We start from the raw sequence: 57,671 nt of genomic DNA, 5'->3' as shown, positions 1-57,671 counted from the left end.
ACTTCAGAAGATAAGGCTGAAAAAAAAGACAATGGAAAATTTCCACTAGGTTGTACTGCCGTTGGATATCAACAAAATTTAAAGGTTTTGACTCTTTTACCGGGTAAGGAGGGAGCCTTGCAATCAATGTATTTTATTTATAATAAATTACCAGAAACAATTAGTTTGTATCAGATGCATGATAAAGAAAGCCTGTATTCCTATTGGCTTAATCATTCCATAAGGGGTAGTTCTTGGGCTGTTTTAGCAACCGGAGAAAAAGAAGTGAAATTCATCTGTACCTTAGGTGATGGTAAAAAATCTTATGGACGAATATTGGATTGTGCTGATGTGATCAAAGTATGCGAATATGTTAATGTAAAATTTGGTTTGAATAATAAGGGCAATTTTTGGATAGTTGACAGCAATACAAGAAACGGGGCAGTCAGTCAAGTGGTGCATTATGGCATTATACCTGGTGTATAAATGACCATGGAAAGAGGGGAATCTTCATGAAATCACTAGTACCTTTGGTGTGTTTTTTCGTCGCATCTGCCAGCCAACAGGTTTTTGCCGATGATGCGTTCAACGCTTATAGATTAGGTAATTATAATGAAGCGGTTGAACCCCTAATCAGTAAATCAGGACAGGATGCCGTTGCCGAATACTATTTGGGACGACTCTATCTTTATGGATATGGACAGCTCAAGAACAATCGTGTGGCAATGCGTTACTTTACCAAATCGGCAGAGAAAGGATATTTACCTGCTGTCCAGATGATGGCTAAATACAGCTTACTCCATGAGAAAAATCCAGAACAGGCGATTCACTGGTTTAAACAAGCTGCTTCAGTAGGGGATGTAAGCGCACAAATGTTTATGGCCGCCGCATACCTATATGGTGTGGGGGTAAAGAAAAATACTGACGTTGCCAGACGTTATTATATTGATGCTGCAAAAAATGGTAATGCCATAGCCCAATATACCTTGGCTGAGTATTTCCTGGATAGCAAACATGCGGGTAATAAAAAATTAGGAATGATTTGGCTCACGAAGGCGGCTGATGGAGAGAATCCTAAGGCATTAACTGAATTAGGTAAGTTTTATGTGAACGGTCAAATGGTCACTAAAGACGTTCTTAGGGGAGTTGAGCTGTTAAATAAAGCGGCTTCAGAACAATATGTTCCTGCTATGGTAGAACTAGGTAAAGTGGCAGTACTGCAAAATCGATACGATGATGCTATTCAGTGGTTTAATAAAGCGGCCAATCAACATAATACAGAAGCTCTTCTCCAGTTAGCGAATGTTTATTTGCTGGAAAATAGTCCAGTTCATGATACCAAAACAGGTTTCTTATGGACTCTGAAAGCGGCTCAAAATGGTTCAATTCAAGCTCAAAAAGAATTGGCTAATTTATACCAAAAAGGGATTGGAGTAGCTGCTGATGAAGCGTTAGCAAAACAATGGTCTCAGCAAGCAGCTGAGAATGAGAAGAAAAAAGCAGAGCCACCAGCTTTAGCACAAGTAGCATTATGGTTAAGTAATGATTCAACCGACCGATTGGAAGAGACTCCTTATCAGATGAGTGGAATATTTAGTCCATGGAACAATGGAGCAGTATTAAGGAATAATAGTTACAATCAGGCACCTAAACTCGAAACAATAACACGTCAGGATATTTTCAAACCACGATTTGAATTGACTCAACCAAATAATATACCTATAAGCAATTATTATGATGCTTTGATTAGTAAAGAAGTTGAATTTCAAGCCAATCAATGGGCTTATCCAACCTATAGACTGAATCCATATATAGAAGCACTGCAGAGAGCATACAGCCCTGTTGTAGAAAAACTCAATTTACCAGCACCCTATATCGACGCTAATTATTATGAGAACAATGAAACTGCAAACGTTGATTTAATGGATATTTGGACTCCAGGCTGGCAACAAACAGTTAATTATATGTCTGTCGTGAACTATTTGTATTTCAGAGCAATACTTGGAAATGCTCAAACACAATTTGAAATTGGACAATTGTTTCAATATGGCATTGGTTTAATGCAAGATGATGCGTCTGCCATTGTTTTTTATGAAAATGCCGCGGAACAAAAGCATTTAGGGGCTGAATATAATTTGGGAATACTATATTTGAAGCGTGGAAAGGATGAAAATGATTATCAACAGGCTTTGAATTGGTTAACAGACTCGGCATTCAAAGGTAATAAAAGAGCGCAGTATGTATTAGCAAGAATATTGCGGCAAGGAATAGTTGGTCCTGATGGAAAAGAGTACATTAAAGCGAATGATGAGCAAGCTATGGCTATGCTTTATCTTTCAGCAGCGAATGATTATGGTCCAGCAGAATATGAGTTGGCTGAATATTTAGCAAGAGATTATAACAACGGTTTAAGTGTTGACGTCAGAAAACAGAAAATTGCATTAATCAGGAAATTATATCAGAGCGCTGTGAAGAATAGGGTAGCGCAGGCCCTGTTACCTTTAGCATTTTATAATGCGATGGACGCTGATAAACAAAAGCAAGAACAAGCATTTAAAGTAGCTGAAAATCAGGCTGAAACTGGTAATGAAAAAGCGGCTCTGTTATTGGGAATACTCTACGATCGCGGTATTGGGATAAAAACAGATCCTGCCAAAGCCTTGTACTGGTATCAAAAAGCAGGTGAAAATCCTGTAAGTCAGTTTATATTGGGTACCTATTATACAGAAGGAAAAGGGGTTGCTCAGGATAAAGAAAAAGGGTTGGCGTTATTGAAACAATCCACGGATGCCGAATTTTCATATGCTGATTTTAACCTGGCAGTGCTTAAACAACAATCTGGAGAAGAATTTTTACCCTATTTAATCGATTCTTATAAATTGGGTAATAGTCATGCTGGAATAGTATTGGCTGATTACTATTTATCTGAAAGTAGCGATTTGGAACAAATGAATCAAGCGAAGGAGATTTATAAGGGCTTGGCTGATAAAGGTGATCAATATGCGCAATTAAAATTGGCTTATATGTTACAAAAAGGCTTGGGGGCGGAGCCTGACCTTGTTGCGGCTCAATATTGGTATACTGCTTCTGCTGAACAAGGCAATCCAGAAGCACAGTACTTATTAGGTCAATTTTATCAGGTAGGTGAAATAGGAGAGCCGGATTATAATTTAGCGAAACAATGGTATCAAAAAGCAGCTAAACCATTATCTAAAGCTGATGTGGCATTAGGTTTTATTTATGAAACCGTGGATGATAATTACGGTAAAGCTTTGAAAGCCTATGAACAGGCTGCAGCGAAAGGGGATGTGTTAGGTGCTTATAATTTGGCCTTAATGTATGAGTATGGCAAAGGGGTGCCTGTAAACTACTCGAAAGCACTGATTTTATTTAAAGAAGCTGCAGAGAAAGGCGTTCCTGAAGCAATGAGCCAATTAGCTGGAATGTATTTTTATGGTTTAGGCAATCCTCGAAATGAACAAGAGGCTTTGGTATGGTATAAAAAAGCAGCAAATTTAGGTAATAGTAATGCTTTGTATGCCCTCGGTTTATTATCTGAAACGGGTGTTGGTGTTAAATTGGATTTTCCTGATGCTCTAAGGTATTACCAGGAAGCATCTGATAAAGGCAATGAAAAGGCAATGCTGGCTTTAGCAAGAATGTATCATTATGGCTTGGGAGTAGAAAAAGATCATAAAAGATCAGCCAGTATTTATGAAAAATTAGTGCAAAAACAAAATGCTTATGCTCAATATCAATTGGGTACTTATTATATTGAAGGGACAGCGGGAGAGAAATTACCTGAAAAAGGTCGTCAATTATTAGAGCAAGCCAGTGAAAATGGTAGTTTACAGGCACGGAGAGTACTACAAAGATTATATGCACAAACACAAGATAAAGTGAGCTATGTGGAGCCTGTGTTATTTAACAGCGTCCCTAAGTTTGATGGTCAAAGTGCGGATATGATCTATTTCGATGCTTTGAATGAATGGAATCATGGGGAGGAACTTTTATCCAGGATGATTTTACATCGTTTAGTCACCCAGTATCCTAATTTCATACCTGCGAAAAGAGCCTATGAACAATTGAATCAGGCAAAATTAATCAATAATTTGGGTTAAAGCAACGGATTTGCTTCATGGAGCTGCTTTTAATGTAACCAACCAGATGACTTTTCTGGACTACAAGGCCTGGGTTGCTTTTTTGATCGATGCACATTATTGATTAGATTCTTGCATAAGCGGCATCTTTTATTTTATTGCTGCGTTGTAAAAGTTTCTACGAAGCTCTATATTATAAACTCCATTCCTCGAGACCATCGAGCCTAACACCAAAGCAAAATACACAGATTATGCATGGGTCCAATTATTTTAATCGAATTCAATTTTGTTCTAAAGAGATTAAATTTTGGTTTATCTTACTCTTTACGAAAGTGTATTCATATCTTATTGTGATTTTAAGAATAATATTCAAGGGCTATCCATTCGTAATTTATTCAGGGTCAAATAATTTGGGGTAACATTATTAAGGATTTTGATATGAAGTATGCTGTTACTTTTTGTACCACCGATCGGGAAGTAGGTAGTAACCCATTGTGGCATAGTTGTTTATTGCTTTCAAAGCTCGATGAAACCAATAAAATGCTGGAAGTAGTTGATAACTGGGGATTTTACGGTTTGCCAACAACAACACGAAGTAATTCCTGGTTGGATCAATTAAAAATTAAAATTGGCTTGGATGTTGATTTGGTTGGTAATCATGGAATGTTGAAGCACGAAGAACTCAGGTTCCTCGATCGAGGTTATGGTTTGCATGGGGTTACTTTCGAGTTAACGAAAGAGCAGTTCGAATTATTACAGAAAAAATGTTTGCAGATGGTAACTGATCAGGACACGGCGATAAATGAGTTTGTCGAAACCCAAGGCATCAAGGGAAAGCCGCCTGAGAAAACCAGAATTTATCCTCACGAACAATTTTCAAGATTAATTTATGAAACAGAAAAGATAAAAGCCGAACAGCAAGCGAGAGAAGCCAGATTAAAGCCTTTTGAGCTGCGTTTGACCTGGGGATTATTTGGGCCTAGTTTAGCTCTTTCCAAAAATTGTAAAACTCAAGCGTTGTCATTGCTGTCTTATGTGTTATCGAAGGAGCAAATTGATCGGCTCACTGAATATGACGAACATCCCACAGTGCCAAGGCGTAGCGGCCCAATGGAGCCAATTTTTTTACACAGTACAGGCCCTTTACGAAAGCATAAGAAGTCTTCTGGAGACATGGTTCACTATCGTGATTTAAAGGATCCGGAGGTGAAGACCTATTGGACGGTTCCTCCTCAAGAGATCGAAGCGTTGTCAGAGGATACAATCAGGTTATTGCAAGTCGATGAAGAATACTGTGATGAAGTAAAAACCATTGTCAGTAAACTACAACGTTTGGAATGGTTATTGAGAAATGCCAAACTACCTGAAAAATATCGGCTTTATCAAGAAGAGTTAATTAATAAAGTCATTGAGTGTTATAAAGCCTTCTCTATCATTGAGCCTAAGAAAGAGGAGCCCAAAATCGGAGGTTGGTATGGCTGGACGCTTTCTTTATTTTCAGCCCCAAGAAATGATGAGGAAAGAACATTACAAGATAAAATAAAAAATGCAAAATGGCTGTTTAACACCATTTACATGGCTATTGTTGATAATTATCAAATTGATGATGATTTCCCTATGGAAAATAGAAATGCCCCTCAAAATGAAGAAGTTGGTGAAGATAATTTTAAAAATATGGTTGAATCAGTGGCTTCCTATTTATACAAAGAAGATAAAATCAATCTTTGTAAAATTATCGGGCGTACGTATTGCGAAGATTATTGTGAAGAAGTTCAAGGAAAAGAAATCCCCGGGATACTTCCACATTTGTCTTGAGCAAAAGATAGGAGATGTACTAATTTGACAAAGAATGAAATAATATGTTTTTGGAATGGGAAGAATCTCACCCAGTTATTTATTTAATATTCTTTTTCATTGTGGCGCTAAGCAATTTAGCCTAGCAAAGATTTTATTTAAAAAATTATCTTTTAAAGGTTCATGATGAGTATCCCATTGAAATATAAGGGAATTATTTTTATCCTTCTAAGTAACTTAATTTTAAGCGCTGGTTCTCCTGTAACAGCAAAGCTTATTAATATTGGCAGCCATCATCTTGAGAATGGCAGAAATCCGATTTCTTTTTGTAACGTACTTTTTGCCGGTAATTTGATCGCACTTCTTACACTTCTTTTAATTCACCAAAATCAACTGAGGACATTTACAATAAAAAAAATGACTATAAGTCGTTGGCTGTTAGTTTTTGCCGGAGGAATAGTTTCTGGAGTTCTTACTCCAACATTTTATTTCTTTGGAATTATGTTCGCTAATGTAATTAATGTGATTTTAATTTCAACGCTTGAAATTCCTATTACTTTATTTTTTGGATGGATTTTTTTTAATGAAAGCCCTTCAGCCCGCATGTTAGTTAGTGCTTTGTTGACTATGATAGGTATTGTCTTAATTGTTTTGTTGCAAAGTTTTATGTATCAGGCTTTACCCGCAAGTTCCTTAGCTGCAATTCCTGCTGGCCCCCTGTATTCTTTTTTAGCCTCATTTTCATATTCGGGTGAAGTTTGTATTTTATTAGCTGTTATTGCAACTTCTTCTTCCACTGTCATTAGTTATCATACTGTACGTGTTGTTCCTGCCGGAATTTTTACTATTTTTCGTATGGCAATTGGCGTAGTCTTTTTCTTTTTTATCGTGGTAGTATTGTATGGTTTTAAACATTTCGCTGATCTTTTTTCTCCCTTTCTCTGGAAATGGATGCTATTTTACGGAAGCATTATTGTCGCAATAAGGATTTATTTAAATTTTGTAGGGGTGCAATATGCCAAAGTAGCAGAAGTAGCGATTGGTGCTGCCATTGTCCCTGTTGCGTCTGTTTTCTTTGCCTACCTCATTTTAGGTGTAATACCTGGTTACGCACAAATTATAGGTGGAAGCATAATTCTTGTTGGAATTATTTTAGCTCTTTCAGATAAAATTGAAAAACCCAAGGTATCACCTGTCCTGGAAAAACCCCCGGCATTTTCCGGAGTATAATAGCAAATAAAATCTATAACCTCCTTTAACTAATAACCAGGTATTTGCATGGGAAAACATTCTCGTCATTTAAGAATACAAGATCGTATCCAACCATGAGTATTTATTGACTGGTAAATCGATACTGGGATAGCGAGTGATTTAAGATTTCATAAAGCTACAATCTATAGAGAATTAGAGTGTAACAGCAGTCGACAGGACTACCGACGTGATTTTAACTGGATGGTTTCCTCTACAATTTTTTCTGGCTTTTGTTCAGTTCTACGCAGTTTGTGTAATGTTTCCCGATGAATTTGGACTGTTGATTCACGAGAACTCTGCTCTGTAGTCTCTAGCGAAACAAGACTATCTGATTTTGTAAGAACCTGGTTATTCGTCGTTGGGCTGCGAGTAGTTTTCCACTTGGCAAGTTTTTCAGAATGCTCTAAATCCGGGTTTCTTGTGCGAGTAAGATTATCATTATCTTTAGAATTTGATGGAACCCTTGATGAAACAGGAGGTGACGGTGTTGATTCTGAGTGTTGAAATGCGGATTCAGAAGGGAGTGTTTTCTCTTCCAGTTCCACTTTTGAATTCAAAAGTGGGAATTCCTTATTAAAGAAATCAAGAAAATCTTTGGCTTTTTCTGATGTAGTACTTTTGGTAATTCCCAAGCGTGCAAAAAGATTAAATATTTGTTGCTCATGACGAACAAGAGCAGCCTCTTGAAGCTCTTTAAGTTGAGTTTGCAGCTCTTTTATTTCATTACGAGTGGGAAGATGGGATTCATTGAGACGGACATTGACTTTGTTTAAATTAGAATTTATATCATGTAATATTCTTCTTTCTTTTTCTATAGATTCCTCTGCCCCAAATATCCGGTCTAGCCATTTAAAAAAGAAATTTTTGGGAGGCTTTTCTGGAAAAGCTTCCTTCAGAGAAGTTATTATTTCAGTGTATCGTTTCACCTCACCAGTAATAAGGTCATCAACTTGCCCAGATTCTCTGTCAATCATTTCATAATAACTTTTGGGATCTGACGTTTCACTCTTCTCTTTAATTTTACCAAGAGCTTCTTGTTTTAAATTTCTAAATTTAGTGAATTGTTCCTCAGAACCGGCACTTTCTAACAAGACATCATATTTTTTTGACATCTCCAGTTCTTTTACAACACTTTGCGGTAAGGCGATAGGTGGACTAAATTTTAACAGAATCTCGGGATTTTCTGATAAGGCTTTTCCGGGGTTTTCTTTATACCAATCATTTATCTTTTGTCTCCAGCCAGTGTCAGTCCCTCCCTTATTAAACTTATAATTATAAACATATAACCATTGATCTCTTCCGTATACTCTATATTTACTGTCGGTATCCTCTTTATTATGGTCTGATAATCCCTTATCCAGATCGATGAGCTTTATACCGTCTTCTGTGAAAATCTCATTTTGAAAACTTTTATGAAAAGGGTCATTAGAGTAATCTGGATGCGATAAACCTAACTCATTAGCTTTCTTGAGAGCTAGAATAAATTCATTGAATGCCTCAGGATAATCCTCTTTTGAATAATCCCTTTTAGTTACCCTGGGCATGAAAAAATCTTTGCCTTCTCCTTTGGTATTCCATAGGCCAAAAACAAAATATTTTTCAATATGATGCTCGGAAAGAAGAAATTTTTGTTTTAAGATTTCAATATTTCTATCTGTGTTTATATTTGGATCTTTGCGATCTTTGGGCCTTTTAAAAATTCCCCGCTTAACAACTTTGTCTGGTGTTTCCTCCCTAACAATACCTTCCACTCCCCTACCTAAAACCTCAGCAGCTTCTCTGTTTTTTTTTATGTCTTCACCTTTGTGACTACGCCACATTTGAACAAAACTAAGTGGTTCTTGCTTATCTTTATTATAACGAACAGCATAAACATTTTTTTCATAACGAAAAATTTTAAATTCATTCTGATCCTTCATCAAATAATCATGAGTGATATCGTCTCCCTGAATAATCTTGGCAAGATTTGGCATAGTGTTTTTTAGTCTCAGTAATTACTCTTAATTTAAATTATAAGACCAGTAAAATATTAATTCAATTTGAGCATAAATTGGTTGTTTTCCTCAAAATAAATGTTAGCAAGGACAAATAGGGGGCATTAAGATGGAAAATTCTCGATGAAGCTTATACCTTGAGAATGTCAGGAGTTTAGCTCCTGCTTTATTTTCAAGGTGGAATTTAACCAAAGCTCCAATTTGCCCCTAATTTAATCTGTTCTAAAGTAGGGTTTGAGGCGGTACGAAAAATAGCATAGGAATTTCCTAAAGAATCTCTTATGACATTGTTAAATACGTAATCTTCCATTTTGTTCCAATCCCATTCAAGACGAATATTTAACCGAGGTATCACTTGAATTTCCATACCCAGTCCCAGTTGGAGTCCTTCCGAATCTACAGGTCGGTTAAGATTTCCACTGAAAGAACCAAATGGAGCAGTACCGGTTTGTATAATGTTTCCATTTAACCTAACATCACTCACGATGTAGCCTGCTCGTCCATAAAAAAGACCTTGCGGGATGAGGTATATACCCGGTCTTATAGCAACACCAGCCAGCCATTTTTGTTTAAAGGAACCGATTAATTGACGGGTATAAAATATATTAGAGTCTAATAAATTAAAATCTGCAGAATGAGAGCTTCGATTGTAGAATCCTTCAAGTGCAATAGAATACCTGGTTAACAAAGGATATTTATAACCTAAATAGATTTCCCCACCAACTCCTGTTCCATTTAAAACCGAGACATCTTGGTCAATAAATGATAAGGGAGGAGTTAAATCACGGCGATTAAAATTATAATAACCGGTGTCTTTGCTAATTGAAGCTCCCAAATAAACTCCTTGCCCGGATAATGAATTTCCTTGTGAAGTCTTTCCATAGAAAATAGATGGTGTGATGAAGAATAAAAAGAAGAAAAAAACGGATATGAGTTGTATTCTAACTCTGGCAGGGACACACACACAAAACTCCTTTTTCAACTCAAAATATTCATATTTTTATGAAAATACAGCCTTCTATTGAATATTGTCAACTTATTTGAAGCTAATTATCGTGTGAGCTATCTTGATTGAGGTGATCTGTGAATTTACCTCAAATATTAAAACAATATCCAGTTAGTAATCATTTGACCTAATTAAATTAGATGTACTATAAGTTTATGTAATATATATAGTTAAGGTAAAACGATATGCCTATTATTTTGCGGATCTCATTGTTATCTGTTGCGGCAATTCTTGTCTTATGGGGTATAGGCTTATTAACTCAGGATACAAGGATTCTAACTTACTGGCTTTGGCCTGATGCTCCTTGGTTGAGTCATGTATTCATGGCGAGTGCTTTTTTTGCTAGTGCTGGCTCTTATGTATATTGTAGTATTTTTAAGCGACTAGCTGCTTTGCGTGCTGCCTCGCTTAGTGGGGTCATCTCTTATGGGGGTTGCAGCATGTATTTACTGCTTCAGTCTACTCAGTCTACTCAAACCTACGATCAGGGGCGTTTATTAATGTGGGGTGAGATAGCTCTTTTTCTCCTAATTATAAATGTTCTTTTTTTTATTGTTGCACGTCGTGGTGAATTTCACTCGCGCAAAGAGTTCCCTGGTCTACTTAAAGGGATTATGGGTTTAGTTATCGTTGCTAATCTTTGGGTTGGGTTGAGATTAATTGCAAATACGGATGCTTTTGCTTGGGTACTCGCTCCAGAAATGGCCATCATTTATGGTTGGATTTTGCTTGGAGCAGCTATTTATACTGTGTTGATTTTACTTGAGCCTTATTGGGAAAATATTGGTGGTTTATTTTTAGCTTTTTTGGGCTATGATCTTGTTTTAATTTTTCCATTAATTTATTTATTATTTTACCCGGAAATAGCTCCCGTTCATTTTGCCCGAGTTGTCGTTTATTTTATATTGGTTCTCTTAACCCTTCTAACCACTTTATGTTACAGCATAAAGGCTTTTCGTTCGGTCTTTCGAAGTGGACATTCTGATTATTAGTATCATATTTTTGAGGAAGTATTCTCACTTTAAAATACATATAATTATGAGTATATTTTTTTAATTGAAGTATACACTTTAGAATGATAAATTATGTTCACGCAAGCAAACAAGTGAGCATAAAAGGATGTTTTTAACCATAAATGATTTACAAGGCCAAATTCAATTGGCTAAAAAGAGATTGTATGTTTTGGCCAAGAATTGGCTGGAAACTCAAAAGGAAGTAATAAACTCAAAGGATAGAGTGAACTGGCTTAATGCATTTCAAGCATCGACAAAAGAAGAAATGCAGCAGATATTAAAATCGACGGGTTTCCCCCTGATACGCAACGTAAGCTTGGTTAATCAATCAGAAGAGGCAATAGAACAAGAAGGCTTGGATCAATCCTCCTCTTTAATTCTCTCAGAAAATCAATTCGGGCAATCCCATTTGAAATCGGTTCCTAAAGTTGTCTATGTATGTAATTCATCAAAAGATAGTGAAGTGCTTACGAGATTATGCCAGCTGACTACTTTAATGGAGCAATTGCATACATTAGAGGAACTGACTTCTGAAGTTCAAACGAATGTCCATTTTAGAGGTTTAAATTTGGCTTATCGTATGGCACGTAGTATCAATAAAGAGTGGCGTGATGTTGAAAAGGGTCGTGAAACCATAGACTACTACTCGGGTCGTTTACAGGTAGCTGAAAGCCAATATCAATTGGCATCCGATTTTTGCAAAGAGTCTTTAAAGATTTATCGTGAGCAATTAGAAGCACGGATAATGTATTTCAATGAGACGCTAAGTTTTTTTGTTGAATGTTTGTCCGAGTCTTTTGCTTCTGTAAAAGATGAAAGATATTGGATAACAAGATTTTTACTTTCTCCTTTGCCCTGGCATAGCATGCTTAATGAGGTGGCCAGTATATTGTTTGCAAAAGATGGTTTCATTAATCCAACAGCGGATACTCTCCAAGTGGGATTCCCACGATTGAAATCGATAACAGAAAGATATGCTGGTTTGATGAAGATGCCTTACGTTGCTTTGGAACAGGAATTGCAAACAAAAATAGAAAAAGCGGAAAATGAACAACAAACAGCCAGAGAGAATTTGCAATCCATGTCCGGAGAATTGGATATAGTGATACATATGCAGTCTCAAAGGCAATTAGCGGCGTTGTTGTTCCCTACGCAACCTTTAAGTATGTTGGGATTTTTCCAGGGAATAGCTGCTGCTATGGGACGGAATCAATTTTACTCAACTTTTGTTGGGAGAAATCTGGAACAGGTCTCTAACAGGTTGGAATATGATCAATCAAACCTTGAGCCAATTAATTATTCAAATGAGTTAAGCTAAAGAGCCGAACCGGTTAATTACCGGTTCGGTTGTTTCGAACTTAGAGCGACGGAAACTCCGGATTAGGCAGCCATCGCCTTGAGGCGAGCGACCAGACGGCCTTTAATACGTGCTGCTTTGTTTTTATGAATTAAGCCTTTATTGGCAGCTTTGTCTATCACTGGTTGTGCTTTGGAATAAGCAGCACGAGCAGCTTCTTGATCCCCAGACTCTACGGCTTTCAGCACATTTTTAATGTAAGTGCGGTACATGGAACGCGCGCTGGCGTTATGTTGGCGCAATTTGACGTTTTGACGTGCACGCTTAATCGCTGATTTGATATTTGCCACTTAAAAATCTCCACTCAATCAGATATTGCAAAAGATATAGATCTTGCACAATGAGTTAGAATTTGTCAATAGACCTCCAGAGAACCTTTTTGCATTTATATATCTATTTACTATTTAATATTGAAATCGAACTGGATTAGTTTAGAGTAACCTCTATATAAATGCTGCATATTTTGTTCATCTAACTATATAAAAAGCTTTTCCACACCTTATATATCGAACTCATGTCCGTTTAGGTATATCATAAGGAAAACTATTTTATTTAAAACGCCATGCCAACGATGGATATTATGGTACCCAAAAAACAAAGCTTGATACGATCCACGACCCTCGTCTCATTAATGACATTTATTTCAAGAATAGTGGGATTTGCCCGAGACATGGTTCTTGCCAATTTTTTTGGGGCTCAAGCTGGCATGGATGCTTTTTTTGTTGCTTTCAGGATACCGAATTTTATGCGGCGTCTTTTTGCTGAAGGGGCTTTTTCTCAAGCATTTGTCCCGGTATTGGCCGAATATCAAAAGACCCGTTCTCCAGAAGACATTCGTACTTTTATTGCTCGTATTTCAGGTTATTTGAGTTCGATATTGGCTTTGGTTACTGTCGTGGGGATAGTCGCATCTCCAGTGATTATCTTTTTGTTTGCTCCGGGTTTTAATCATGATAGTACTCGGGCTGAATTGGCAACCCAGATGCTTCGTATCACTTTTCCCTATTTGATGTTAGTTTCGTTAACGGCAATGGCAGGAGCAATACTGAATACTTATGGTTATTTTGGAGTTCCGGCATTTACTCCAGTGTTGCTTAACATCAGTATGATATTATCTGCAATGTATTTATGTCCCAGTTTGCCACAACCTGTTGTTGGTTTGGCATGGGGAGTGTTAATTGCTGGCATAGTCCAATTACTCTTTCAATTGCCATTTTTATATCAACGCAACTTGCTTATCAGACCTAGAGTAGTTCGGGATGATCCAGGGGTAAATAAAGTTCTTAAGTTGATGATACCTGCCTTGTTTGGTGTTTCAATCGCGCAACTTAATTTGATGGTGGATAGTATTTTTGCTTCTTTTCTAAAAATAGGGAGTGTCTCTTGGTTATATTATACTGACAGATTGACTGATTTTCCTTTAGGTGTTTTTGGCGTTGCCATTGCAACGGTTATCCTACCCCATCTTTCCAGAAAACATGCGGAGCAAAGTATTAGCCAATTTTCCCGTGCTTTGGATTGGGGGCTGCGTTCGATTTTATTAATAGGAATTCCAGCGGGTTTAGGGTTGTCTCTTTTCGCCTTACCATTAATTGCCAGTTGTTTCGCTTATGGAAAATTTACTGCTTATGATTTGCTGCAAACTCAAAAAAGCTTGATTACACTTGCTGCAGGTGTTCCAGCTTTTATGATGGTCAAAGTGTTGGCTTCCGGTTTTTATGCTCGCCAGGATATCAGTACACCTGTGAAAGTGGGTGCTGTTGCCATGCTGGTTAATACTGTTTTATGTTTTGTATTTGTTTGGCACCTTGCTCACGCTGGATTGACTTTGGCTTCGGCTTTAGCAGGATATGTCAATTGCGGTATTTTATTGTTTTTGTTGATAAAAAGAGGATTATTCAAACCTTCTCCCGGATGGTTGAAATATAGTCTCCAGCTGTTGGTAGCTAACTCTGTGATTAGTGTTTATTTATATTTTATGAGTGGGACAACGACTTATTGGCTTAGCTTCCCTCCTATGATGCGTTTGAGTTTGTTGTTGGCTCATGTGTTTGCCACAATAGTCATATATTTATTGGTTTTAGGTATAATAGGGGTTAGACCTAACCACTTTCGTGGTCAGATGAAGGATTAAAAATGATGCAAGCTGATGTATTTTATAAAAGTCGTGGTGATAGAGTTGTTCCTGTATACCTTATTTCTCAAACACAATGGGAAGATGGCATTGAAGAGCTAACCCCTGTGGAACGAAATTGTTTTTTTGTTCGACAATTTAAGGGTAAATTGGGTGATCATTGTTTTATTCTGAATGCTGATGGCGTGATAGAAAAGGCATTTATTGGCTCAGGAGCCGGTAATCAGGAAACTGCCTTGGCTAATGCGGCTCTTTTGTTACCCCCAGGAAGCTACCAATTGCAAGATGAGTTAATCCATGAAGCAGCTGTGGCTTGGGGATTAGCGCAATATCGATTTGATGAGTATAAAAAAAATGAATGGCAGGTTCGAGTATTAATCGTTGAAGAAAATGAAATTACTAGTATTTTAGCTTTAACCAATTCTTTATTTTTAGTGCGTAACCTGATTAATAAACCAACTTGTGATATGGGACCGGAAGCATTGGCTTGTGTAGTAGAGCAACTGGCTAAAACTCATAAGGCTCAATTCAAACAATGGATTGGAGAGGAACTTATAAAGGATAATTTTCCAGCCATTCATGCTGTTGGGCGAGCTTCCGCTTCAGCACCTCGATTGTTGTCTTTGAGCTGGGGCAATGAAAAGCATCCACGAGTGACCTTAATTGGGAAGGGAGTGTGTTTTGATAGTGGAGGTCTTGATATCAAACCTTCATCAGGCATGCGTTTAATGAAAAAAGATATGGGAGGCGCTGCTCATGTTATAGGGCTAGCACAATGGATAATGATGAGGCGCCTTCCCATTCGATTACAAGTGTTGGTTCCTGCTGTTGAAAACTCTATTGGTCCTAATGCGTTTAGACCAGGAGATATCTTAACCATGCGCAATGGATTAACTGTAGAAATTGAAAACACGGATGCGGAAGGACGTTTGATTTTGGCAGATACCTTGGTGAAGGCATGTGAAGAAAAACCGGATTTAATAATTGATTTTGCTACTTTAACAGGCGCTGCCCGTATCGCATTGGGTACTGAAATAGCAGCCATGTTTTCTAATCATGACCAACTGGCTCAACGATTAATAGACGCATCTAATAAAGTCTCAGACCCTGTTTGGCGCTTGCCTTTGTTTTCATCTTACGAAGAGTTATTGAATTCCAATATCGCGGATATATCTAACTCCAGCTCTTCTTCTTACGCAGGTGCCATTACTGCTGGCTTATTTCTTCAACGATTTGTGACAAAATCAACTCCTTGGGTTCATTTTGATATCATGGCTTGGAATAATGCAAGCAAACCAGGAAAACCTGAAGGTGGTGAAGCAATGGCTTTGCGAACAGTTGCTGAGTATTTGTTGCAGATTTATGGATAGGAATTTAATAGGAGTTAGCTATGTTTGTCACTTTTAGTTGCGATGCGTATGAGAACATTACATATTTTAATGATGTGGCGAAACAATTGTTATTGTTAATGGGACATGGTGGTGCAATTCCCGGCGCTATTAAGTCAGAAAATGTATCAGATGCTTTGAGTCATTTACAACAGGGATTAGAAAAGATTAAAAATCAAAAAACACCAGTGGAAGATGAGGATGATCAAGAATCCGAAATTAGCTTGGCTAAAAGAGCAATTCCATTAGTTTATTTATTACAAGCCGCTATAAAAAAAGATTGTGATGTGCTTTGGTCTTATTCAAAATCACCAGGTTAAAATTTAACTGCTTATTTAATGTGGCAAACTATATCCGCTTCCTTACGGTCGCGGCTCGGTTTTGCGCCATTATAATCCGAGCCGCGACCGTAAGGGAGCTGATGTGTAATAACTTCTGTGAATAGTATAATTAGCCGAATAAATCAGGTAGCTAACATTAAAAGACACTATATTTAACAAGGTTTTGAACGATTACAACTTATTCAATAGAATGAGTATGGAGTTCACATCCTTTGCTTCGATATTCTTTGTAATGTAAGCGGCTTAATTCTTTCTCAGTTTCTACATTACTAACCAGTTCAATGATTCGTTTAAATCGAGTGTAAAAAGTTGGGATGTTACTCGATAGATTTAATAAAATATCAGTAAATCCTCTAGGTTCTTTGTTATAGCCAATTTGTACTGGAGGTGGTGGCTCTGGTCCTTCTCCTTGCAAATTATGTGGAATAAAACTTTCGTCCTTAAAGGTCCATAAAAATTCATCAAGGTATTCTGCTTGTTGTTGATTATCGCAAAAGACAAAAATTGTATGGCCCCTGGTATAGGCTTTTTCGATTAGACGACAAGCAACCAACCAACGGGATTCAGGCTGGTTACTAGCTAATAAATAAAAATCAACGCGAATTGGTGACATGACGTAATAATTGAGTTAATAAAGGAACAGGTCGTCCTGTTGCATTGCGCTTCTTTCCAGAAATCCATGCCGTGCCGGCGATGTCCAAATGAGCCCAACGATATTTTTCAGTAAATCGTGATAAGAAACAGGCTGCAGTAATACTTCCTGCAGTGCGATCAAAACTGGCATTGATCATATCGGCCAACGGACTATCCAATGCCTCTTGGTAGGTATCATCCATAGGCATGCGCCAAACTTTATCCTGGCTTTCATTAGCGGCACGTTCAATTGATTCGGCCAGTCGATCATCTTTAGTCATATAACCGGTAGCTACATTGCCTAAAGCAACGATTATTGCTCCTGTTAAGGTAGCAATATCAATCACAAACTCTGGATTATATTGCTCTGCGTAGGTTAAGGCATCAGCTAACACTAGCCGACCCTCTGCATCGGTATTAATAATTTCAACTGTCTGTCCGGACATGGTAGTTATAATGTCTCCTGATTTTACAGCTGAACCACTAATCAGGTTTTCAGCGCTCGCAATAATTCCAATAAGATTGATGGGTAATTTCAGTAAAGCACAGGCTTTTATGGTTCCCAGGACACTGGCAGCACCAGACATATCGTATTTCATTTCATCCATTGCATTAGCTGGCTTTATTGATAAGCCCCCAGAATCGAAGGTAATCCCTTTACCAACAAGAATTACCGGGGCTGAGTTTTTGTCGCCCTGATAATGAATATCTATTAATCTTGGCGGTTGGTCACTGCCTTGAGACACTGCCAGTAATGCCCCCATACCCATTTCCCGCATTTCCTCTGGCCCTATAATTTTGCAGCTTATCTGGTCAAATTGCTTGGATAATGAAATGGCTTGTTCACCAAGATAAGTAGGTGTACAAATATTTGCTGGCATATTGGCTAAATTACGGCAAAATTCAACTCCGTTAACAATGGCATTGGCCATCTCAAGACTTTTTTCAGTAGCCCCCGGCAAATGGAATACAACAGACTCTAATTTGTGGGTTTTTGAATTTTTAGTTTTAAAATCAAGAAGTTGGTATCGTAAATTATCAATTTGAACTATCATTTGTTCTAATTGCCATTCAGCCGACTCCTGGTTTAACCGAGGCATACAGAGGGTAGCAGAAGAAAAACGCTGTTTAATTAGTGCTTCTGTTATTTCCCCCACACGTTTTTGAAGGGCATTGGCACTGAACTCTTCTTTCTTGCCACACTGAATGATTAATAGGCTATATCCCTCAACATCAGTTTGCCATACAATATTACCTGGCTCAGGGGCTCTTCGACAAAGTTTCTTAATCAGCCCTTGCTGTTCATTATCTATGGTGATTGCAAAATCTGGTAATGCTAGATCAGAAAAAATACCCAGTACCAGACATTCACTTGTGATTAATGAGGGGGTATGAGTTAATCCATAATTCATGATATTTTCCTATACCTCTTAAATTAGACGAACAGTTTACCTAAATTGAACAAGTATTTGAATGAAAAGTTCTGTTTTAATCATTTGTTTTAATGGTATTCAATTTTTTAAATAGTCAGTCTTGAATTATCATGATTGATTCTTTATTTATGTTATTCTGAAAAAATTGAATTAATTTATAGCATCCTCTGGGGTATTGAGTAGTGATTATTTTTCGTTATTTGACTAAGGAAGTGTTTCTCACTTTGATCGCATTAACTGCGATATTAGTTCTTATTTTCATGAGTAATCAATTTATACAATATTTAAATCGTGCCGCTTCTGGCTCAATTCCAGGCTTTATTATTATGAAGTTGTTGATGTTGGAATTGCCCAATCTGATGGGTTTACTACTGCCCTTGGGATTTTATGTTGCGCTATTATTGGCTTATGGCCGGTTATATGCTGAAAGCGAAATGACTGTACTCCGAGCTTGTGGTTATGGCCCCAGGCAGTTATTAAAACATAGCTTTATCATGGCAAGTATTGTGTTAGTCGTTGTCGCAGCTGTGATGGTTTGGGCTAGCCCGGTGATTGCTGTTGAACGCACCAAGTTAATACGGTCTACTGGAATCAAGACTTTGATCCAAACTATTATGCCAGGGCGTTTTCATGCAATTAATAGTGGTCAGCAAATCTTTTATGTTCAATCGATGAATCGTGATCACTCACAAGCAGAACAAGTATTTTTGGCAAAGCACACTGTAGAGGATAATAAATTGTTATGGGACGTCTTGTGGGCAGATAAAGCATTTGCAGAGACTAATCCTAAAACAGGTGAAGAATATATCGTGTTGCAAAATGGCAAAGAATATCAGGGTGTTCCTGGCCATGCGGATTACCAGGTTGCAGAATTTGCCAGCTATAAATCAAAATTGCCTAATCCAACTATTGTTATGAATAATGATGCTCGGACTGCTAAAACCAGGGACTTGTGGCCTTTGAATAATCATGATTTGAAAAAGGCTGCTGAATTACAGTGGCGTATTTCTATCCCTTTAATGGTATTAACTTTGACTTTAGTTGCTGTTCCCCTTAGTCGTGTTAATCCACGCTCGGGAAAATATTCAAAACTTTTACCGGCCATTATTATTTATATTTTTTATGCCAATTTTATTTTTGTTTCTCGTGATGCCATTGCAACCGGAAAAATTCCATGGTGGGTAGGTATGTGGTGGGTGCATCTTATTATCGCTATCCTGGGTATCATATTAATTTGGAGAAATCAGGTGAAGCTTGCATGAGCAGAAAAATACTCAATCGCTATATAGCCAAAACGGTTTTATCTGCTATCGGATTAGTTACTTTGATGTTAGTAGGATTGCAGATTTTTATTTTGTTTGTTAATCAAATAGACGATTTGGGTCGAGTGGATTATGGTATCTTGCAGGCGAGTGTTTTTGTCCTATTACAGATGCCATATCAAGTGTATCTGTTTTTCCCTATCGCAAGTTTACTTGGGTGTTTGATTGGACTTGGGGTATTAGCCAACCATAGTGAGCTCGTTGTGATGCGATCAGCGGGGATGTCTATTGCTCAAATAACAGCAGCCGTATTAAAGGCTTCTCTGGTGGTCATTTTATTGATCACGTCTTTAGGTGAAACGATTGTGCCAATAATGGCTCATTATGCCAATGAATATAAGGTTTCCGCATTAACGGGGGGACAGGCTTTGTTGACCCCAAGAGGAGTCTGGGTGCGCCATGGTAATGATTTTGTTTCTATAGGTTCAGTAACGCCAGAAAATACTTTGCAATATGTGAATCAATTTCGCTTTGATAACCAACATAATTTACAATTAGCTCGTCAGATTAGTGAAGTGAAATATGTCAATAACTCATGGATAGCTTATGATGTAAAACAAACCGAATTTGCTCAGGATCATACCAAAGCATATCATTTCAATACTCTTCCGTGGGATGTGGCGGTGAAACCGGAAATTCTTAAAATTACCGGTACCAATCCTGATGAAATGACATTGCATGAGTTGAACCGCTATTTACGTGAGCAAGAACGTAACCACCAAAATGTATCGAGTTATAGGTTTGCTTTTTTTCAAAGAATTACCCAGCCTTTGAACACTATGGTTATGATGATTCTTGCTATCCCTTTTATTTTTGGTCCTTTACGTTCCTCGACTATGGGCTCAAAATTATTGGTAGGTGCCATGACAGGGTTTGGATTTCATATTCTGAATCGTTTTTTTGGCCCGGTGAGTACCGTATTCCAGTGGCCTCCTGAATTGGCTGCTTTTGGCCCCACTATCATATTTTCTTTAATCGGGGTTTATTTAATGCGAAGAGTCAGATAATGGCATTAATTAGACATATGCTTGAATACTTGATTAATCCTTTCTTTTTGTGTGTATTGTCATTAGGTATTTGCATTTTTTTGCTATACCGGCGAGTTTTTCCGGTTTTAACTAAAGTTCTATTATTTAGTGTATTTTTGGTCTTGATTGTGATGAGCACTGGCTGGTTACCTGGTTATTTGACTCATCGATTGGAGTCTCAATACCCTGTAGTGAATCAGATCGATACCAAAATTAAATGGGTAGTTGTTCTCAGCGGGGGGCAAAATCAAGCGGAAGGAATGCCTGCAAATGATTTGCTGACTTCAGCGAGTATTAAGCGATTGGTTGAAGGTATCCGATTATTAAGTGCACTGCCAGATGGAAAATTGCTTTTATCTGGGGGAGGAACTGCTGGTGAACAACCAGAAGCTTTATTATTGGCACAATTAACCAAGTGGTTTTCAATTGCTCCAGAAAAAATTGTTATTGAACCCGTTTCTATTAATACGGCAGAGCAGGCGCGTGAATTAGTTGCGATAGTACATGATCAGCCCTTTTATCTGGTTACCTCGGCTGTCCACATGTCTCGTTCAATGGCATTGTGTCAACAGCAAGGATTGCATCCCATAGCGGCTCCTACTGATTTTACATTTTTTTGGTCTACGGATACATGGGTAAAAATGGTAATACCTAATCCTTATAACCTAGCCTATACCTCAATTGCACTTCATGAAATATTAGGAAAAATTTGGGCTTTGGGCTTTAAGAAATCCATCACACCTTGAGAAAATTAAGTTTTTTGAATTCAATGTTTATACTACTTGCCCTGCAGCCCATCCGGAAGACCATGCCCATTGGAAATTGTACCCACCTAGCCATCCCGTTACATCCAATGCTTCGCCTATGAAATATAGGCCTGGTACTTTATTTGCTTCCATGGTTTTTGAGGAAATATCATTACAATCTACTCCTCCTATTGTAACTTCTGCTGTACGGTAACCTTCTGTACCATTGGGCTTCACTACCCAGTTATGCAGTAAGTGCGAAATGTTTTCCAGATCTTTATTGGAACTGTCTGCCAGTTTTTTTTCGCCAAGCTTTTGAGGAATGAATACTTCTACAACTCGTCTGGGCAAGTATATGGATAACACAGAATTTAACTGTTTATTCGGGTTCTCAATTCGAGCAGATTTTAAAATTTCCAGGAGGTTTTGTTCAGGTAACAAATTAATGCATATATTTTCACCTGGATACCAGTAAGAGGATAGTTGTAAAATAGCCGGTCCACTTAGCCCTCTATGAGTAAAGAGGACATTTTCACGAAATCGGTTTCTTTCATTATTAACCAAACTATCAATGCCTATCCCTGATAATATAGACAATTTATCTTTTTCCGGGACATCCAGAGTAAAAGGTACAAGCCCTGCTCTGGTTGGCCATATTTTAAGACCAAATTGTTCTGCAATTTTGTATGCAAATGGACTAGCTCCCATGGTTGGGATAGAGAGTCCTCCACTGGCAATTACTAGAGAATGGGAATGAAATTTCCCTTTTGTCGTGTTAATCTTAAAGGCATGGTTATCGGCTTTTTGTATTTTTTCTATTACAGTATTTAAATAAATTAATGCACCTTTTTGTTCACATTCTTTAAGCAGCATATCAACGATGTCTTTGGATTTATTATCACAAAATAATTGCCCTAACGTTTTTTCATGAAAGGGAATCTTATGTTTGTTAACGAGATCAATGAAATCCCATTGTGTGTAACGAGTCAGGGCTGATTTGAAAAAATGAGGGTTGTGAGAAAAATATTTGTCTGGTTCAATAAAATAATTGGTGAAATTGCAGCGTCCACCCCCAGACATTAATATTTTTTTCCCGGGCTTATTCGCATGATCAAGCACAAGTACTCGTCTTTTGCGCTTACCTGCTTCAATAGCACACATTAAACCTGCAGCCCCGGCTCCAATAATAATGACATCAATTTCTTGCATAGAGAGTAAGTTGGTTATAAAAATTCAGTCTAATTTGATGTAAAAAATAGTATCATTTTTTGATATCGAACTCACATGAAATATATGCTATAGATCTTATAGCTAAGAAAAGGAATTTTTTATGAATGAAATGGATATTTTGTCTTTATTTTATGATGAAATGATTGAAAGAAGTGTGACCAGAGAGCAAGTATCTTTGAGCATTGAGGAAGATGCTGCAGCGGTACTTACCCATAAGATGGGCAAGCCAGTTTCAGTGGAGGAAGCGCAGAAATTAACAGATATATGTATTGCAAACGAATGGCTTGAGAGGACGACCGCTGATCCCTATTATAAATATTTGTCTTTGACAGAAGCAGGTTTGCAAATACTGCTTTCTACTTTATATAAGTGATTTTATGTCATTCTATAACTTGCAAATACTTAAATAGATAGCTGAATAAGCTAAAACATGCCATTGTAGGGTATAATCTTTAGGCAAAACTCGGTAAAATATATCACTTTATTCTTTTTTTATTGTCATTATGCCAAAACGAACCGATATAAAATCTATCCTAATTCTTGGAGCAGGGCCTATTGTCATTGGGCAGGCTTGTGAGTTTGATTACTCTGGAACCCAAGCACTACGTGCTTTGAAAGAAGAAGGATATCGAGTGATACTAGTAAACTCTAATCCAGCAACCATAATGACTGATCCAGAGCTTGCTGACGCAACATATATTGAGCCTGTTCAATGGAAAGAAGTAGCTCGTATTATTGAAATAGAGAGGCCTGACGCTCTATTGCCCACAATGGGCGGGCAGACTGCCTTAAATTGTGCTTTGGATTTGGTAAGAGAAGGGGTTTTAACAAAATATTCTGTCGAAATGATAGGAGCCACACGCGAAGCAATAGACAGAGCGGAAGATAGAGAAAAATTCCGTCAACTCATGATTAAAATTGGCCTGGATATGCCGAGATCAGCGATTGCTCATAGCTTGGAAGAGGCGATTCAAGTACAAGCTCGTTTGGGCTTCCCGACTATCATCAGACCCTCCTTCACCATGGGTGGTAGCGGAGGAGGTATTGCTTACAACCGTGAAGAATTTGAAGAAATTTGTATTAGAGGATTGGAGCTGTCACCAACTCACGAGCTGTTAATTGATGAATCAGTTCTAGGTTGGAAAGAATATGAAATGGAAGTAGTCCGGGATAAAAATGACAATTGTATTATCGTTTGTACCATAGAAAATTTTGATCCTATGGGGGTGCATACTGGTGATTCCATTACAGTGGCTCCGGCTCAAACATTAACCGACAAAGAATATCAGCGCATGCGAGATGCAGCAATTAAGGTGTTAAGGGCGGTTGGCGTGGATACAGGAGGCTCTAACGTTCAATTTGCCATTAATCCTGAAGATGGGCGTATGCTCGTGGTAGAAATGAATCCACGAGTCTCTCGAAGTTCTGCTTTGGCATCAAAAGCCACTGGGTTTCCAATTGCAAAAGTGGCAGCAAAATTGGCTGTAGGATACACCTTGGATGAGTTAAAAAATGAAATTACTGGTGGTAAAACCCCTGCTTCTTTTGAACCCAGCATTGATTATGTAGTGACAAAAGTACCACGATTTAATTTCGATAAATTTCCACAAACTCCAGATACTCTTACTACGCAAATGAAATCAGTTGGAGAGGTCATGGCGATTGGTTCTAACTTTCAAGAATCATTACAGAAAGCCATTAGAGGTTTGGAGATTGGACGATGTGGATTGCATTCGCTATTTCAAAAAGAAGATATGGCTCGTTTGCGTGGGCATTTACGTGAGCCAACTCCGGATAGACTTTGGTATATTGCCGATGCGTTTAGGCAAAATTTGTCACTTGAGGAAATTTATCTGGAAAGTCGAGTTGATCGATGGTTTTTAGCTCAAATTCAAGAGTTAGTTCTTTTAGAGCGCTCTGTAGCTGGAAAAGCCATTCAGGAATTGGATAAATCTACCTTGCATTTGATGAAGCACCGAGGTTTCGCAGATGCGTATCTGGCGGAATTTTTGGGTTGTACTGAGGCACAAGTACGGGCAAGACGTATTGAGCTAGGGATCTTGCCTGTTTATAAACGAATTGATTCTTGTGCTGGGGAATTCCCTAGCGATACGGCATATCTATATTCTTGTTATGAAAGCAGTTGTGAGGCAAGACCTGAAATTGATAAGAAAAAAATTATGATTCTAGGTGGTGGTCCCAATAGGATTGGCCAAGGCATCGAGTTTGATTATTGTTGTGTACATGCTGCTTTATCGCTGAGAAAAGCGGGTTATCAGACTATTATGGTGAATTGTAATCCCGAAACAGTTTCTACTGATTTTGATACCTCCGATCGATTATATTTTGAACCTGTTACTTTAGAAGATGTACTATCAATAGTCGAAGTTGAGCGGCCTGAAGGCGTGATTGTGCATTATGGTGGGCAGACACCATTAAAATTAGCCCGTAGTCTGGAAGCTAACGGTGTGAAAATAATAGGTACTTCGCCTGACGCCATTGATATGGCTGAAGATAGGGAACGATTTCAGCAAATGGTTAAAGAATTGAAATTGCATCAGCCTGATAATGGAACAGTTCGAAGTGAAGAAGAAGCAATTGAGTTGGCCAATAAAATTGGCTATCCATTGGTTGTCAGGCCTTCTTATGTGCTTGGTGGCCGAGCTATGGAAATTGTTTATCAAGAAGATGATTTACGATACTACTTATCACATGCGGTCGAAGTATCCAATGATTCACCCGTGTTGCTTGATAAATTTTTAAATGATGCCATAGAAGTAGATATTGATGCGGTTTGTGATGGTAAAGAAGTATTAATCGGAGCCATTATGGAACATATCGAGCAGGCTGGTATTCATTCAGGTGATTCCGCATGCACCTTACCTCCTTTTAGTTTGAGTGTGGTAGTCCAACAGGATTTGATAGAGCAAATACGACAAATGGCATTGAAATTAGGCGTCGTTGGGTTAATTAACGCGCAGTTTGCTATTCAAGCGGATGATATTTACGTGTTGGAAGTTAACCCCCGTGCGTCAAGAACTGTACCCTTTGTCTCAAAGGCTACTGGACTACCATTGGCTAAAATCGCTGCTCTATGTAAAGTAGGAATTAGTTTGACGGATCAAGGGCTGAGTCAAAATCATCATATGCCTTCTTTTTATTCCATTAAATTGCCAGTTTTTCCATTTATTAAATTTTCCGGTGTGGATTCGATTCTTGGTCCAGAAATGAAATCTACAGGAGAAGTGATGGGTATTGCCAAGCGTTTTGGACAAGCTTATGCTAAAGCTCAATTGGGAGCAGGATGCCATATTGCTAAACGACGACGGGCTTTTGTATCAGTACGTGATGCTGATAAAACCCGCGTGGGGGAGATAGCTAAGAGATTGATAGAATTAGGTTTTGAAATTATTGCTACACGGGGCACTGCTTTGGCATTACAAGCTGCTGGCGTAGACTGCAGGAGAGTCTTTAAAGTGGCAGAAGGTAGACCACATGTGCTGGATTTTATAAAAAATAATGAAATTGACTTTATTGTAAATACAACTGAGGGCAAACAAGCGATTGCGGATTCTTTTGCTATCAGACGCAATGCATTGCAGCATAAGGTTAGCTATACTACAACCTTATCAGGTGCTGAGGCAGCTTGTTTGGCCATGAAGTATGAAGATAGGGAAACTGTAACTCGCTTACAAGATTTGCATTAGAGGTAGATATGAGTAAACATCCTATGACAGTTCAGGGTGCGGAAGCCCTAAAATTAGAATTGCATCGTTTAAAGTTTGTAGACCGTCCTCGCATTGTAGAAGCTATTGCGACAGCAAGAGCTCATGGCGATTTGAAAGAAAATGCGGAATATCATGCTGCTCGAGAACAGCAAAGTTTTAATGAGGGACGTATTCAAGAACTTGAGGCCAAGTTATCCCATGCACAAATAATTGATATCAGTAAATTACCGAATAATGGCAAGGTAGTGTTTGGCTCAATCGTGACTATTTGTCATGTATCGACAGGGTCTGAATTGACTTACCAAATAGTTGGTGAAGACGAGGCGGATATCAAATTGAACAAAATATCATACAGCTCTCCTCTTGCACGTGCTTTGATAGGTAAGGAGCTTGATGACAGCGTAACAGTCGATACACCCGGTGGCATGGTGGAGTACGATATTATCGAGGTGAAGTATATAGTAGATTAATAAAAAACGAACACTTTATATTCGAGCATAGCAATTGCTTTTTTAAAAGAGTTGCTATGCTCAAAACCTGCATCAGTTATTATGGTTGATATACTTCTTGCTGAATGCCTCCAACAAGCCATTCTTTACTGTTATCAAATTGACGGAAATGCCAGATTTCGTCCAAGTTAGAGGTTTCACCATTTTCTTTAATAGAGCCAGTAAATTGCACACTTGCGATGGTTGACAAGGATTGCTTAGATACATCAAGTAATTTCGCATCCAGAGAAATTACTTCAGTTTGGTTGGGAACATCACCACGTTCGTCCAGTTGCATTTTAATTTCTGCGAATACTTCAGGCACAGTAAAAGTTTGTAAATCATGAAGATTTTTTTGATCATAAGCTGTTTGCAAGCGTATGAAAGTTACCTTGGCATTGCGAATAAAATTGTCTGTATCAAAATTCATTTCTTGTTGTGCGAACTGAGTACTGCTGCCTCCGTTGCTGTAATTTTGCGTAAACTGTTGGAATGAATTTTGTCGGAATGCTCCAGTCCCGGATTGGGCTGATTGCATCCCTGGCTGCATTTTTCTACGTAAGAAGCTTACGATAAAGAAAATAGCTGAACCAAGAATTAACCAGGTTATTAATCCATTAGCCAAGCCATTACCCATAAATAGGCTGGCTAATAAACCCCCTACTAGAAGACCACCTAATACACCACCCCATCTATTTTTATTGGTTTTTTGTGCCAGTGAAGACGTATTGTGGGTTTTATTGGATGAAAAAAGACTGTTGTGAGAGCGTTGTACACCAAAACTACGTCCACCACCAAAGCGTTTAGCTGAGGCCTCATTAATAATCAAGCCAAAAGACAGTAGGGTGATTAGGAAACATGACAATAGAGTACGCATATTAAATATCCTCTTTTTTAGAATCAGACACATTATATCTGAACTCAAGTCAAGTTGCTTGTTTTCTTAATTCAAATTTGGTTTGTTCTTGAGTTGCCAACAGTAGTATTAAGTTATTTTTGCGATGATGGTGTTATTTTTATTTGGCTGCGATTCAAAATGTCGCCAGATTTTAAAATAACGAACCAGTTGGTATAGGCTCTGCAACAATAACGATGCTGATTTAAACGACTTATAATGAAAATTTTGTAATCAAGCTTTGTTTCTTCTTTGTTGATAAAAGATTTGGTTTGTAATTTTATTCTCATAATTTGTTGCATTTAACTTCTCTCTTGATATGATCCAAGAGGGTTAATTATAGGGACGTATTTTATGAGTAAGTTAATTAATTTTGCGGTATTATCTTTATCTTCTTCGCTAGCTTTTGCAGGTCCTTTGACTTTGAAGGGAGAGGTTGATGTTCACATCACTCCTAAAAATCCAAGTGGCGTTGCTCAAAGTTTAACATTTAAACTACCCAAGTATGAATTATCGGCAGAAGCAAAATCTTATTTGCGTGAACAGTTGTCACAATACCCTAAAAATGCAATAAACACAGCCAGTTTCTCTTCAGAATTACCAAGAAAAGTGAAATTGGGAATGCAATTAACACCAGTCCTGGATCAGGGATATCATGGCAGTTGCGTTACTTTCGCTGTGACTGCAGCGATTAATGCTGCTTTAGGTGCAGGTGATTATATTAGTCAATTGTGTAACCTGGAATTAGGAAGTTATTTAGCCATTCATGACAAAGCGCAAGCCAGTGGTTGGAATGGTTCTTTTGGGTACTGGGTACTTCAACAGATTTCTGAATACGGCATCATTAGCCAGAATTACCAAAAATTAAATGGTTGTGCTGGTGTTCGAGAATATCCTCTGGAAGATGAAAATAATGAAGGCAAGCCCATGTCTGATTCTGATTTCCTGGCTCATAGTGTTCCTGTTTCAAATTTAATTAGTTGGGAAGCTTTATTAAAGGATGAAGAATCCTTCTCAGTCAAAGCAGATATGAATCAAATCGTATATCAGATCAAAGAGGAGTTAGCAAAAGGTAATCGCTTGACTATTGGTATGTTGTTGGATGTATACGTTGGTGATGCTGGAGCTGTAGGTACCAACCGTGCTTACAATGATACCTGGATGTTAACACCTGAGATTGTATTGGATGCAATGAATGGAATGATTTATGCTGGCCATGAATTAGTGATTACTGGATATGATGATGATCTTGAAGTGATGGATGAAGAGGGTCATATTAACAGAGGTGTTTTCACCTTACGTAACTCCTGGTCTAAATTAGCTGGAGATCAAGGGGATTATTATGTTACCTATGATTACGTCAAATTCCTGGCTATGGAAGTCTTGGCAGTTCGTATGAAAGAAAAGGTTGCTTAATTACGAATGTCTGTAAAGAACCTCGGGTCATTGTGCCCGAGGGATAACAGTTTTTTAAATAAAGTCAATTTATCTTATATGTCTTACAACGTGTCACCATTCTGCATTTTGTTCTTGTTGATAGCAGAGATAAATTTTTTGACTTTTCACCTGAAACTTAATAGACAAGTCTCGGAAATTAAGTGGTCACTTTTTATAAAAATATTTATAAAACAACAAAGGCGAGCAATATGTTACATCCTCTAAAAAAATTATTTTTGGCGTGGTCTTTTTCTGTGGTACCGTATATTGCCTTCGCCTCATTCTCTGGCTTGATTGGGGTCGATTATGAACCGAATCATTACGCGGGCAATGTTCCATTAAACAACCACGATGTGTTTATTGTGGGTAATAATGCGGCTGGTACGCCTATTAGCAATGTCTATGTCGAGTTAGTTCAATTGAAAGAAGCCGGATTTAATACCGTTCGCTCCTATCAAACAACAGATTATTCATGGATAGACATTATCAACCAGGCTCACGCTTTAGGAATGAAAGTAATTTATGAGGCAGTTATTCCTCAACAGCCCGCTGACTCACCATACAGCGGCGGATGTCCAATCCCTCCTGCCAATCAAAACTATATCCCCTGCGCACAAGCACTTCTTAATGCCATAATAACTCAAGTGACTGTACCGGTATTTAACGATACTGTTATTCTCGTATTCGCAGGACATGAAAACTATTGTGAAGCAGGTAATACAACTCCACCATGTAACAATCCTGTCACATCCAACGTGGCTTACTTAACTTCTGCTGTCAATTCTCTTCAGGGGACATTAGCTGCAGCAGGCCTTGCTACACCAGTAGGCTCCGCTTTAGTCAGCGGTAATTTGGTTACACCAAGCCCAGCTATCTCTGCAGACATGGTCACATTAATCAACAGCTATTCCCCCGATGCGCCATTAGCTTTTGATCCTTACCCTTTTCAATGGGGAGTCGTAGCCAATCAGGCAGTATGGATTACTCCTTTAGCTCCACCCACTGTGCAATCAACGAATTCATTAGCCTGGGATTATATCAATGTTGTTGGATCGGCAAATCCTCCTGCCTTACCTGTGGCTCCAACACAACCATTTTATACTGCCGGCCGAGTACTTTTGGCAGCAGAAACAGGCTGGGCAACTGCAGGAGCAACCACAGGATACGCCTGTAATTCTCCAGGACCATGTGTTCCATCTGTTGCCAATGCTTCTACGTATTTTCAAGCACTATATCAATCCAATACTGCCAATTTTGTTGCTACTTCAGGATATTCGATTGGAGTTCTGGCATTTGAAGCATATGACGAACCAAACAAAGGGAGTAGTCATGCCGAAGGACATTATGGACTTTTTGACTCCAACTGCAAGCAGAAAGCCGCTGGACTAGTTCCTAAAAACCAAATGGTTTCTGCACTTGGTTGTCAAGGATTTTCGAATGGCTCCTTGTTAACAATAGTAGGATTTGGTCATCCTTATACGCTTGTAATTAAGCAAACAAATCCATCTACTGGTAAACAGATCTCTACAACAACGAAGAGTACGGGTAACCCAGGACCTTTAGCGGATGCACCATGGCCGCAATATTTGGTATTTCCCGGCGCAACAATTACTATCAGGGGCAATCCTTCTTGTACAAAAACGGTGAGTTCAATTGATAGTGCCGGGCATATTACATTTAGTCCGTCTAATCCTACAGGATGTAATTGCCCAAATGATGGCAACAGTAACTGTTATTATTAGACTTTTATCAACGAGAGTGAGTTTCACTGCTATTTCATTAAATTAATTTTCACGGGGACTTACGATGAAACATACTGGATTGCTACTATCTGCCTTAAGTCTGGCCATTTCATCAACTTTTGCTGGTAGCGGTGGAACGGCTTCTTCTACGCCAACCAATCAAACAGGGTTCTTCCTTGGTTTAGGCGGAGCTTATAATATGGCTCGAGTCAATTCAGACACATCTGGAATCCTGAATGCCATTAGTGGTTTTCCACCCACGGGCTTGTTTTGGGGTGCAACAGGATCATACTCTGATACGAAACAAGCTTTTGCACCCGAAGGTCAGGTCGGTTATTTTCAACCATTTAAGGGCAGCAACTGGTTGTGGGGCATCGAATTTTTGTATCAATACTCCCGAATAAAAACGACAACCTATGGTGGTTCCATGGCTCCTGGTACCTACATTAATTTGATAAATCCAAATGAAAATATAACTAATGAAGTGAATATAAGCGCTATCCGATCAAAAATTCATGACGAATTAATGTTGCCAGTGTTTATAGCTCATTCATTGACACGCAGTTTTATATACTTGGGTGTAGGACCTTCCTTGTTTAGAGCACAACATGATATTTATCCAAGTTCTGATGCTCTTTCTGGATTTTATATGGGTGATATTAATGGTTTTTCCAACACGAAGTGGGTATGGGGTGGTGCAGTTCAAGCAGGCATTGCCTATTACATCAATCCTGCTTGGTTCTTGAAGTTAAATTACAGCTATGCGAGAACAGGACATTACAAGGAAAGTCACTTCGCGCCTTTTTCTCCTGAAGTTAATGGAGGACTTAATGCCGGAATTGTATATTTTAATACATCACATCGAATTATCGCGCAGGAAGTTGCAGTTTCAATCAATAAGGTATTTTCATTATGAACAGGACTGGCGAAGCACTAACCTCGAAACACCTCTGCTATGGTAAGTAGTAAAATGGATTTGGGAGCTTAAATCCTTTTTTAGCGTATCCTCCTTGGATATCACTGAGTTGATCACCAATGCTGGCAATTATAGTATATCCTTTTTTTGCTATCATTTCTCTAGCCTTTGATTTAAAAGGGATAATCGAGGGTAAGGAATAATCATTAGGTCTTAGATAGAGTCCTGACCACTTGGTGTACCCTGCCTTAATTAGATTAATACGAGTTGCTTCGCGTTCCGACTCTTGTCTTCCTGTAACGAAAAATATTTTGATACCTTGTTTTAAGGCATTTTTATAAAGCGTTAACATGGGTTTGATCGCAGGAGAATTTGCAGCAAGTATTTCTTTATGAATTAGCTCTTTGCTACCAATAAAATCCCGTTTTACCATTTTATCGTAGTTCGATAAACTGGTTTCATCAATATCAAGTATTAATGCAAGTTTTTGTGGATTAGTATTGTTTTTGTTGATTAAATATTGTTCGTTTATGTATTGTTGAGCTAATCTTATAGACCGTTCTAACTCGTGCTGATATAGCCCTATATCATAATAGTATTTAACTTCTTTTCTAGCTAAACCAAGATTTGGGGGCTCCGAGTAGCTTAGAGAGGACATTACAATGGTAAGGCAAATGGTTAGTAGAACTTTGGGTAATAAATGTAATGACTGTTTCATTATATACTTGGTCTTGTTAGGGGAAGATTGCATTATAAAGGGCTGGCGTTGTTTGTCAATTGCTCACGTTGTCCTTAACTACCGCAAATTCTGTTATGTAATATGCACTAAAATAGTCATGGTGCACTTCCTACGTTATACTAGCGGATTATAATTTACAATTCGCAGTCAAAATGCATTTGAAGCAATTAAAATTAGCTGGTTTTAAATCATTTGTTGATCCATCTATCGTGCATTTCCCCAGTCAATTAGTCGCTGTGGTAGGTCCAAATGGATGTGGTAAATCGAATATTATTGACGCAGTTCGTTGGGTTATGGGAGAAAGCTCTGCTAAAAATCTCCGAGGAGAATCCATGTCTGACGTCATCTTTAATGGATCCTCCAATCGCAAACCTGTGGGACAGGCTTCAGTTGAATTGGTATTTGATAATAGCTTGGGGAGATTGACGGGGCCTTTTGCCAGTTACAGTGAAATTTCTGTAAAGCGAGTAGTAACTCGTGATGGGGAGTCTTTTTATTATTTGAATGGTGGCCGGTGCAGACGAAAAGATATTACTGATATTTTTTTGGGGACAGGGGCAGGTGCCCGAGGTTATTCAATTATTGGGCAAGGTACAATATCACAATTAATAGAAGCCAAACCCGAAGAATTAAGGGCTCATCTGGAAGAAGCTGCCGGGGTTTCAAAATATAAAGAACGTCGCCGAGAGACTTTGCAACGTATTGAGCACACACGAGATAACTTAACTCGCGTCGCTGATATTAGAGAAGAGTTGGATAAACACTTGCAACGCCTTGAACGCCAGGCAAAATCGGCTGAGCGTTATACCCTGTTAAAAGCAGAAGAAAAAATATGCCGTGCTGAGATTCAGGCGCTTAAGTGGCAAGAGTACTCAGAAAAGCAAATAATGAAGCAGCGCGAGTTGCAAGAGTTAGCAATTAGTTATGAACAACAACAGAGTCTTTTGACTAGTTCCAATAAAGATCGCTTTGTTCTAAAAGAACAATTACAAGATGCTATTGATCAATCTCAAATAATTCAGGACTCACTCTATCATTCAGGAACTGAGATAGCTCGGCTTGAAGAAACAATCCAGCAACAGGAGAGAGAAAAAAGGCGTTTGGAGAATAACAAACAACAAATGCAATCCGATTTATGCCTTATAGAAGACCGACTGAAACTGGATGATAATGAATTGTTCAATTGCAAGCTCAAGGCTCAGCAGTTGGAAGAGAGATTACATGATTTAAGAACTGAATTTGGAGAAAAAGAATCTTTATGGCAGGAAAAGCAAAATGAACGATTAAATTGGGAGAAGATTTGGCAAGAGGTGCAAATGACTTCCAATACAATTAAAAATGAATATCAACTCTCACAAACCAATTTGCAACATTCCAAGCAGAAACGACACCAAGCTCTATTAAGGCTGGAAAAATTGAATTTAGAACAATCATCTATTTCTCTTGCCGATTTACATAAAAACATAACCGAATTACAAGAAAAACAAAACCAATTGAAAGAAACACAGCAGTTCGATGAGGAACAGCTTAGACAAACGAATGAAACTCAAGCTACATTACGTAGCCAATTACAAGATACTGAGCAACAGCTGCATGCATTACAGGATGAGTTTCATCGTCTGAATAGTGAGCTTGCAGCACTAAAAGCAGCTCAAAAGGCAGCAAAGCAAGGAGCCAGGTATAATAAAGAAGGGATTAAAGAATGGTCAGATAAGCCAAGATTAATGGATATCTTACATGTGGAACCAAAATGGCAACCTGCTTATGAAATGGTATTGGGAGATAGTCTAAGCGCTTATGTATTAGACAATTTTTCCGAGTTATGGCCTCAGTGGTCCTTGTGTGAAAATCATAGGGAAGACGTAGTAACGATGAGGCTTCTTGACGGTGAAAAACAAGAGCGGCCAAGGCTTGCCGATAAAATCCAAGGATTAGTTCCTTCTGCAGCGAATCATCTTGAGCACATTTATGTCGCGGAGAGTTTAGACGAAGCGATGAGTTGGCTACCTGATTTATTAACTCATGAGTCCATTGTTACAGCCAATGGTGTTTGGTTAGGCAAAGGGTGGGTAAAATTATCCCGCCCAACAGAACAAGATGAGATCGGAGTTCTTGCCAGACAACAAAGGATTGTCGAGCTGAATTTAAGTGTCAGTGATTTGCAACATAAAATAGAATCCATTCGTTTACTTAGAGACGAGTATCAGGTTCAGTTACAGGACAATTTGGATTTGATAAAGTTACACCAGTTGAATTTAAATGCCAGTAATGAGGCACTACGAAACAACACTATTGCAATAAACAGTCAAGAACAAGCTATTTTTCACGCTGAAAAACAGATGGATTCAATAACAAGCGAGAAAGTAGAGTTGGAATCGTTGCTGGAAGAACTGAATGTGGAGCAGTTAAATATTACTGAAAAATTAAGTGAATTAGAAAGTCAGTATCAATCATCTGAGTTGCAATACCAACAATTTATGAATGAGAAAGAGGCATGGAATAATGCCTTGAATGAACAAAGTAAACAGCTGGAGAGTATTCGTGCTTTATTGCATCATGCGGAATTGGAGCATGATAGAGAGGTCACGAAGATACAACAAACATTAGATAGAATTAGTAGAGAAAGAGAGCGTTTACAACTCGTGCAAACTCGTTTGGAAGAATTAACCCATCTTTATACTCAATCAGTGGCACCAGAAACCGAACTTAAAAATCAGTTGGCAGCATTACTGATAAAACATAGTGAAGTGGAATCGACGTTAACTATGAGTCGAGAGAAAGTATCACAGCTCAACTTACAACTTGAAGATCAAGAGAAATTAATTTTAAACTACAATCAGGAAGTAAAGCGCGTCCAGGAAGTCATCAGTCAAATCCAAATGGAAGAAAATGCTCTTTCAGTTCGCGCCAGTTCAATACAAGAGTCTCTGGATGAAGAAAATTTGCAAGTACAGGTTTTATTAGATCATATACCCTCCGGGGTTACCCAAAGTATGAAAGAAGATGAATTGATTGCGATTTCGGAGAAAATCAAAAGGTTGGGTGCTATAAACCTGGCAGCGATAGAAGAATTTGCTGCTGAGCAACAGCGCAAAATTTATTTGGATGAGCAATATAATGATTTGTGCCAAGCGTTATCCACTTTGGAAAAGGCAATTGAAAAGATGGATAATGAAACAAGAGCACGTCTTGAAAATACGTTTGATGAGGTGAATACTTCTTTTAAGGCTCTTTTTCCGCGATTATTTGGTGGCGGGAGAGCACAACTTGAATTGACTTGTGATAATCTGTTGGAAGCAGGTATCTTGGTAATGGCCCAGCCACCTGGAAAACGTAATAGTTCCATTCATTTATTGTCCGGTGGTGAGAAAGCTATGACTGCGGTGGCATTGGTGTTTGCGATTTTTCAGTTAAATCCTTCACCATTTTGTATGTTAGATGAAGTGGATGCACCTTTAGATGACTTAAACATAAGTCGGTTTTGCGATTTAGTGAAAGAGATGTCACAATTCATACAATTTCTGTTTATTACCCATAATAAGGTAACTATGGAATTGGCTGATCATTTAATTGGGGTGACCATGCGTGAACCAGGAGTGTCTCGTTTGGTTGCGGTTGATGTGAAACAAGCTTTGACTATGGAGTAATGTATGCAGGCAAATTGGAGTTTAATTCTTAATGTCCTGTTGTTAATCGGTGTTCTGGTCGCAATTGGCCGTTTAATGAAAGCGAGAAAACAGAGCTTAAATCAAGAGCACTATCAATCTTCTGTTGGTCAAGCAGAAAATAGACCCTATGATCCACAATTGTACAATGATGATATTATCGCTGTGCGTAAGGTTAATAGAGAGGTTTCTTTGGATTTTGAAAATACTGAAGAGCCTGAGGTACGGCAATCAATTAAAAAATCTGCTGTAAAAACTTCACAACCTCAATTGATGCCACATGAGGAAGAATTGGAGTTAACAGATAAAAAAGAATCAAGTGGAGGAAACTCTTCTACTGTAATGTTGTTTTTGTTGGCCAAGGAAAATCGTCAATTTGCTGGTTATGAATTGCTTCAAACTGTTTTGGCAGCCGGGTTAAGATTTGGAGAGAAACATTTGTTTCATAGACATCAATTTGCTAACGGCCAAGGCCCAGTACTTTGTAGCTTGGCAGCGGCTACTGCAACAGGTGTATTTGATTTGCAGAATATAGGCGCTTTTAGCGTAAGAGGATTGTGCTTATTCATGCAAGTATCAAATCACCCGAATATTGATGCAGAGCGTTTTTCCATTATGTTAGATACAGCCAGGCAATTAAGTGAGGGAATGGATGCATATCTGTTAGATGATGAGAGGAAGCCTTTAACTGAAGAGCGTATTGCTCGGTATCATCGATTATTGAAAATTGAGCACTTGATTGATGATTGTACAACAGTGTCATGAGCATTCAAAAATACTGGTTAAGATAGTGGTAATCCTCTTTCGTCAGGATAAGTTCTAGTGAGATCAACTGCCGTGTTGCTGAAAGATGCTAGTTGGCGTTACTTGTGTTGCATGTAAGATTATAAACTTAAAATTCTTGACTTTTAGCTATATTTCTTATCTATCTCTTATCAAACCATCTTGAACTATGAGTGTGAGTGTTAGTACACTACCCTTTTAGACATCTCAGAATATTATGAACCTAATTACAATAGCTTCGCTTCTCTCTCAGTCTTGTCAGATTAATGCTGATATTACTGGTGTTAGTATTGATACCCGTACTTTAAAGCCAGGGAACTTATTTTTCGCAATTGTGGGAGAACGTTTTGATGGTCATGATTTTATTAAGGAGGCGGAGGCGAAAGGTGCATTAGGAGTGGTAACCAATCGCTCCGTTGAAGGCGTCCATATTCCTCAATTTATTGTTGCCAGTCCTTTAATGGCTTTAGCTAAGATTGCAGCGGTACATCGACAAGAAATGACTTGTCCTATCATCGCTTTGACGGGATCAAATGGAAAGACAACCGTTAAGGAAATGATTGCGAGCATTTTACCTCAACCATCATACGCCACAAAAGGAAATTTAAATAATCATATAGGTGTACCCTTAAGCGTATTAGGTTTGAATAGTCGGCACCGTTATGCTGTTTTTGAACTTGGAGCAAACCATCCTGGAGAAATAGCTCATACTGTCGGGATAGTACAGCCTGATGTTACTTTAATTAATAATATTGCTCCAGCCCATGTAGAAGGATTTGGATCAATAGATGGGGTTGCCCGTGCTAAAGGTGAGATTCACCAGGGTTTATCCCAAACAGGGATTGCCATAGTTAATGACGATGATGCTTATGCTCATTTTTGGGATCAGTTAATAGGCGATAAGAAAGTATTACGTTTTTCATTTCTTCATTCTGCCGATGTTTACGCTCAGGATATACGTTTGGATACGCATGGACGAGCTCATTTTTCATTAGTGTTACCTAATAGCAGAGCAGAAATTGAGTTACAAGTACCAGGTTTGCATAATGTGCGAAATGCCTTGGCTGCTGCAGCTTGTTGTTATGCAGTAGGAATATCAATCAAGGATATTCAAAGAGGTTTGGCTCATTTCTGTGGAGTAAAAGGTCGTCTAACCATCATGCAAGGTCAGAACCAATCGACTGTAATTGATGATACTTATAATGCTAATTTACGATCAGTCTTGACTGCGTTGGAAGTATTGGCTGAACGTCCAGGGAAAAAAATCTTCGTATTTGGGGATATGGGAGAGTTAGGGGATTGGACAACACAACATCATCAGGAGGTTGGCTTGGCTGCTCGCCAGTTTGGAATAGACAAATTAATGAGCTGCGGTTCACATAGCGAATTGGCATCACAAGCGTTTGGTGAGGGAGGACAGCATTTTTTCAATCAGGAAGAATTGGTTCAAGTGGTGAAGAATGATTTGACACCTGATACCACAGTGCTAGTTAAGGGGTCTCGCTCCAGTGCTATGGAAAATATTGTGCGTAAGCTGGTTGGAGCAGAGGGCTAACCTCTTCATTGAGTCAGTGTGAATGTGGTATGCTTGGTCACTTTTTTACCCCATTAAAAGATTTATGCCCAATAAATGAAATTGATCATAATTTCTAAAAAACAAGAGGAATAATTATGCTCTATTGGTTAACGCAGTTATTGCAAGGACAATATCATGCGTTTAGAGTTTTTCAATATTTGACGTTCAGGTCTATTTTAGCTTCATTAACTGCACTGATAGTAGGTCTATTATGTGGACCATTAATGATCCGTTGGCTAAGAGGGCTGCAAATAGGTCAAATGGTTAGAAATGATGGCCCACAAACGCACTTATCAAAAGCAGGGACCCCTACTATGGGTGGGGTTTTGATTTTATTGGCTATTACAGTAAGTTGCTTGCTTTGGTGCGATTTAAGGCAAACCAGTTTATGGCTGGTACTCTTGGTTACCTTAGCCAACGGTCTGGTGGGTTGGGTAGATGATTACCGTAAGTTGGTATTAAAAAATAGTAAAGGTTTGCCTGGTCGCTGGAAATATTTTTGGCAATCGGTGATTGCCATAATTGCTGTGTCTTATCTGTATTGGAATGCTAGTTTACCGGTACATACCCAACTAACAGTTCCTTTTTTTAAAACAGTTACTTGGGATTTAGGTGTTTTTTTCCCTGTACTTGCTTATTTTGTTATTGTTGGAAGCAGTAATGCCGTTAATTTGACTGACGGATTGGATGGCTTGGCCATTATGCCAATAGTGATGGTTGCCGGTGCATTAGGGGTGTTTGCCTATGCATCGAGTAACGCTGTATATTCTAATTATTTAGGCATACCTTACGTGCCTAATACTGATGAGTTGACCATTTTTTGTTCTTCTATTGTTGGTGCAGGGCTTGGTTTTCTTTGGTACAACAGCTACCCCGCTCAAGTTTTTATGGGCGATGTTGGCTCTTTAGCGTTGGGGGCTGCTTTGGGGATAGTTGCTGTAGTAGTCAGGCAAGAACTTGTCCTGCTCATTATGGGAGGATTGTTTGTAATTGAAACACTTTCTGTCATATTACAGGTAGGTTATTTTAAATACTCACATGGAAAAAGGTTGTTTAGGATGGCCCCATTACATCATCACTTTGAATTAAAAGGGTGGTCAGAACCTAAAGTTATCGTCAGATTTTGGATTATTACGGTTGTATTTGTGTTATGCGGATTGGCCACTTTAAAACTACGATAGGCAAGGTGCATTCATGAATCATTCCTTATATTTAGTCGCAGGCTTAGGTAAGACGGGACTCTCTATAGCAAGGTACTTGAGGAGAAACAATAAATCATTTGTTGTTTTCGATACACGTAAAGAGGCTCCTGGATTAGCAGAGTTCCAAAATGAATTTCCAAATATACCGGTTTATTTGCAACAGGTCCCAGATGAAATAATTAGCCAACTAACCGATGTCATCACCAGCCCTGGCCTGGCGCTTGAGACGCCTGTTTTAGAGCAGGCACGCCAAGCTGGAGCAAACGTTTATGGAGACATAGAATGTCTGGCCAGAGAGATTAGCGCCCCAGTGATCGCTATAACTGGAACTAATGGCAAATCTACGGTGACAACTTTGGTCGGTGAAATGGCTAAAACAGCCGGATTTCGAGTAGCTGTTGCTGGGAACATTGGTACTCCTGTTTTGGATATGTTGAATGATGGGCATCAATATGATTTGTGGGTGTTGGAGTTATCAAGTTTTCAATTGGATTTAACTTATTCTTTGTCGCCAGTGATTGCAACGGTTCTTAATGTAACACCTGACCATTTAGACAGGCATCATACTTTGGAAGCTTATGTTCACGCAAAACAAAGAGTTTATCGTGGTGCCAAAGTCGCTTTGTTTAATCGCGAGGATAATTACACTATCCCCGACCAGCAATATCAATCTGATGTGCAGTGTATTTCATTTGGTAGAGATGCTCCTTCAGTTGGAAACTGGGGATTGATCCAGCAAGAGAATAAAACTTATATGGCCAGAGGAAGTGATTGTCTTTTGCCCGTTGAATCCATTTTGATTAAGGGAGTGCACAATTGGATGAATGCTCTTGCTGCTTGTGCTTTAGCTGAACAAGCAGGGATTCCTTTGCAATATATTCTTAGTGTTTTAAAAAGCTTTCCCGGGTTACCTCATCGATGCCAATGGGTAAGAGAGTTGGATGGGGTGAGCTGGATTAATGATTCGAAAGGAACAAATATTGGTGCTACAATCTCTGCTATTAATGGAATAGGAGGTTCTATGCAAGGGAAAATTGTTCTTATTGCGGGTGGACAGGGAAAAGGTGCTGATTTTCAAGAATTGACTCAACCAGTTGCTGAATTTGTTCGTTCCATTGTTTTGATTGGCGAAGATGCTGATAAAATGGAATCGGCTTTGGCCAAGGTAGTTCCTGTCGTGCGCGCTTCCTCTCTGGAAGGTGCTGTAGCGATTGCCAAAACGTGTGCAAAACCTGGTGATGTTGTATTGCTTTCTCCTGCTTGTGCCAGTTTGGATATGTTCCGTGATTTTAATCATAGGGGCGATGTGTTTACATCTTCAGTTGGCGGATTGTAAACAAGATGCGGCCAAGACATTTAAACCAAAGAGGGAAGCCGGTCAGTAAACCCATATCACTTTATGATAAATGGCTAATAGGAGCTGTTTTTGGTTTGCTTATAATTGGCTTGATGATGGTGGCATCAAGCTCAGTCATGATTTCTACGAAATACTTTCATCAGCCTTTTCATTTTTTGATTCGCCAAGCATGTTTTTTGTTTGTTGGTTTATTGTTGGCATTGGTTGTAGTAAGGACTGACAGTAGTTTCTGGGAAAAAATAAGTATGCCCATGATGATTGCTTGTGTGTTGTTATTACTTGTGGTGTTAATTCCCGGAATAGGAAAATCAGTCAATGGTAGTCGGCGCTGGTTAGCCTTAGGTCCAATTGGTATACAAGTATCAGAATTAACTAAGCTGGCGATGATATTCTATCTGTCTGGCTATTTGGTGCGCCAACAAAAAGCAGTCTGTGAGAGTATTTTTGGATTCATTAAACCCATGACAATTCTGGCTGTTGTCTCAGTCTTATTACTTCTTGAACCAGATTTTGGAGCGACAGTAGTTATTTCGGGTACAGTAATGGCTATGTTATTTTTAGCCGGGGTTAAATTAAGATACTATTTTGGTTTAATGTTGGTGGTAGTGACTGCACTGGCTTTATTAGCCGTATCCTCTCCTTATCGAGTTGCGCGGCTAACAGCATTTTTGGATCCATGGGCTGATCAATACAATAGTGGTTACCAGCTCACTCAGTCGTTAATTGCTTTTGGACGAGGTGGATGGTTTGGTACTGGTTTGGGTGAAAGTATACAAAAATTACTCTACCTACCCGAGGCGCATACCGATTTTCTATTTGCTGTGATTGCTGAAGAATTAGGTTTGTTTGGAATTTTAGTAGTAATGACATTGTATAGTATACTGGTCATTAGAGGATTAAGCATAGGGTATACTGCCTATACCCAAGAAAGGTATTTTGCATCATATACAGCATATGGTTTGACTTTTTGGTTGACTTTGCAGGCTTCTATTAATATGGGTGTTAATGCGGGGTTGTTGCCCACTAAGGGATTAACTTTACCTTTATTAAGCTATGGTGGAGCCAGTATGGTAATTAATTGTATCGTTATTGCACTGTTATTACGCATAGATCATGAAAATCGTTGGCAGTCTCTTGGATTGCGACCGCTGACAGCTTAAGGGGGAATTTTGAATAATTCAGAACACTTTTTATCTCCACGAATGGGACGTGTAGAACAAATTCATTTTGTTGGTATTGGTGGTGCCGGAATGTGTGGCATTGCTGAGGTATTGCATAATCAAGGCTACCGGATCACCGGTTCTGATATAGGCGAAAGCAGCACTGTGCAGCGTCTAAGGTCATTAGGCATTCAAGTATATATCGGTCATAGGGTGGAAAACATTAAGGGGGCTGACGTTGTAGTGAGGTCTTCTGCAGTTGATCTCAATAACCCTGAAATTTTGGCGGCACAAGAATTAATGGTTCCCGTTATTCCCAGAGCTGCCATGCTTGCTGAGTTAATGCGATTTAGACATGGCATTGCTATTGCCGGGACTCATGGGAAAACTACAACAACAAGCTTGGTAAGTAGCTTGCTTGCAGAAGGTGGCTTGGATCCCAGTTTTGTTATTGGTGGAAAATTGAATAGTTGTGGTGCTAATGCTCAACTTGGAAAATCCGCTTATTTTGTTGTAGAGGCCGATGAGAGTGACGCTTCATTTTTGTTTTTAAAACCTATGATGGCAGTTGTTACTAATATCGATGCTGATCATATGGATACTTATGAAGGTGACTTTGCAAAGTTAAGAACAACGTTTCTGGAGTTTTTACATCATTTGCCTTTTTATGGATTGGCTGTGGTTTGTTTGGAAGATGAAGAAATTTGTCGTATCCTGCCGGCTATTCAAAGACCAACCCTGACTTATGGTTTTAAGCAAGAAGCCCATTATCGAGCCATCAACTGGACTCAAAAAGGCATGCTAAGCGAGTTTGTAGTCGTCAGACCCGCTCCTCATAAACAATTAACTATCCAATTCCAATATCCTGGCCGTCACAATGTATTGAATGCCTTAGCTTCAATAGCCATAGCCACTGAATTAGGCGTTGATGATGAGTCCATAGTTCGAGGCTTGAAAAAATTTCAGGGGGTGGGACGTCGCTTCCAAATGCTTGGTGAAAAGCGGTTTGAAAAAGGTGCAGCAATCATTGTCGATGATTATGGACATCATCCACAGGAAATCTTATCCACGATCGATGCTTTTAGACGAGTCTGGCCTGATAAGCGCCTGGTTCATGTATTTCAGCCACATCGTTATACCAGGACACAATCTTTGCATAGGCAATTTGTAGATGTTTTAAGTTTATCAGATGAGTTGTTATTGATGGATATCTACGCGGCCGGAGAAGTAGCTATTCCAGGAGTTACCAGTGAAAGCCTGGCAAATGAAATACGGTCCAAAGACAAACGAGTGACCATGGTGAATGAACAATCTTTGAAAGCGACATTAGATGAATTTATTAAAGATGGTGATGTTATTTTAATGCAAGGAGCTGGAAGTATCGGCCAAATGGCAGTGAATCTGATGAAAAGCACGTGAGAATGACTATGAGCATAATGGGAATAGATGATGGCCTTGCAACAGAGTGTCAGGGTACTTTGCTCTTCAATGAACCTTTGGCTGATTATACAACCTGGCGTGTTGGAGGCCCTGCGGCTAAGCTTTATAAGCCGGCGAGTACAGCTGATTTAGCTTTGTTTCTTAGCCAGCTCCCTCCAAATGAACCGTTATTATGGTTGGGTTTAGGATCTAATTCTCTAATTCGTGATGGTGGTTTTTCGGGCACTGTCATTCTCACTCAAGGTTGTTTAAAAGAAATGGTCTTATTGAGCGAACGATGTATTCGGGTTGAGGCAGGAGTATCTTGTGCGAGCATGGCTCGTTTTTCTGCTCGCAATAATCTATCAGGAGGCGAATTTTGGGCAGGTATTCCTGGTACTATGGGTGGCGCTTTGCGAATGAATGCCGGGTGTCATGGGGGAGAAACATGGCAATCTGTAATTGAGGTACAAACGATAAATCGGCATGGTGAAATCAGAGGCCGTAAACCGGAAGAATTCGAAGTAGCCTATCGGCATGTTGCCGGTTTAGGAGAGGAATGGTTTGTTTCTGCGTTGTTTCAGTTGGAGCAAGGCGATAAAGACAAATCGCTGCAATTAATTAAAGATTTATTGGCTCATAGAGCAAAAACCCAACCGACTAATGAGTATAACTGTGGCTCTGTATTTAGAAATCCCCCTGGGGATTTTGCAGCGCGGCTTATTGAATCTTGCGGCCTCAAAGGGTTCAGGATAGGAGGGGCGGTTGTTTCGGAGAAACATGCTAATTTTATTATCAATCATCAGGGTACAGCGACAGCAGCCGATATTGAAGCCTTGATTCATTTAGTGCAAACTAAAGTTCGAGAGCAAACATCTATAGACTTGATGCGCGAAGTACATATCATTGGAGACTTCTAATGTCCAAATCCGTTAATCTGGTTTTACTTTATGGTGGAAAATCCGGCGAGCATGAGGTGTCATTAGTTTCAGCAGCATCGGTTTTAAGACATTTGAATTCCGAAAAGTATACCATTATCCCAATTGCAATGGATAAAGGTGGTCGATTTCATCTTCATGCCTATAAAGACTTACTTGCCTATCAGGACAAATTACCAGTAGTCACTGAAAAATCAACACCCTTGGAAAGTTTATTAATTAACGGAAGCCTGGCAGTTGACGCTGAAATTGTTTTTCCAGTGGTTCATGGTCCTTTGTATGAAGACGGTTGTTTGCAAGGCTTACTCGAGCTGGCTGGTGTCGCTTATGTAGGGTGCGATGTGTTGTCCTCTGCCATAGGGATGGATAAAGATATGGCAAGACGATTAGCGTGCATCAATGGACTTAAATCGGCGAAATATAAATTATTATCATGGCATGCCACTGCGTCTGAGAGACAACAATTTTGCCAAGAGGTTTCTTCAGAATTAGGTTGGCCTTTATTTGTTAAACCTTGCTCATTAGGTTCCAGCGTGGGCATCCACAAAGCAAATAATATGGATGAACTGGTTTCTGCAGTGGCTGATGCATTACGTTATGATGAAGAAATTCTGGTCGAAGAATTTATTGCAGGAAGAGAAATAGAGCTTGCTGTTTTAGAGAATAGCATACCTTGTGGGAAGCCAAGAGTTAGTGTTGTAGGTGAAATTAAAGTAAATCATCCTGATGGTTATTATTCTTATACTGCTAAATATTTGGAAAGCAGCCAAACCGATTTGATTATTCCAGCTCAATTAAATAATAAGCTTGAAGAGAAATTAAAACAGGCTTCGGCGGATATTTTTAGGTATTTAAAATGCAAGGGCATGGCTAGAGTAGATTTTTTTGTGAATGATAAAACAGAAGAAATTTACTTTAATGAAATAAATACTTTACCTGGATTTACCTCCATAAGTATGTACCCTAAATTATGGCAGGCAACGGGTATGGCGTATCCTGATTTGCTTGATGAATTGATTCGTTTAGCAATGATTCATCAGAACTGCCGTCAGCATTTGGTGACTAATTACTTGTGAATGAGAACACTAAAATTATGGAAGTAAACTCTGGTGGGTTCCGTTATCTGGGAGTAATGGGTGTTTTAATACTTAGTGCCTTGCTACTGGCTGGTCGGTTGAGCTATTTTTATCTTGCAGATGCAGAACGTTTCCCAATTACTACTATTAAAGTGGCAGCGACCTATGAGCATATAACCCATAAAGAATTGGAGAATGTGCTAGCGAAGTACTTGAATGCCAGTTTCTTTTCATTATCAGTAAAACAATTACAAAATGAACTCAATTCAATTAACTGGATTGATACTGCGTATGTAGAAAGAGTTTGGCCTGATACCTTAAAAATAAAGCTGACTGAAAAAAAGCCTATAGCGATTTGGGGTGATGCGTTAATGACGGAGGATGGAAGATTGTTTAATCAAGGAGCTGTTCCGTCAGATCTGAATATTCCTAAATTAAATGGCCCACAATCTCAGCAATTAGAAGTCTTACAAGTTTATGAAAAATTGAGTAAGATATTATCATCATATGGTTTAAATGCTTCAGGATTGTACTTAAGAGATAACCAATCTTGGGTATTACGACTTAACAATGATGTAAAAATATACTTGGGAAAGAAAGAGTTAGAAGAGCGATTGCTGCGTTTTTGCAAAGCATACCCTGCAGTTTTTGCTGAAAAAGCAGATCAGTTGGCTAGCGTGGACCTGCGTTATCCGCGTGGCATGGCTGTGCAGTGGAAACAACAAATGGGACGATAATGGCTAAAAAAATAGAAAAAAATATTATCACGGGATTAGATATTGGAACTTCAAAAATCATTGCATTGATTGGTGAAGTAACATCAGATGGATCGATAGAAATAATAGGCATTGGCCGTCATCCCTCTCGCGGTTTAAAGCGTGGAGTTGTAGTAGATATAGAAACAACCGTTAATTCAATACAGCGCGCTGTACAAGAGGCTGAACTAATGGCGGGTTGTGAAGTAAGAACCGTTTATGCAGGTATAGCAGGCAGTCATATACGCAGCTTAAACTCTCATGGTATTGTGGCGATTCGTGATCAAGAGGTATCTCAAGCAGATGTTGAACGTGTTATTGATGCAGCAAAAGCGGTAGCAATACCTGCTGATCAAAAAATACTCCATATATTGCCCCAGGAATTTATAATCGATCATCAAGGAAGCATTCGTGAACCAATTGGAATGGCTGGTGTGAGACTGGAATCCAGAGTCCATATTGTTACCGGTTCTGTTAGTGCTGCTCAAAATATTGTGAAGTGTGTTAGACGTTGTGGTTTAGAAGTGATTGATATTATTCTCGAGCAATTGGCTTCAAGCCATGCTGTTCTTACTGAGGATGAAAAAGAGCTTGGAGTTTGTTTAATAGACATAGGCGGTGGAACTACCGACATTGCAATATTTTGTGAGGGCGCTATTCAACATACGTCAGTCATACCTATTGCAGGGGATCAAGTGACCAACGATATTGCTATGGCCTTGCGTACTCCAACTAAAGCGGCAGAATCAATCAAGATAAGTCATGCGTGCGCTTTGCCCGAATTAGCCAATTCAAACCAAATGTTAGAGGTTACCAGCGTGAACGATAGGCCTGGAAGAAAGATTTCAGCCAAAGCATTGGCCGATGTTGTTTCTGCTCGATATGAAGAATTATTTTCTTTAGTTCGTAATGAATTGCGGCGTAGTGGGTTTGAAGATCGTTTGGCTGCCGGCATAGTTCTTACTGGTGGCGCTTCTAATGTGAGAGGGGCAATTGAATTGGCCGAGCTTTGCTTTGAGATGCCAGTAAGAAAAGGATGCGCGCATTATGTCTCAGGCCTGGCAGAAGCTACAGAAAATCCTTCATTTGCTACCGGGGTTGGCTTATTACTTCATGGCTTTCAACAGCAATATGAGGGAGGATATAATGTGCCAGCAATGAATGATAATGGTAAAACCATTTGGTCGCGAATGAAAGAATGGTTTCAAGGAAATTTTTAACTTTTGAAGTGAAGCATTATTTACAGATGTTGAAATGATGCTTATAGAGAGCATGAAGAGGATCAGGGGTTGCATGATTTCATGCATTATAACTCGCGATTTTTACCCTTTTTCATGTGGTGCGCTTATTAAAACTCGAAAATAGAATTCCCTAGGTCTTTAGTTTTAATAAGTGCATTACATAAGGAAGGCTTTACCAGAAAACCGCAATTTATAACTGTGTGAAATATGAAGTGCAATAAGTTCGAAACTGTTTTAACTTATTTAAGAAGAAAAAAAGCAGCACATTAGGGGAGACAGGGTTATGTTTGAATTAATGGAAAGTAGCCAGCAAGTAAATAATGCTGTCATCAAGGTTGTAGGTGTTGGTGGTGGCGGTGGTAACGCTGTCGAACATATGGTCGCTGAAAATATTGATGGTGTAGAATTTATTTGTGCCAATACTGATGCTCAAGCCTTAAGAGGTTCTAATGCCAAAATTCACATTCAATTGGGAGATGAATTAACCAAAGGGTTAGGAGCAGGGGCAAATCCACAAATTGGAAGAGAAGCAGCAGAAGAAGACAGAGAGCACATCAAAGAAATACTTAGTGGTGCTGATATGGTATTTATTACAGCAGGTATGGGTGGTGGAACGGGGACTGGTGCTGCACCAGTCTTTGCTGAAATTGCCAAGGAACTGGGTATTTTAACTGTTGCGGTAGTCACTAAGCCATTCTCTTTTGAAGGAAAGCAACGAGCCTTAGCGGCAGAGGAAGGGATACGGCGTTTGGCAGAGCATGTGGATTCATTAATTACTATTCCAAATAATAAGTTATTAAGCGTTTTGGGGAAAAATATTAGTTTGCTTAATGCGTTTAAAGCTGCAAATAATGTTTTGCTTGGTGCAGTGAAAGGTATTTCGGACTTAATTACTCGCCCTGGTTTGATCAACGTTGATTTCGCCGATGTGCGAACCGTTATGTCAGAGATGGGAATGGCTATGATGGGTACAGGTAGTGCTGTTGGTGAGCAAAGGGCACGCCAAGCGGCCGAGGCCGCTATTGCATCTCCTTTGTTGGAGGATGTCAATTTTTCTGGTGCTCGCGGAATACTTGTCAATATCACAGCTGGACTTGATATGTCCATAGGTGAATTTGAAGAAGTTGGCGATGTAGTAAAAGAATTTATTTCCGATGATGCCACTGTTGTTGTTGGGACTGTCATTGATCCTGAAATGACAGACGAAATGCGAGTTACTGTGATTGTGACAGGCTTGGGAGATGCTAGACAACGACACCAACAGCCACAACAACAATCTCTTAGAGCACGCTTGATTGAAACTACAAAAAGTGATGGTTCACTTGATTACCAACAATTAGAGAGACCTGCAGTGATTCGAAAGCAAGCCCAGACAAGTACAACGGCTGCACCGACTTCAAAACAGGCTAATAATGGTAATGAGAGTGTCCCGGATGTGGATTATCTGGATATACCGGCATTTTTACGTAGACAAGAAGAAGCATAATAAGCTTAAATGCGATTCTTAAGAAATGATGTGTTTTATAAAAGATGGGTTAGCCATTCAGCTTTTACCAAGCATCCCTTCTTAAGATCGCATAAATTGGTTTGTATGGTTTTATATTTTGCATTTTTTATATTTTGGTTTTCAAAATTATAATAAGTAAAATTAAAAAATTAGACTAATCAATAAATTGTTGCTAAGATCTTAAGGTTTTTGCGTGCAAAATAAATATAAGAGAGAAAGGTGAGCACTGAATGATAAAACAAAGAACTCCAAAAAAGGTAATCCAGGCTACTGGCGTTGGATTGCATTCCGGTGAGAAAGTGCTTTTAACCTTAAGACCAGCTCCTGTTAATACTGGCATTGTTTTTAGACGGGTAGATCTGTCGCCCGTTGTTGAAATACCCGCATCATATGAGCATGTCGGGGATACTATGCTTTGCACTACATTGCACCACGGCAAGGTAAAAATCGCAACGGTGGAGCATTTATTATCTGCACTAGCTGGGTTAGGAATAGATAATGCCTATATAGACGTCAATGCTCCAGAGATTCCTATTATGGATGGTAGCGCTGCACCTTTTGTATTTTTAATTCAATCAGCAGGCATTAGAGAGCAAAATGCGGCAAAGAGATACATCCGAATTCTTAAGCCTATACGAGTTGAGGACAATGGTAAATATGTTCAATTTCTTCCTCATAAAGGGTATAAAATAACATTTACTATTGGCTTTGATCATCCCGTTTTTAATGATAGACCGCAAACCGTAAGCTTTGATTTTTCTGGTACTTCCTATGTAAAAGAAGTTTGTCGAGCCAGAACGTTTGGTTTTCTTTCCGATTACGAAAAATTGAGAGAATGCGACCTGGCAAAAGGAGGCAGTTTAGACAATGCTATTGTAGTAGATGATTATCGCGTTCTGAATGAAGATGGTCTTCGTTTTGAATCAGAATTTGTCACTCATAAAGTATTGGATGCTATAGGCGATCTTTATTTATTGGGTTCCAGTTTAATTGGAGCATTTGAAGGGTATAAATCAGGTCACGAATTGAATAACAGATTATTGCGTGAACTTATGATAAGGCAAGATGCTTGGGAATATACCTATTTTGATGCAGAAAATTACCTGCCTGCAATTCACCCTGAATATTGTCCTGTTGAAGCCTGACAGGAATACTTTCTTTCCATATAGTGAGGTATTCCTTTACACTAAATTATCATTCCAGGTGAATTATCTCTATTAGGTATAACCACTTCAGCAATATCCTTCTTTAGAATTTTTATTTATGCTTAAATTAAGGGGATGTCAGGATGAAATTTAAGATTGGGATTTGTATTGTTACAATGTTGTCCAGCACTATAGTATTTTCTTCAAACTCTAATACCTCAGTTAGTAGCCCCACCGATCTTCTGCATCTTAATTGGCGTGATACCAGTGTCTCACCAGCGATTGATTTTTATAAATACGCTAATGGTAATTGGCAAGAAGATAATCCTATCCCAGCAGATTATGCTTCTTGGGGTAGTTTCCATATTGTTAATGAAAAAGTGCAAAATATTATTCACCAGATGTTAATCAATGCGTCTAAGAATACGAAAGCCAAACCTGGAAGTATAGAGCAGAAAGTAGGGGATTTTTATTATAGTGGAATGGATGTTAAAAGCATCGATAAATTAGGCATTAACCCATTATTACCAGAATTTACCAAAATTAAAGAAATTAAGAATCATGAAGAGCTGCAGAATGAAATTGCCCATTTGCATAAAATAGGCGTGGGTGCTTTGTTTAATTTTGGTAGCATGCAGGACTTTAAAGACAGCAGCTCTATGATCGGTGCTGTTATCCAAGGAGGTCTGGGTCTTCCCGATCGAGATTATTATCTTAAGAAAGATGTCAAATTTAAACAAGTAAGAGAAGCCTATATCAATCATCTTACCAAAATGTTCGAGTTGTTGGGTGACAGTCCTGAAACAGCGGCGAAAGAAGCAAAAATCGTAATGGATATTGAAACCAAATTGGCTAAGGCTTCCATGTCACAGATTGAACAGCGTGATCCGCATGCTATCTATCATATGAAGACGATAGTAGAATTAGATAAAAGCACACCTAATTTTTCTTGGTCTAAATACCTGCAAGCTCGAGGTCAGGGAAAAATTAAAAAAATCAATTTTGCAATGCCAAATTTTTTCAAAGAGATGAATGAATTATTGCAAACAATCAATCTTGATGAATGGAAAATTTATTTTCGTTGGCATTTGATCGATACTTTTGCTTCCTATTTATCTAAACCATTTGTTGATCAGAATTTCAAGATGGTTTCTGCTATAAGTGGTGCAGAAAAATTATTACCAAGATGGAAAAGAGTAGTAAACACTGAAAATGCTGCTTTAGGTTTTGCAATCGGTAAGCTTTATATACAGAAATACTTTTCTCCTGAATCAAAACAGAAAGTTTTGAATATATTAAAAAATATCAGAGCAGTGCTGCAAGAAGATATGAAGACTTTAAGCTGGATGTCACCCAAAACTCGCGAGGCTGCTCTGAAAAAACTGGATTTAATGGAAGAGAGAGTAGGTTATCCTTCCAAGTGGTGGGATTATTCCACCCTGAAAATAGATCGAGGGCCTTATGTTTTGAATGTCATAAGAGCCAATGAATTCTTAATCAATAGGGATCTCAACAAAATTGGTAAACCCATAGATAAAAGTGAATGGGCGATGACTCCTCAGACCATCAACGCTTACTATGATCCCTCCATGAACAACCTCAATATACCTGCTGGTATATTACAATCGCCTTTTTTTGATCCGGATGCTCCTGCAGCAATCAATTATGGAGCAATTGGGTTTGTTATGGGTCATGAAATGACCCATGGGTTTGATGATCAAGGTGCTCAATTTGATGGTTATGGAAATCTGAAAAATTGGTGGGCCCCTAGCGATTTATCCAAATTCAAAAAAGCAACACAATGTATTGCAGATCAATTTTCAAAATATGTAGTAGATGGTGATCTTCATGTGCAAGGACAGTTGGTTGTAGGTGAAGCTGCTGCGGATTTGGGTGGGATTATCTTAGCGTATAAAGCCTTTCAACGTTCTAATGAGTACAAAAATGCTAAAACCATTGAAGGAGTCACACCTGATCAACAGTTTTTCTTAGGAACAGCACATGTTTGGGCAATGAATATCAGGCCACAACAACTTCGCAATCAAGTCACTACGGATCCTCATCCACCAGCTGTATTTAGAGTAAATGGTAGTTTGGCCAATATCCCTCAATTTCAAGCCGCTTTTAATATCCCAAACAGTAGTCCCATGATGAATGCCAATAGATGTGTTATATGGTAAAGGAGATCGATTCATCGTTATCCTGAGGAGATTCTTGAGCGAAGGGTCTCCCGATTTTAATTTTCGTACAACGAGTCTTTCGCTCAATTCAGATGAAGCTCACAGAGGTCAGACTCAGGAATAGTATATAGTATAAATAGGATACTACAGCAGTAGTTAGAATTGGCTCTTTGATAAAGAGGAGGCTATTATGTGTCGGTTAGTTGCTTATTTGGGGCGCCCTACTCTATTGGAAAATGTGTTGGTTAGGCCTAAGAATTCAATCATAATGCAAAGCTTGCATGCTCGTGAAACGAAATATCGAACTAATGGTGATGGGTTTGGTTTGGGATGGTATTCACCAGAAATTAGCTCAGATCCCGCTTTGTTTACTTCTGTTTACCCAGCATGGAATGACAGAAATCTCTTGCATTTGACCGCAAAAATTCAATCTTCCTGTTTTTTTGCCCATGTCAGATCGGCCAGTGCAGGAGGAGTAACCAATTATAATTGTCATCCTTTTATTTATGGTGATTGGATGCTAATGCACAATGGTGAAATTAATGATTTTATTGAAGTAAAAAGGCATATAAGACATTTATTAGATGATGATATATATCACTGGGTTAAAGGCCAAACTGATTCCGAGCATTTGTTTGGGCTATTTTTGCAATTAGCCAAAGGAAGAGACATTAATCAAATTTCTGTGGCTGCCGATGTGCTTCAGGAGACAATAGGCAAGATATTAGAAGTGATAAAAGAATTTGGGAAAAGTGGGCCTTCCTATTTTAATGTTTGCCTCACAGACGGCAAAAAAATAATTGCTACCCGATATTGCAGCCATGAAAAGAAAAAACCTTTAACTCTGCATTACTTGACGGGCTACGTATTATCCACTCAGGGGTTATGGATCAAGGAGGAGGGCAACCCTGCTTATATAGTAGTTTCTTCTGAAAGATTAAATGACTTGGATGAAGGCTGGGAAGATGTTCCACCGCAACATATGATCTTAATTGATGAAAATAAAAACATTCAATTGCGTCCTATGTAAACATTGGGCTAAACTTGAATTATTTTAACATTAAGAGACAATTATGACTAAAGAAGAAATGATTTGTAGAATAATAAGCTTTGTTACTCAGAAGCCAAGTAATAAAAAATCCTGCTGTGGGCGTTAATGAGTTCCACGTTATCTGAGTTACTAAACTATAAAAATGATAAAATAGTCGCTCATTTTTGTTATACCCATCCAGAATATTCAGTACCAGAAGGGCAAAAGCTCTTTGATGATTTATTAGGGTGGATGTGGCTTAACAAGCAAAGGAATCTTTTAGGTAAAAAAACCTATCTTTTTGGCCCATTATTAATCATTGATGAGATGTGGCATTCTTTTATTTTACATACTCGTGATTACATCGATTTCTCTATGAAGTATTTTGGTGAGTATTTTCATCATGAGGTTGAGCCTTTGGGTTTTGAGCATATACTGGATGAAGAAGAGTTGACAGACTACTTGGAAGATTGCTTTAAATACCTTAATAAAGAGTGGGTTGCAAGACGATTTTCAGCGGTTTTCACTGAATCGATTGATAGTTAACTCTTAAAAGTATGTAAGCATCGTAACGCAGAAAATCAAGTCAGCTTGGCCAAGATAGTAGAAATGTAAACTGCCCCTAAACTACTTAATATGTTTATTTCCGTTATGAACAATAGTTTAAGGCAAATTGAATAATTTCTTTAGAGAAATTGTCTGCATTCCATAAATCATTATGTTCTTTGTTGTCAAAGGAGATCATTTTCTTAGGCTCATTCGCCTCATTAAAAATTTTGAGCCCTTCTTGATAGGGGACAATATGATCCAATTTACCATGCAGTACAAGTATAGGAGCATTAATTTTTTTCATACGCTCAATGGAATTATATCGATCCCAGGGTTTAAGAAAACTCAATGGATAATGGTATTGTGCCAGGTTAGTCAAAGACGTGAAAGGTGATTGAAGAATAACGGCACATACAGGATATTTTGTGGCAAGTTGAGTTGCTACTCCTGTACCTATGGATTCTCCATATAAAATCAGGTGTTTTGATGATATCCCCTGCTGAAGTAAAAACTGGATTGCTGCACTGCCATCGTCATATAGTCCTTCTTCATTGGGTTTACCGGGATTACCTCCATAGCCACGATATTCTAATAAAAATACTCCTAACCCTGCATCAATAAATTCACGTACTAAAGGCATTCTATAACCTATATGCCCAGCGTTACCATGTAAATAAAGTATCGTTGGATGATGTTTACTTGCAGGTTTATACCAGGATTTTAAATGTAAATTATCTTTTGTGTGTAATGACACTATGCTCATATCGCTTGCATTGAATTCCTCTAACTTTGGAGTGTGCCTATTGGGGAAATAAATAAGATGCCGCTGGAAGAGGTACATTAGTAGAACAACAATACTTATAATAGTAAGGCCAGTCAGTATAATTTGTTTCAGCATGATCATCTTTAAAAAGTATTGCTAATTAATTTGATTATAATGCATTTTAATCGTTCCAAGATGGTGAAGATATATCACAAGCCAAATTCATGATATAAGCAAGTCATTAATAGATGACTGTGACTTCGAATGGATGTAAGAACAATAAATTCCCAAAAGAAACCTTGTTGTCCCACATAGGCTGAGAACCATTCCTTTAAGAGTCCTGTAGAATTGGATGAGTCCATAGACGCTTGAGCGAGAAAGACCAATTCACTTGATGCATTAATCCAAGGACACAACCTAATGAATTGAACGCTAACTTGGCAGCATTTTCCAGGATTATTCGCCTTTAGCTAAATGAAGCAAAGCTTTTTGCAGCGGTTCGTAGGTGCAATGTTGGCTTTCACTGATAATAGTCGCTTTGGCTTTCTCTGACAGAACAACAGAGTTTTTTTGTACAGTGTTTTCCAATTGAGAGGGAGGTTCGATAATGCTAATTTTAATAGAAGACAATTGATACAATCCTGCTTCTTTTCTTAATTTATCACGTAAATCGGGAAGTAAATAACGTATTTGGGATGCAAAAGCAGAACTGGTTGTTGTTAAAACCAAGCTCCCTTTGTTAAAACTGCCGACCTGAAACTTGGAGGTTAAATTGGCAGGAAAAAACTGGGAAATTTTAAGCGATAACTCTTCCAGTTGCATGGAGCGCTGGCAAATTTCACTGAGCTGTTTGTTTAGGCATTGATTGATGGATTTCATGATTTTTGCCTTAATTATTAGAGGTATGTACCAAAGAGTTAGCTATACTTCGCACGGTCACAATTTGCGGTTTTTACCTGGTGCTTTTTGCCCCAATTTGGTGATTAAATCTTGGCAATAGTCCAGCTATTGCGCTGCGATTTAATCACCAAATTGGAACAAAAATCACCGCGTCAAAAAACCGCAAATTGTGACCGTGCGAAGTATATCGAAAAAAAATTAGATTTATGTATAGAATAGCAAATTAATGCTAAGTGCAATATTATATTTTTTTAAAGCATATAAAGGTGATCAATGGCTGAAAATACTACTGAAAGCAATGTAATTTATTTTACCAGATTGCACTGGATCATATTTTTTGGTCCTTTCGTTGGATTAGGTATTGCTATGGCAATTTATATTTACATTGTGCAATTACACGAAGTCAGCCTTTTTTTAGGATTTTTTGCACTGGTTTGGATATTGATTACTTGGGTTACTTATCATTTTTCCTCTATTACCATAAAAAGAAAACAAGTGATTTTACGTACTGGAATAATAGTAAGGCAAACGGTTGATATACCTTTAAATAAAATTGAAACGATAGACATACGCCAATCTATTTTGGGCAGTATTTTGGGTTATGGTACTTTGATAATCACAGGCACTGGTGGAACTCGCTATTTAATTAACTATTTGCATAAACCGTTGACCTGTAGACGGTATATCGAGCAGCTTATGAATGAGCCACAATAAAATAATTCTCACTAAAAGAAAATTATTGTGATATAAATCGTAACTTTCAAGTTGTCGTCTTTTGAGAAGTAATAAAGAGTTCCGGATGATGATAAGATTAGGGCTGTTTACATTTTACTATTCTGGCGAACAGATTAGTAGAAATGTAAACGACGCCTAGAATAAATCAACCATTATTTTTTATGGAAATTGTAGTGTGAACTATCGTTCAGATATTGATGGCTTAAGAGCAATTGCTATTTTATTTGTTTTATTTTTCCATGGAGGGTTGACCCTTTTTCCGTCTGGGTTTATAGGCGTTGATATTTTTTTTGTTATTTCAGGTTTTTTAATTACCAGCATCATTCAAAAATCTCTGCAAAATAATCATTTTTCTTTCACTGAATTTTACAGTAGGCGATTATGGCGATTGCAGCCGATCTTTATTTGTCTGATTTTAATAACCACATTAGTGACGCTGTTTTATTATTTACCTGATGATCTGATGCTTTTTAGTAAAAGTGCTCGTAAGACTTCTATTTTTACATCAAATGTTTTTTTTAAAAATGTAACGAGCAATTATTTTTCTCCCGAAAGTAACCAGTTGCCTCTTCTCCATATGTGGTCTTTATCCATTGAATGGCAATGTTATTTTATCTTACCTGTTGGAATTTATTTACTTTATAGGTTAGTTAGTCAACAACATAGATCAAAAATAATCTATTTGCTAACTATCAGTTTTTTTGCCTTGTCTATGTATTATTCATGGAGTAATCCTGCAAAAACCTACTATCAATTTTCCAGTCGTATTTTTGAGTTTTTGATTGGGTCTTGTGTTGCCTCAGGAACAAATCGTTTTTTAATTAATAAATATTTACTAAATTTTCTAACGATTTTTGCGGTTATAACGCTATTTTATATAGCGATGCATGATGATATTAATATAGGATTTCCTAATTGGTACACCTTAATTTTATGCCTTGCGACCGCTGTATTGATTGGTGCAGGAAAGCAAGATCCGAAATCAATTATGACTCG

45 protein-coding genes and 1 pseudogene (2 of these 46 only partly in view) are annotated in these 57,671 nt (G+C 38.5%); 36 read left to right on the top strand and 10 right to left on the bottom strand.

Translation table 11 applies throughout. The features are described 5' to 3' along the window. From ACZ5EK_RS13950 to ACZ5EK_RS13935, 4 genes are all read left to right on the top strand, one after another. Positions 1–465: the 3' portion of an endopeptidase IV gene (locus ACZ5EK_RS13950; RefSeq protein WP_464430299.1), read on the top strand. Its footprint begins 102 nt before the window's first position; 465 of the gene's 567 nt are visible here — the last part of the coding sequence; the start codon falls outside the window, past its left edge; the stop codon is at positions 463–465. 26 nt (positions 466–491) lie between these two features. Then, positions 492–4,100 carry a tetratricopeptide repeat protein gene (locus ACZ5EK_RS13945; RefSeq protein WP_464430297.1) on the top strand — a complete coding sequence of 1,203 codons (3,609 nt, stop codon included), beginning with the start codon at positions 492–494 and terminating at the stop codon, positions 4,098–4,100. Between the two features lie 417 nt (positions 4,101–4,517). Further along, positions 4,518–5,894, top strand: a complete 1,377-nt coding sequence (locus ACZ5EK_RS13940; RefSeq protein WP_464430296.1) for a hypothetical protein — start codon at positions 4,518–4,520, stop codon at positions 5,892–5,894. Positions 5,895–6,059: 165 nt separating this feature from the next. Next, complete coding sequence (locus tag ACZ5EK_RS13935) at positions 6,060–7,103, top strand: DMT family transporter (protein WP_464430294.1); 1,044 nt, start codon at positions 6,060–6,062, stop codon at positions 7,101–7,103. A 200-nt stretch (positions 7,104–7,303) separates the two neighbouring features. Here ACZ5EK_RS13935 and ACZ5EK_RS13930 read toward each other — a convergent pair whose 3' ends face one another. Both ACZ5EK_RS13930 and ACZ5EK_RS13925 read right to left on the bottom strand, forming a co-directional pair. Further along, on the bottom strand, positions 7,304–9,097 hold the full coding sequence (locus ACZ5EK_RS13930) for a hypothetical protein (RefSeq protein WP_464430293.1): 1,794 nt from the start codon (positions 9,095–9,097) through the stop codon (positions 7,304–7,306). A 205-nt stretch (positions 9,098–9,302) separates the two neighbouring features. Further along, positions 9,303–10,082, bottom strand: a complete 780-nt coding sequence (locus ACZ5EK_RS13925; RefSeq protein WP_464430292.1) for an outer membrane protein — start codon at positions 10,080–10,082, stop codon at positions 9,303–9,305. 227 nt (positions 10,083–10,309) lie between these two features. On the opposite strand from ACZ5EK_RS13925, the gene ACZ5EK_RS13920 reads away from it, so the two are divergent. Beyond that, a complete protein-coding gene (locus ACZ5EK_RS13920; protein WP_464430291.1) occupies positions 10,310–11,116 on the top strand; it encodes a hypothetical protein in 807 nt (268 codons plus the stop codon). 127 nt (positions 11,117–11,243) lie between these two features. Further along, positions 11,244–12,455, top strand: coding sequence for a lpg2637 family Dot/Icm T4SS effector (locus tag ACZ5EK_RS13915; RefSeq protein ID WP_464430290.1), 1,212 nt, complete (start codon positions 11,244–11,246; stop codon positions 12,453–12,455). A gap of 62 nt (positions 12,456–12,517) precedes the next feature. On the opposite strand, the gene rpsT is transcribed toward ACZ5EK_RS13915, so the two are convergent. Then, the gene (rpsT, locus tag ACZ5EK_RS13910; protein ID WP_464425314.1) at positions 12,518–12,784 is read right to left on the bottom strand and encodes a 30S ribosomal protein S20; all 267 of its coding nucleotides are present in this window, start codon (positions 12,782–12,784) and stop codon (positions 12,518–12,520) included. Between the two features lie 272 nt (positions 12,785–13,056). On the opposite strand from rpsT, the gene murJ reads away from it, so the two are divergent. The 3 genes from murJ to ACZ5EK_RS13895 are packed head-to-tail and all read left to right on the top strand — an operon-like array spanning position 13,057 to position 16,336. Further along, a complete protein-coding gene (murJ, locus tag ACZ5EK_RS13905) occupies positions 13,057–14,628 on the top strand; it encodes a murein biosynthesis integral membrane protein MurJ (protein WP_464430289.1) in 1,572 nt (523 codons plus the stop codon). A gap of 5 nt (positions 14,629–14,633) precedes the next feature. Continuing rightward, a complete protein-coding gene (locus ACZ5EK_RS13900) occupies positions 14,634–15,998 on the top strand; it encodes a leucyl aminopeptidase family protein (RefSeq protein ID WP_464432506.1) in 1,365 nt (454 codons plus the stop codon). A gap of 20 nt (positions 15,999–16,018) precedes the next feature. After that, on the top strand, positions 16,019–16,336 hold the full coding sequence (locus tag ACZ5EK_RS13895; protein ID WP_464430288.1) for a DUF1840 domain-containing protein: 318 nt from the start codon (positions 16,019–16,021) through the stop codon (positions 16,334–16,336). Positions 16,337–16,535: 199 nt separating this feature from the next. Here ACZ5EK_RS13895 and ACZ5EK_RS13890 read toward each other — a convergent pair whose 3' ends face one another. Beyond that, a complete protein-coding gene (locus tag ACZ5EK_RS13890) occupies positions 16,536–16,970 on the bottom strand; it encodes a DNA polymerase III subunit chi (protein ID WP_464430287.1) in 435 nt (144 codons plus the stop codon). Next, positions 16,951–18,402 carry a leucyl aminopeptidase gene (locus tag ACZ5EK_RS13885; RefSeq protein ID WP_464430285.1) on the bottom strand — a complete coding sequence of 484 codons (1,452 nt, stop codon included), beginning with the start codon at positions 18,400–18,402 and terminating at the stop codon, positions 16,951–16,953. The genes ACZ5EK_RS13890 and ACZ5EK_RS13885 overlap by 20 nt, the downstream gene beginning before the upstream one ends. Positions 18,403–18,605: 203 nt before the next feature. On the opposite strand from ACZ5EK_RS13885, the gene lptF reads away from it, so the two are divergent. Genes lptF through ACZ5EK_RS13870 form a run of 3 tightly spaced genes read left to right on the top strand, consistent with a single transcriptional unit; the run spans position 18,606 to position 21,519 of the window. Then, positions 18,606–19,685, top strand: a complete 1,080-nt coding sequence (lptF, locus tag ACZ5EK_RS13880) for an LPS export ABC transporter permease LptF (RefSeq protein WP_464430284.1) — start codon at positions 18,606–18,608, stop codon at positions 19,683–19,685. Then, a complete protein-coding gene (gene lptG, locus ACZ5EK_RS13875; protein ID WP_464430283.1) occupies positions 19,682–20,752 on the top strand; it encodes an LPS export ABC transporter permease LptG in 1,071 nt (356 codons plus the stop codon). The genes lptF and lptG overlap by 4 nt, the downstream gene beginning before the upstream one ends. Continuing rightward, entirely contained in the window at positions 20,752–21,519 is a 768-nt protein-coding gene (locus ACZ5EK_RS13870; protein ID WP_464430281.1) for a YdcF family protein, read from the top strand. The genes lptG and ACZ5EK_RS13870 overlap by 1 nt, the downstream gene beginning before the upstream one ends. 27 nt (positions 21,520–21,546) lie before the next feature. Here ACZ5EK_RS13870 and ACZ5EK_RS13865 read toward each other — a convergent pair whose 3' ends face one another. Further along, the gene (locus tag ACZ5EK_RS13865) at positions 21,547–22,728 is read right to left on the bottom strand and encodes a BaiN/RdsA family NAD(P)/FAD-dependent oxidoreductase (protein WP_464430279.1); all 1,182 of its coding nucleotides are present in this window, start codon (positions 22,726–22,728) and stop codon (positions 21,547–21,549) included. Between the two features lie 121 nt (positions 22,729–22,849). Here ACZ5EK_RS13865 and ACZ5EK_RS13860 point away from each other — a divergent pair, with 121 nt between their 5' ends. From ACZ5EK_RS13860 to greA, 3 genes are all read left to right on the top strand, one after another. Further along, positions 22,850–23,122, top strand: a complete 273-nt coding sequence (locus tag ACZ5EK_RS13860; protein WP_464430276.1) for a hypothetical protein — start codon at positions 22,850–22,852, stop codon at positions 23,120–23,122. A gap of 130 nt (positions 23,123–23,252) precedes the next feature. Further along, the gene (gene carB, locus ACZ5EK_RS13855) at positions 23,253–26,456 is read left to right on the top strand and encodes a carbamoyl-phosphate synthase large subunit (protein ID WP_464430272.1); all 3,204 of its coding nucleotides are present in this window, start codon (positions 23,253–23,255) and stop codon (positions 26,454–26,456) included. Positions 26,457–26,464: 8 nt separating this feature from the next. Beyond that, complete coding sequence (greA, locus tag ACZ5EK_RS13850; protein ID WP_464425299.1) at positions 26,465–26,947, top strand: transcription elongation factor GreA; 483 nt, start codon at positions 26,465–26,467, stop codon at positions 26,945–26,947. Positions 26,948–27,026: 79 nt separating this feature from the next. Here the strand turns inward: greA and ACZ5EK_RS13845 are convergent, their stop codons facing one another. Beyond that, positions 27,027–27,842, bottom strand: coding sequence for a Tim44 domain-containing protein (locus tag ACZ5EK_RS13845; protein ID WP_464430270.1), 816 nt, complete (start codon positions 27,840–27,842; stop codon positions 27,027–27,029). A gap of 372 nt (positions 27,843–28,214) precedes the next feature. On the opposite strand from ACZ5EK_RS13845, the gene ACZ5EK_RS13840 reads away from it, so the two are divergent. From ACZ5EK_RS13840 to ACZ5EK_RS13830, 3 genes are all read left to right on the top strand, one after another. Next, on the top strand, positions 28,215–29,276 hold the full coding sequence (locus ACZ5EK_RS13840) for a C1 family peptidase (RefSeq protein WP_464430268.1): 1,062 nt from the start codon (positions 28,215–28,217) through the stop codon (positions 29,274–29,276). A 230-nt stretch (positions 29,277–29,506) separates the two neighbouring features. Next, positions 29,507–31,039, top strand: a complete 1,533-nt coding sequence (locus tag ACZ5EK_RS13835; protein ID WP_464430266.1) for a glycosyl hydrolase family 17 protein — start codon at positions 29,507–29,509, stop codon at positions 31,037–31,039. A 64-nt stretch (positions 31,040–31,103) separates the two neighbouring features. Beyond that, positions 31,104–31,955, top strand: a complete 852-nt coding sequence (locus tag ACZ5EK_RS13830; RefSeq protein ID WP_464430264.1) for an outer membrane protein — start codon at positions 31,104–31,106, stop codon at positions 31,953–31,955. Positions 31,956–31,992: 37 nt separating this feature from the next. Here the strand turns inward: ACZ5EK_RS13830 and ACZ5EK_RS13825 are convergent, their stop codons facing one another. Next, on the bottom strand, positions 31,993–32,673 hold the full coding sequence (locus tag ACZ5EK_RS13825; RefSeq protein WP_464430262.1) for an HAD family acid phosphatase: 681 nt from the start codon (positions 32,671–32,673) through the stop codon (positions 31,993–31,995). Positions 32,674–32,846: 173 nt separating this feature from the next. Between ACZ5EK_RS13825 and smc the strand changes: the two genes are divergently transcribed. The 16 genes and pseudogenes from smc to ACZ5EK_RS13745 all read left to right on the top strand — a co-directional run bounded on the left by smc (position 32,847) and on the right by ACZ5EK_RS13745 (position 54,274). Beyond that, positions 32,847–36,341: a chromosome segregation protein SMC gene (gene smc / locus ACZ5EK_RS13820; protein ID WP_464430260.1), complete on the top strand. Its 3,495-nt coding sequence runs from the start codon at positions 32,847–32,849 to the stop codon at positions 36,339–36,341. A gap of 3 nt (positions 36,342–36,344) precedes the next feature. Next, positions 36,345–37,124: a cell division protein ZipA C-terminal FtsZ-binding domain-containing protein gene (locus tag ACZ5EK_RS13815; RefSeq protein WP_464430258.1), complete on the top strand. Its 780-nt coding sequence runs from the start codon at positions 36,345–36,347 to the stop codon at positions 37,122–37,124. 235 nt (positions 37,125–37,359) lie between these two features. Next, a complete protein-coding gene (locus ACZ5EK_RS13810) occupies positions 37,360–38,697 on the top strand; it encodes a UDP-N-acetylmuramoyl-tripeptide--D-alanyl-D-alanine ligase (protein ID WP_464430256.1) in 1,338 nt (445 codons plus the stop codon). A gap of 116 nt (positions 38,698–38,813) precedes the next feature. Next, the gene (mraY, locus tag ACZ5EK_RS13805) at positions 38,814–39,899 is read left to right on the top strand and encodes a phospho-N-acetylmuramoyl-pentapeptide-transferase (protein WP_464430254.1); all 1,086 of its coding nucleotides are present in this window, start codon (positions 38,814–38,816) and stop codon (positions 39,897–39,899) included. Positions 39,900–39,912: 13 nt separating this feature from the next. Then, a complete protein-coding gene (gene murD / locus ACZ5EK_RS13800; protein ID WP_464430251.1) occupies positions 39,913–41,256 on the top strand; it encodes a UDP-N-acetylmuramoyl-L-alanine--D-glutamate ligase in 1,344 nt (447 codons plus the stop codon). Between the two features lie 5 nt (positions 41,257–41,261). Then, on the top strand, positions 41,262–42,437 hold the full coding sequence (gene ftsW / locus ACZ5EK_RS13795; RefSeq protein ID WP_464430249.1) for a putative lipid II flippase FtsW: 1,176 nt from the start codon (positions 41,262–41,264) through the stop codon (positions 42,435–42,437). 9 nt (positions 42,438–42,446) lie between these two features. Further along, positions 42,447–43,856 (top strand): UDP-N-acetylmuramate--L-alanine ligase, encoded by a 1,410-nt coding sequence (gene murC / locus ACZ5EK_RS13790; protein ID WP_464430247.1) that lies wholly within the window; start codon positions 42,447–42,449, stop codon positions 43,854–43,856. Between the two features lie 8 nt (positions 43,857–43,864). After that, a pseudogene (gene murB, locus ACZ5EK_RS13785) lies at positions 43,865–44,792 on the top strand (UDP-N-acetylmuramate dehydrogenase). Continuing rightward, positions 44,776–45,870, top strand: coding sequence for a D-alanine--D-alanine ligase family protein (locus ACZ5EK_RS13780; protein ID WP_464430245.1), 1,095 nt, complete (start codon positions 44,776–44,778; stop codon positions 45,868–45,870). The pseudogene murB and the gene ACZ5EK_RS13780 overlap by 17 nt, the downstream one beginning before the upstream one ends. A 17-nt stretch (positions 45,871–45,887) precedes the next feature. Continuing rightward, on the top strand, positions 45,888–46,607 hold the full coding sequence (locus ACZ5EK_RS13775) for a cell division protein FtsQ/DivIB (RefSeq protein ID WP_464430243.1): 720 nt from the start codon (positions 45,888–45,890) through the stop codon (positions 46,605–46,607). Next, entirely contained in the window at positions 46,607–47,845 is a 1,239-nt protein-coding gene (gene ftsA, locus ACZ5EK_RS13770) for a cell division protein FtsA (protein ID WP_464425276.1), read from the top strand. Before ACZ5EK_RS13775 ends, ftsA begins: the two co-directional genes overlap by 1 nt. Positions 47,846–48,149: 304 nt before the next feature. After that, positions 48,150–49,352, top strand: a complete 1,203-nt coding sequence (ftsZ, locus tag ACZ5EK_RS13765; RefSeq protein ID WP_464430241.1) for a cell division protein FtsZ — start codon at positions 48,150–48,152, stop codon at positions 49,350–49,352. A gap of 251 nt (positions 49,353–49,603) precedes the next feature. Further along, on the top strand, positions 49,604–50,518 hold the full coding sequence (gene lpxC / locus ACZ5EK_RS13760) for a UDP-3-O-acyl-N-acetylglucosamine deacetylase (protein ID WP_464425273.1): 915 nt from the start codon (positions 49,604–49,606) through the stop codon (positions 50,516–50,518). 143 nt (positions 50,519–50,661) lie between these two features. Continuing rightward, entirely contained in the window at positions 50,662–52,698 is a 2,037-nt protein-coding gene (locus ACZ5EK_RS13755; protein WP_464430240.1) for a M13 family metallopeptidase, read from the top strand. A gap of 190 nt (positions 52,699–52,888) precedes the next feature. Then, entirely contained in the window at positions 52,889–53,728 is an 840-nt protein-coding gene (locus ACZ5EK_RS13750) for a class II glutamine amidotransferase (protein ID WP_464430238.1), read from the top strand. Positions 53,729–53,854: 126 nt separating this feature from the next. Next, entirely contained in the window at positions 53,855–54,274 is a 420-nt protein-coding gene (locus tag ACZ5EK_RS13745) for a glycine-rich domain-containing protein (protein ID WP_464430237.1), read from the top strand. A 103-nt stretch (positions 54,275–54,377) separates the two neighbouring features. Here the strand turns inward: ACZ5EK_RS13745 and ACZ5EK_RS13740 are convergent, their stop codons facing one another. Next, entirely contained in the window at positions 54,378–55,175 is a 798-nt protein-coding gene (locus ACZ5EK_RS13740; RefSeq protein WP_464430236.1) for an alpha/beta hydrolase, read from the bottom strand. Positions 55,176–55,496: 321 nt separating this feature from the next. Further along, positions 55,497–55,919, bottom strand: coding sequence for a DciA family protein (locus ACZ5EK_RS13735; RefSeq protein ID WP_464430235.1), 423 nt, complete (start codon positions 55,917–55,919; stop codon positions 55,497–55,499). Positions 55,920–56,213: 294 nt separating this feature from the next. Between ACZ5EK_RS13735 and ACZ5EK_RS13730 the strand changes: the two genes are divergently transcribed. Both ACZ5EK_RS13730 and ACZ5EK_RS13725 read left to right on the top strand, forming a co-directional pair. Continuing rightward, complete coding sequence (locus ACZ5EK_RS13730; protein ID WP_464430234.1) at positions 56,214–56,654, top strand: PH domain-containing protein; 441 nt, start codon at positions 56,214–56,216, stop codon at positions 56,652–56,654. Between the two features lie 196 nt (positions 56,655–56,850). Next, positions 56,851–57,671: the 5' end (the start) of an acyltransferase family protein gene (locus tag ACZ5EK_RS13725; protein ID WP_464430233.1), read on the top strand. It continues 1,147 nt past the right edge of the window; 821 of the gene's 1,968 nt are visible here — the first part of the coding sequence; its start codon is at positions 56,851–56,853; its stop codon lies off the right edge, out of view.

The organism is Legionella sp. JM-2024, from assembly GCF_055389095.1.
Note: the sequence above shows the minus strand (reverse complement) of the source record. Positions and strands in the feature narration are given on the sequence as shown.

Excerpts from the sequence above, each read along its gene's own strand:
- ACZ5EK_RS13895 (WP_464430288.1), top strand. The coding sequence starts at position 16,019 with ATGTTTGTCACTTTTAGTTGCGATGCGTATGAGAACATTACATATTTT.
- ACZ5EK_RS13860 (WP_464430276.1), top strand. The coding sequence starts at position 22,850 with ATGAATGAAATGGATATTTTGTCTTTATTTTATGATGAAATGATTGAA.
- ACZ5EK_RS13930 (WP_464430293.1), bottom strand. The coding sequence starts at position 9,097 with ATGCCAAATCTTGCCAAGATTATTCAGGGAGACGATATCACTCATGAT.
- ACZ5EK_RS13825 (WP_464430262.1), bottom strand. The coding sequence starts at position 32,673 with ATGAAACAGTCATTACATTTATTACCCAAAGTTCTACTAACCATTTGC.
- ACZ5EK_RS13845 (WP_464430270.1), bottom strand. The coding sequence starts at position 27,842 with ATGCGTACTCTATTGTCATGTTTCCTAATCACCCTACTGTCTTTTGGC.
- lptG (WP_464430283.1), top strand. The coding sequence starts at position 19,682 with ATGAGCAGAAAAATACTCAATCGCTATATAGCCAAAACGGTTTTATCT.
- ACZ5EK_RS13780 (WP_464430245.1), top strand. The coding sequence starts at position 44,776 with ATGTCCAAATCCGTTAATCTGGTTTTACTTTATGGTGGAAAATCCGGC.
- ACZ5EK_RS13840 (WP_464430268.1), top strand. The coding sequence starts at position 28,215 with ATGAGTAAGTTAATTAATTTTGCGGTATTATCTTTATCTTCTTCGCTA.
- greA (WP_464425299.1), top strand. The coding sequence starts at position 26,465 with ATGAGTAAACATCCTATGACAGTTCAGGGTGCGGAAGCCCTAAAATTA.
- ACZ5EK_RS13775 (WP_464430243.1), top strand. The coding sequence starts at position 45,888 with ATGGAAGTAAACTCTGGTGGGTTCCGTTATCTGGGAGTAATGGGTGTT.
- ACZ5EK_RS13830 (WP_464430264.1), top strand. The coding sequence starts at position 31,104 with ATGAAACATACTGGATTGCTACTATCTGCCTTAAGTCTGGCCATTTCA.
- ACZ5EK_RS13940 (WP_464430296.1), top strand. The coding sequence starts at position 4,518 with ATGAAGTATGCTGTTACTTTTTGTACCACCGATCGGGAAGTAGGTAGT.
- ACZ5EK_RS13740 (WP_464430236.1), bottom strand. The coding sequence starts at position 55,175 with ATGCTGAAACAAATTATACTGACTGGCCTTACTATTATAAGTATTGTT.
- ACZ5EK_RS13915 (WP_464430290.1), top strand. The coding sequence starts at position 11,244 with ATGTTTTTAACCATAAATGATTTACAAGGCCAAATTCAATTGGCTAAA.
- mraY (WP_464430254.1), top strand. The coding sequence starts at position 38,814 with ATGCTCTATTGGTTAACGCAGTTATTGCAAGGACAATATCATGCGTTT.
- ACZ5EK_RS13730 (WP_464430234.1), top strand. The coding sequence starts at position 56,214 with ATGGCTGAAAATACTACTGAAAGCAATGTAATTTATTTTACCAGATTG.
- ACZ5EK_RS13745 (WP_464430237.1), top strand. The coding sequence starts at position 53,855 with ATGAGTTCCACGTTATCTGAGTTACTAAACTATAAAAATGATAAAATA.
- ACZ5EK_RS13890 (WP_464430287.1), bottom strand. The coding sequence starts at position 16,970 with ATGTCACCAATTCGCGTTGATTTTTATTTATTAGCTAGTAACCAGCCT.
- murD (WP_464430251.1), top strand. The coding sequence starts at position 39,913 with ATGAATCATTCCTTATATTTAGTCGCAGGCTTAGGTAAGACGGGACTC.
- ACZ5EK_RS13920 (WP_464430291.1), top strand. The coding sequence starts at position 10,310 with ATGCCTATTATTTTGCGGATCTCATTGTTATCTGTTGCGGCAATTCTT.
- lpxC (WP_464425273.1), top strand. The coding sequence starts at position 49,604 with ATGATAAAACAAAGAACTCCAAAAAAGGTAATCCAGGCTACTGGCGTT.
- ACZ5EK_RS13935 (WP_464430294.1), top strand. The coding sequence starts at position 6,060 with ATGAGTATCCCATTGAAATATAAGGGAATTATTTTTATCCTTCTAAGT.
- ACZ5EK_RS13865 (WP_464430279.1), bottom strand. The coding sequence starts at position 22,728 with ATGCAAGAAATTGATGTCATTATTATTGGAGCCGGGGCTGCAGGTTTA.
- smc (WP_464430260.1), top strand. The coding sequence starts at position 32,847 with ATGCATTTGAAGCAATTAAAATTAGCTGGTTTTAAATCATTTGTTGAT.
- carB (WP_464430272.1), top strand. The coding sequence starts at position 23,253 with ATGCCAAAACGAACCGATATAAAATCTATCCTAATTCTTGGAGCAGGG.
- ACZ5EK_RS13835 (WP_464430266.1), top strand. The coding sequence starts at position 29,507 with ATGTTACATCCTCTAAAAAAATTATTTTTGGCGTGGTCTTTTTCTGTG.
- ftsZ (WP_464430241.1), top strand. The coding sequence starts at position 48,150 with ATGTTTGAATTAATGGAAAGTAGCCAGCAAGTAAATAATGCTGTCATC.
- ACZ5EK_RS13900 (WP_464432506.1), top strand. The coding sequence starts at position 14,634 with ATGCAAGCTGATGTATTTTATAAAAGTCGTGGTGATAGAGTTGTTCCT.
- ACZ5EK_RS13735 (WP_464430235.1), bottom strand. The coding sequence starts at position 55,919 with ATGAAATCCATCAATCAATGCCTAAACAAACAGCTCAGTGAAATTTGC.
- ACZ5EK_RS13750 (WP_464430238.1), top strand. The coding sequence starts at position 52,889 with ATGTGTCGGTTAGTTGCTTATTTGGGGCGCCCTACTCTATTGGAAAAT.
- ftsW (WP_464430249.1), top strand. The coding sequence starts at position 41,262 with ATGCGGCCAAGACATTTAAACCAAAGAGGGAAGCCGGTCAGTAAACCC.
- ACZ5EK_RS13870 (WP_464430281.1), top strand. The coding sequence starts at position 20,752 with ATGGCATTAATTAGACATATGCTTGAATACTTGATTAATCCTTTCTTT.
- murJ (WP_464430289.1), top strand. The coding sequence starts at position 13,057 with ATGCCAACGATGGATATTATGGTACCCAAAAAACAAAGCTTGATACGA.
- ACZ5EK_RS13945 (WP_464430297.1), top strand. The coding sequence starts at position 492 with ATGAAATCACTAGTACCTTTGGTGTGTTTTTTCGTCGCATCTGCCAGC.
- ftsA (WP_464425276.1), top strand. The coding sequence starts at position 46,607 with ATGGCTAAAAAAATAGAAAAAAATATTATCACGGGATTAGATATTGGA.
- ACZ5EK_RS13810 (WP_464430256.1), top strand. The coding sequence starts at position 37,360 with ATGAACCTAATTACAATAGCTTCGCTTCTCTCTCAGTCTTGTCAGATT.
- ACZ5EK_RS13755 (WP_464430240.1), top strand. The coding sequence starts at position 50,662 with ATGAAATTTAAGATTGGGATTTGTATTGTTACAATGTTGTCCAGCACT.
- ACZ5EK_RS13815 (WP_464430258.1), top strand. The coding sequence starts at position 36,345 with ATGCAGGCAAATTGGAGTTTAATTCTTAATGTCCTGTTGTTAATCGGT.
- ACZ5EK_RS13885 (WP_464430285.1), bottom strand. The coding sequence starts at position 18,402 with ATGAATTATGGATTAACTCATACCCCCTCATTAATCACAAGTGAATGT.